The following is a 55761-nucleotide window of genomic DNA, read 5'->3' on the forward strand; positions in this document are numbered from 1 at the left end:
CCGCTCGGCCAGCGCCTTCGCGGCCTCGGTCTCCTCCTGGGCGCGCGCCCGGACGCGGTTGGCGTCCTCGGTGGCCCGCTCCCGCTCCTCGTACGCGTCGGCGCGGACCCGGTCCGCCTCGTCCTGCGCCTCGGTGCGGGTGCGCTCCGCCGCGTGCTCGGCCGCGCTGCGCAGCCCGGCGATCTCGTCCTCGGCCTGCTCCTGGAGGCCGGCGACGGAGTCCCGTACCTCCTTGGCCGTCTGCTCGGCCGCGGACACCATCTCCGTGGCCCGCCGGTCCGCCTCCTCGACCAGACGCTGCGCCTCGGTCTGCGCCTCCTCCACCCGCTTGCGGGCGGAGGCGAGCAGCTCCTCGGACTGTTCGCGGGCGTGCTCGCGCTCCCGGCCGGCCTCGGAACGGGCCGACTCCAGCGTCTCCTCGGCCTCCCGGCGCCGCCGGTTGGCCTCCTCCTGCGCGGCGGCCAGCGCCTCGGCGGCCTCGGCGGCCACCCGCTCGGCGGCGGCCCCGGCCTCGGCGCGTACCCGGTCCGCGGTCTCCTGGGCCTCCGACTTCAGCCGCTCGGCCTCCGTCGCCGCCTCCGTCCGCAGCCGTACGGCCGCGGCCTCCGCCTCGGCGCGCGAGGTGGACGCGTCCGACGCCGCCTCCGTACGGAGCCGCTCGGCCTCCTGCTCGGCCTGCGCCTGGAGCGTACGGATCCGCTCGGCGGCCTCCGTACGGAGCCGCTCGGTCTCCTCGGCGGCCTCGCGCCGGAGCCGCTCGCTCTCGGCGCGCGCGTCGGTCAGCGCCTGCTCGGCGCTCTCGACCCGCGTCTCGGCCTCGCTGTGCAGCCTGGACAGCTCGTCGGCCGCCTCGGCGTGCCGCGCCTGCGCGGCCCGCTCGGCGTCCTCGCGCAGCTCGGTGGCGGTCCGCTCGGCCGCCTCCTTGACCGACTCGGCCTGCTCCTCGGCCTCCGCCCGCATCCGCTCGGCCTCGGCGCGGGTGCGCTCCAGGGTCTCCTCGGCCTGGGTGCGCAGCGTCTGGGCGCGCTCCATGGCCTCCGAGCGGACCCGCTCGCCCTCGGCGCCCGCGCTCGCGCGCAGCTCGTCGGCGTCCGTACGGGCCTTGGTCAGCAGCTCCTCGGCGGTCCTGGCCGCCTCCTCGATCTGCTGGACGGCCTCCCGCCGGGCCTCGCCGCGGATCTTCTCGCCCTCGGCGATCGCCTCGGCCCGCAGCCCCTCGGCCTCGCCGCGCAGCCGGCGCGCCTCCTCCTGCAGCTCGACGGTCTTGGCGCGGTACTCCTTGGTGTCGTCCTTCGCCGACCCGAGCAGCTCGCCGGCCTGCTCCTCCGCCTGGTTGCGCAGCCGGTCGGCCTCCGCCTCCGCCTCGCGGCGGATCCGCTCGGCCTCCTCGGAGGCCTTGCGGGTGGTCGCCTGGGCGTCCTCGGACGCCTTGGTGAGGACCTCCTCGGCGGTACGGGCGGCCTTGGCGAGCGCGGCGGCCGAGTCCTCGGCCGCCGCCGTACGGGCCTTGTCGGAGGCCTCCGCGACCAGCTTCTCGGCCTCGGCGCTCGCCTCGCGCAGCTTCTCCTCGGCCTCGCCCTTGAGGGTCTCGGCCTCCTTCGTCGCCTCGGCGACGAGCCGGGCGATCTCGGCCTTGGCCGTACGCGTGCGCTGCTCGTTGACGGACTCCGCGGAGGACAGCTGCTTGGCCGCCGCCTCCTTGGCCTCGGCCAGCGCTTTCTCGGCCTCGGTACGGGCCTCGCGCAGCCGCAGCTCGGCCTCCTGCATCCGCTGCTCGGCGGCACGGGACAGCTCGGTGGCCTGCTGACGGGCCTGCTCGGTCTCGGCGGTCGTGGAGGACCGCAGCTGCTCGGCGTGGCTGGTGGCCTCCTGCGCCTGCGTGGACGCGGCGTTCAGAAGCCGCTCGGCGTCCTTGCGGGCGCGCAGCAGAATCGCTTCGGCCTCCGCACGAGCCGCCTCCGCCTCCGAACCCACCCGCTGACGGGTCTCCTCGGCCAGCCGGGTCGCCTCGGCGCGCGCGCCGGCGAGCGCCTGCTCGGCCTCGGCGCGGGACTCCTCCATCAGACGGCGGGCCTGGGACTCCGTACGGGCGCGCAGCTGCTCGGCCCAGGCGACGTTCTCGTTGACGTGCGCCTCGACGGTCTGGCGGCGCTCCGCCAGCTCCTGGTCGAGGCGCTGCCGGCGCTGGACGGCCTCGGCGTGCAGCTCGGCCTGGAGCCGGGCCTGGTGCTCGGCGTGCTCCTGGAGGATGCGCTGGGTCTGGGCGCGGGCGTCACGCAGCTCGCGCTCGGCGTCCTGGCGGAGCTGATCGGCCTGGATCTGCGCGTTACGCAGCATCTGCTCGGCCTGGTAGCCGATGTCCGCGCTGTCGTAGGCGGGACGGGACGCGATGGTGCGCCGCGCCTCGTGGAGCTTGGCGCGCAACACCTCGACCTGGTAACCGAGGTCCTCGGCGTGCTGGACGGCCTTCTCCCGCTCGGTCTTCAGCCGGTCCATCTCGGCTTCGAACCGCGAAAGATGGTCGTCTTCAGCTCGGTGGCTCTCCTGGCGTTCGTAGCCCCGCACTGCGCGGTCCCATCCGTCCCCTGGTCGCAACACTCCAACGAGCACCGTTCCCCGGAGAACGGCCCCCCGGGGAATCGTGGCAGATCGGATACCCCGACTTCGACGCCGCATGGCATGCGGCACCGACCGGCCCCGGCCCGGAGTCGCCCACTCTACCGGGCCAGGAATCCGGAGGTCAGTGCTCCGCTGAGGAGGGGTCAGCCGAGGTGACCAGTTCGGTCAGTACGCCGTGGCAGTCCTTGGGGTGGAGGAAGGTGATGCGGGAGCCCATGGAACCGGTCCGCGGCTCGTCGTAGAGGACCCGGACGCCCTTGCCGCGGATGGCTTCGGCGTCCCCGTCGACATCGGCGGTGCCGAAGGCGATGTGGTGGACACCCTCACCGTTCTTGGCCAGCCACTTGCCCACCGCGGAGTCCTCGCGGGTGGGCTCCAGGAGCTGGAGGTACGAGGCTCCGCCGTCGGAGGTCTCGTTGATCTTGAGCATGGCCTCGCGGACGCCCTGCTCCTCGTTCACCTCGGAGTGGAACACCTCGAAACCGTAGGTCGCACGGTAGAACTCGACAGTCTTGTCGAGGTCGAAACATGCGATCCCGATGTGGTCGATTCGCGTCAGCATGCCTCCAGTGCAGCGCCAGGGGGATGGTTACGCAACGTGCGCGCCGTCACACCGGCAGGCCGGTGACCGCGTACGGCACCGCTCAGTACATTGGCGGTAAACCCTCGTTCACTCCTCATCCCAAGGGGCCGTGCCTCATGTCTGGAACGACCGGTACCACCTCAGTGATCGTCGCGGGCGCCCGCACGCCCATGGGACGCCTGCTCGGCTCCCTCAAGTCCTTCTCCGGCGCCGACCTGGGCGGCTTCGCCATCAAGGCCGCGCTCGACCGGGCCGGCATCGGCGGCGACCAGGTGCAGTACGTGATCATGGGACAGGTGCTCCAGGCGGGCGCCGGCCAGATCCCCGCCCGCCAGGCCGCCGTCAAGGCCGGCATCCCGATGAACGTCCCGGCGCTCACCATCAACAAGGTGTGTCTGTCCGGTCTGGACGCCATCGCGCTCGCCGACCAGCTGATCCGCGCGGGTGAGTTCGACGTGGTCGTCGCCGGCGGCCAGGAGTCGATGACCAACGCCCCGCACCTGCTGCCGAAGTCCCGCGAGGGCTTCAAGTACGGCGCGATCGAGATGCTCGACGCCATGGCGTACGACGGTCTCACCGACGCCTTCGAGAACATCGCCATGGGCGAGTCCACGGAGAAGCACAACACCCACCTGGGCATCAAGCGCCCCGAGCAGGACGAGATCGCCGCGCTGTCGCACCAGCGCGCCGCCGCCGCGCAGAAGAACGGCATCTTCGAGGCCGAGATCACCCCGGTCGAGATCCCGCAGCGCAAGGGCGACCCGGTCATCTTCTCGAAGGACGAGGGCATCCGCGCCGAGACGACCGCCGAGTCGCTCGGCAAGCTGCGCCCGGCCTTCGCCAAGGACGGCACCATCACCGCCGGCACCTCCTCGCAGATCTCCGACGGCGCCGCCGCGGTCGTCGTCATGAGCAAGGCGAAGGCCGAGGAGCTGGGCCTGGAGTGGATCGCCGAGATCGGCGCCCACGGCAACGTGGCCGGCCCGGACAACTCGCTGCAGTCGCAGCCGTCCAACGCGATCCAGCACGCCCTGAAGAAGGAGGGCCTGGGCGTCGAGGACCTCGACCTGATCGAGATCAACGAGGCCTTCGCGGCGGTCGCCGTCCAGTCAATGAAGGACCTGGGCGTTACCCCGGAAAAGGTGAACGTCAACGGTGGCGCGATCGCGCTGGGCCACCCCATCGGCATGTCCGGCGCCCGTGTGGTGCTGCACCTCGCCCTGGAGCTCAAGCGGCGCGGCGGCGGTGTCGGCGCGGCGGCGCTGTGCGGCGGCGGCGGTCAGGGCGACGCTCTGATCCTTCGCGTACCCGGCAAGTAGTCCCCGTCAAGCAAGGAGCATCGGCAATGGTGGACGTCCCCGAACTGGTCGCCCAGGCACGGGAGGGCCGGCCGCGCGCCGTGGCCCGGCTGATCTCACTCGTGGAGGGGGCGTCCCCGCAGCTGCGCGAGGTGATGGCGGCGCTCGCGCCGCTGACCGGCGGTGCGTACGTGGTGGGCCTGACGGGCTCGCCCGGCGTGGGCAAGTCCACGTCGACGTCCGCGCTGGTCTCCGCGTACCGGCGGGCGGGCAAGCGGGTCGGCGTCCTGGCCGTCGACCCGTCGTCCCCGTTCAGCGGGGGAGCGCTGCTCGGCGACCGGGTCCGGATGTCGGAGCACGCCTCCGACCCGGGCGTCTACATCCGCTCGATGGCCACCCGCGGCCACCTGGGCGGGCTCGCCTGGTCGGCGCCGCAGGCGATCCGCGTCCTGGACGCGGCCGGCTGCGACGTGATCCTCGTCGAGACCGTCGGTGTCGGGCAGTCGGAGGTGGAGATCGCCTCCCAGGCCGACACGTCCGTGGTGCTCCTCGCTCCGGGCATGGGCGACGGGATCCAGGCCGCGAAGGCGGGCATCCTGGAGATCGGCGACGTGTACGTGGTGAACAAGGCGGACCGGGACGGCGCGGACGCGACGGCCCGCGAGCTGAACCACATGCTGGGCCTGGGCGAGGCCCGCGGCGCCGGGGACTGGCGGCCGCCGATCGTCAAGACGGTCGCGGCGCGGGGCGAGGGCATCGACGAGGTCGTCGAGGCGCTGGAGAAGCACCGCGCGTGGATGGAGGAGCACGGGGTCCTGGCGGAGCGCCGCCGGGCCCGCTCGGCGCGCGAGGTCGAGACGATCGCGGTCACGGCGCTGCGCGCCCGCATCGGCGACCTCCACGGCGACCGCCGCCTGGACGCGCTGGCGGAACGCATCATGGCGGGCGAACTGGACCCGTACCGCGCGGCGGACGAGCTGGTGGAGAGCCTGACCGAGGCCTGACGGCCTGACGGCCGGAGGGCCGGGCACGACCGCGCCGCCGCACGGGCCAGGCCCGTGCGGCGGCGCGGTCGTCCCACGAGCCTGCCCTTGGAGCGTGGGCCGCCTTCGCGACGCGGTCGTGCCGCGGGGCGACGCGTGCCCGGGCGCCGACGTCGCCGGGCGATCGGGCCGATGCCCGGCGCCGACGGGGCGTTCCGGCCCGTGGCGCGAGCACCCACCCCTGAGCACCGGGCGGCCGCCGGACCACGGCCGGGAGGCCCCGGCCCGTTCGGCGTGCCCGGGGCCTCCCGGCGGTCAGGCGTCAGTTGTCGTCGGAGTCGTCCGCGTGGTCGCCCGCCTCGGCGCGGTCGTCCCGGTCGTCGGCGTCGTCCCGGTCGTCCTGGCCGTCGTCGTCAGGTGTGACCTGGGCCGTCTTCAGGTCGACCCGCCAGTCGCCGTTCACGGTGTCCACGTCCCAGGCGGTCGTGGCGCGGTCGTCGTCGTCCAGGCTCACCGAGGTGACGACGCCCTTCGCGGAGGCCGCCTCGGCCGCCTGCCGGGCGTCGACGGCGGCGCCCTTCAGGACGCGGCGGTCGTCGGCGTCGTCGATCCGGTCGTCGTCGTCCCGGTCGGTCTCCTTGCCGAGGACCTTGCCGGTGCCGGCGTCCACCTGGACCGTGTACGAGGTCGTGCCCGTGCCGAGCACATCGACCTCCCAGCCACGGTCGTCGTCGAGGTCGGCCGAGACGGCCGTGCCCGGCTGGGCCTTCAGCGCGGCGTCGATCGCCTGGGCGGCGGTCACCTTCGCGTCCCGTACGTCCCGCACGGCGGTCCTGTCCGTCCGGCCCCCGTCGTCGTCCGCGAAGGCGACCGCGGTCCCTCCGCAGACCACGGCGGCCGCGGCGACGGTGGCGATGACGATGTTGCGCTTCATGGGGTCCTCCAACCCGGCGTGGTTCGTTCGACGGAACCCACTGTGCGGACCGCGACCTGAAGGCAGCCTGAAGCCACCTGAAGGCGCCTTCAGCTTCGGTTTGCGAACCTGGTGCCCATGCACCCGCCCGTCGCCCACCACCCCGCTCGAGACGCTCTCCGTCTCCCCTCCCGATTGCTGATCGTGGAGGACGAGAGGCGGCTCGCCCTGTCCCTCGCCAAGGGCCTGACCGCCGAGGGCTACGCCGTCGACGTCGTCCACGACGGCCTGGAGGGACTCCGGCGGGCGGGTGGATCCACGTACGACCTGATCGTGCTCGACGTGATGCTGCCCGGGATGAACGGCTACCGGGTCTGCTCCGCGCTGCGCGCCGCGGGCGACGAGGTGCCGATCCTGATGCTGACCGCCAAGGACGGCGAGTACGACGAGGCCGAGGGGCTCGACACGGGCGCCGACGACTACCTCACCAAGCCGTTCTCCTACGTCGTCCTGGTGGCCAGGATCCGGGCGCTGCTGCGCCGGCGCGGCTCGGGACCCTCCCCGGTCCTCGAGCTCGGCGAGCTGAGGGTGGACACCGCGGCCCGCCGCGTGCACCGCGGTGACGACGAGGTCGCCCTGACCGCCAAGGAGTTCGCGGTCCTCGAACAGCTCGCGCTGCGCTCCGGCGAGGTGGTGTCGAAGGCCGAGATCCTGGAGCACGTCTGGGACTTCGCCTACGAGGGCGACCCGAACATCGTCGAGGTCTACGTCAGCACGCTCCGCCGCAAGCTGGGCGCCTCCCTGATCCGGACGGTGCGCGGCGCCGGGTACCGCCTGGAGGCGCGATGACGGCCCGGTGGTTCTCCTCGGTCCGTGCCAGGGCCACCCTCGGCGCGACCGCGGTGGTGGCCGTCGCCCTGGTCGCCGCCGGGATCGCCGTCCTGCTGTCCCTGCGGGGCAATCTGACGAGCCAGGCGGACGGTGAGGCGGACGGCGTCGCCCGCGACGTCGCCGGCCGGATCGCCGCCGGCACCCCGTATCCGGTGCTCGATCTGCCGGACGGCGAGGACAACCCCGTGCAGGTGGTCGACCGCGACGGCCGGGTCCTCGCGGTCAGCGAGGGGCTCACGGCGATCAGCGGCACCGGCGTGCCCGGCGTCACTCCGGAGGCGAGCCCCGGGACCGGGCGGGACGCCGACGACGACGCGGACGACCCCGAGCCCGGCGAGATCGGGGACGTCACCTGGCACGGGCAGGGCAGCGCCACCGTGGACGGGGAGAGCGGCGACTACCGCTTCACCCGTGTGGAGGTCACCGACCGGCGGGACGAGACCGTCCTGGTCTTCGCGGGGGCGTCGCTCGGGGCGCAGCGGGACGCGGTGGGCACGGCCGCCACCGCCATGCTCGCCGGACTGCCGCTGCTGCTCGGGGTGGTGGCCGGGGTGACCTGGCTGGTGACCCGGCGGGCGCTGCGGCCCGTCGAGTCGATCCGCCGCGAGATGGCGGAGATCACCGCCTCGCAGGATCTGTCACGGCGGGTCCCCGAGCCCGCCACGCACGACGAGGTGGCCCGGCTCGCCCGGACCACGAACGAGACGCTGACGGCCCTGGAGTCGTCCGTGGAGCGGCAGCGGCGGTTCGTCGCCGACGCCTCGCACGAGTTGCGCAGCCCCCTCGCGAGCCTGCGCACCCAGCTGGAGGTGGGCGCCGCGCATCCGGAGCTGCTCGACGTGCCGGGCGCGGTCGAGGACACCGTACGGCTGCAGAACCTCGCCGCCGACCTGCTGCTGCTCGCCCGGCTCGACGCGGGGGAGCGGCTCGCGGGCGCCCCGGTCGACCTCGCCGCGCTGGCGGCGGAGGAGGCCAGAGGGCGCCGGGGCGTGACGGTGGCGGTGACGGAGTCCGTCGAAGTGGCCGGCTCCCGGGGGCAGCTGGGCCGTGTGCTCGCCAATCTCCTCGACAACGCGCAGCGTCATGCCCGTGCGGAGGTGACGGTCACCGTACGGCGGGAGGGGGACCGGGCCGTGCTCGAGGTGGCGGACGACGGGCCGGGGGTGCCGGAGGCCGACCGTGAGCGGATCTTCGAGCGGTTCGTACGGCTCGACGACGCGCGAGGCCGCGACGAGGGCGGCGCGGGGCTCGGGCTGGCGATCGCCCGGGACGTCGCCGTACGGCACGGTGGCACTCTCGCCGTGCGTGAGGCGCCGGCGGGCGGGGCCCTGTTCGAACTCCGCCTGCCGGCCGCGGAAAGCCGTTAGGGCTTGCCCCGACGGCCGCGGAGCTGCTCCGCGACGGGCTTCAGGGATTCGTGCAGGTCGCCGAGGGCCTCCGGCGACAGCTGGTCGATGAAGTGCTTGCGCACCGACTCCACGTGGTGGGGCGCCACCTTGCGCATGGTCTCCATGCCCTCGTCCGTGAGGACCGCGTACAGCCCGCGCCGGTCCGACTCGCAGTTGGCGCGGCGCACGAGCCCCGCGTTCTCCATGCGGGTGATCTGGTGCGAGAGCCGGCTCTTGGACTGCAGGGTGGCCGTCGCGAGGTCGCTCATGCGCAGACGCCGCTCGGCCGACTCCGAGAGATTCACCAGGATCTCGTAGTCGTTCATGGTCAGGCCGAAGGGCTGGAGGTCCTTCTCCAGCTGATACGTCAGCATCCGGTTGACGTCCAGATAGGTGCGCCACGCACACTGCTCGGCGTCGGTGAGCCAGGGGGTGGCCGTCTCGGTCTCCATATATGGATTCTACCTAAGAAGTTGAATACTGGACGAAGTAAGGGAGTGTGACGCCGGGCACCCAGGGCCCCGACGGGTGCAGACGTTCGAGGACGTCACACTCCGCAGACTACCGGCTACAGCCCGAAGCGACGCTGGAGGTCCCCGAGCTGTCCGGGAAGGCGCGGTGCCGAACCGTGCGATCCCTGGCCGGAACCATGCGCTCCGGGAACGCCGCCCCCCGGCACGCCCGGCTGCCCGCCGACCTCACCGATCGCCCGGTCGGCCATCAGCATCTCGGTCGACTGGAGCAGTACCGTACCCGCCCCCACGAACTCGAACTGGTGCTCCTCGCCCGAGGTCCCGCCGATCCCCGTCAGCGCCCGGACCCCGCCCATCACGCCCGTCATGTAGCCGTGGTCGTAGTGGTGGCACGGGGACGGGCAGTCCGCCCAGCCGACCAGGGCCTGCGGGTCCACCCGCATAGGCGGCTCCATGAAGACCACCGGGCCGTTGGACGCCGCCACGAACTTTCCCGTGCCGATCAGCGTCACGAAGCCCGGCACGATCGACTGCTTCAGCGCCAGCGTCGGCTGGTACGCCAGCAGATTGCCCGAACGGATCGTCAGATTGCCCTCGTCCAGGTCGAACGAGTTCACGTCGAAGGCCCGGTCGGCGAGCAGCATCTTGCCGCTGCCCTCCGCCACCACCCAGTCACTCGCGTGCAGCGGCGAGTGGAACGACGTACGGACCAGGCGGTCCAGGCGCCCGTGGCCGATGCCGTTGAAGTCGATCCGCCCGTAGTAGGCGATCATCTTGCCCTTCTGCAGGAACCACTGGGAGCCCTTGAGCTCCACGCAGAAGGTGTACGGATTGACGTTGTCGTCGGACGGGAGCGACTGGGGGTCGAGGACGACGGGACCGGTCACAGCTTCTCCTCCGAGGCCTGCACGTACACCGCACCACTGCCGGTCAGCTCCAGCTGGAACGCCTCGCCGGAGCCCCGCCCCACCATGTCGCGCCAGCCCAGCGCGGTGGAGAGCTTGTTCCGTACGTCGCCGTGGTGCGCGACGTACGCCTGCGGGTCCACGTGGACCGCGCGTCCCGGGGTGATCGGCAGCTCGATCACGCCGCCGTGGGCCATGACGGCGACCGCGCCGTGACCCTTGAGCGTCGTCGTGAAGAGCCCCTGGCCCGTCACCTGGCCGCGCACCATGCCCATGACCCCGCCCTGGGAGCCCATGAACATCGTGCCCTGCTGCAGGGTGCCGTCGAAGGCGAGGAGACGGTCGGCCTCGACGAACAGGGTGTCGCCGGTCAGCTGGATCACCTGGATGTGGTGGCCGCCGTGCCCGAACATCACCGTGCCGTTGCCCTCGACGGTCATCAGCGGCGTCGCCTCGCCCGCCACCCGGCGGCCGATCATCGACATCACGCCGCCCTGGCCGCCGGCCATGTTCGGCGTGAAAGTGACGTCGCCGCGGTACGCGAGCATCGCGCCGCGTTGGCTGAACATGCGCTGTCCGGGGACGACGGTCGCCTCGACCATCTTCGAGTTGATCTCGCGGAACGGCATCAGACGTCGCCCCCGATCGTGTTCCGCTCGCTCGGCTGGACGTACACGATGCCGTCGCCCTCGAAGCGGATCTGGAAGGCCTCGCCGCCGCCCTCACCGAGGAAGGTGCGGAACGTCACACCGGACTGGAAGCTCTGCTGGAGGTTGCCCTGATGGGCGATGTACGCGCCGGGGTCGACGGAGAGCGGGTACTGCGGGGTCACCCGCAGCACCACCGCCGGGCCGTCGGACATGATCGCCGCCTGGCCCGTGCCCTCGAGGGTCGTGGTGAAGAGGCCGTTGCCGGTCGCTCCGCCGCGCAGGCCGGTGAAGCTCGTACCGGTGCGCAGCCCCGCGTCCGTGCAGAGCAGATTGCTCGCCTCGACGAAGAGCTTGTCGCCGTGGAGCGAGACGAGGTTGATCTCGGAGGCGCGGTCGGCGAACCAGCAGGTCCCCTGGCCCTTCACCTCCATCACCTCCATCTGCTCACCGGTGAGCCGACGCGTGACCATGCCGCGCAGGCCCTCGCCTCCGCCGGACATCTTCTTGAAGGCCATCTGGCCGTCGTAGGCCACCATGGAGCCGTTTTTGGCCTTGACGGCATCGCCGGTCATGGACACGGCGAGCACTTTGCTGCCTTGGAGTCGGAACGTTGCCACGGAGGGAGATTACGGGGCCCCCGGATAAAGGGACAGCAAAGTCGGCATGCACAATGGACGGGCCCTCCCTTGTGCATCCGTTCACAAGATCGAACGAAGGTGACCCCCTCCCGTGGACATCAAGACCGCCTCCTCCCTCCACCGCCTCCGACTCGTCTCCGCCCCGGAGGCCGTCTCCTTCCTGCTGCTGCTCGTCTGCTCGGTGCTCAAGCGCACGACGGACTTCAACGCCGTGCCCGTGATGGGCGCGGTCCACGGCATCCTCTTCATCCTGTACGTGCTGTTCTGGCTGGACGCCTGGAACCGTACGAAGTGGGAGTTCAAGACGGCCGCCCTCTACTTCGTGCTCTCGGTGCTGCCGTTCGGCGGCTTCTTCGCGGAGCGCAAGCTGAAGCGTGAGGCCGAGAACGCGGTCATCGCCTCCCGCGCCCGCCGCGAGAGCGCGGTAGAGGCATGATCGTCGCCTTCTCGGTCACCCCGCTCGGCGTCGGGGAGGAGGTCGGCGAGTACGTCGCCGACGCCGTCCGGGTCGTACGGGAGTCGGGGCTGCCGAACCGTACCGACGCGATGTTCACCTCCGTCGAGGGGGAGTGGGACGAAGTGATGGACGTGGTCAAGCGCGCCGTCGCCGCGGTGGAGGCGCGGGCGCCCCGGGTCTCCGTCGTCCTCAAGGCCGACATCCGCCCGGGCGTCACGGACGGCCTCGCCTCGAAGGTCGCGACCGTGGAACGCCACCTGGCGGACTGACCGCCGGCCCGAGCCTTCGAGCCCCCGGACCCCGTGTGGGTCCGGGGGCTCAGTCGTGCGTGCCATCGGAGGCGGTCAGGGCGATGCCGATCGGGGTGCGTTCGTACGGGACCTGGTGGCCGTACCGGCGCGAGGTCAGCAGGCCCGGCCTCCCTCAGGACGGACGGATGCGCCGATACGGAGGAGGGCGCGAGGCCGAGCCGGTGCGCGAGCGCGGTCGTGCCGGCCGGCTCGTCCAGCGCGCACAGGACGTCCGCCGCCGTCCTCCATCTCCGTGCGACCGAAGTGCGAGACGGGGCTGACCACCATGTGACCAGTGGGTAAGGTCGACGCGTGCCGAAGCCGCTCAGTCTCCCCTTCGATCCCATCGCCCGCGCCGACGAACTCTGGCAGAAGCGCTGGGGGCCGGTCCCCTCGATGGCCGCGATCACCTCGATCATGCGCGCCCATCAGATCCTCCTCGCCGAGGTCGACGCCGTCGTCAAACCGTACGGACTGACCTTCGCGCGCTACGAGGCGCTGGTGCTGCTCACCTTCTCCAAGGCCGGTGAGCTGCCGATGTCCAAGATCGGTGAGCGGCTGATGGTCCACCCGACCTCGGTCACCAACACCGTCGACCGGCTCGTGAAGTCCGGCCTGGTCGACAAGCGCCCCAACCCCAACGACGGCCGCGGCACCCTCGCCTCGATCACCGAGAAGGGCCGCGAGGTGGTCGAGGCCGCCACCCGCGATCTGATGGCGATGGACTTCGGGCTCGGCGCCTACGACGCCGAGGAGTGTGCCGAGATCTTCGCGATGCTGCGCCCGCTGCGGGTGGACGCGCACGACTTCGACGAGAGCTGACCGGAACCGGGCCCGCCGGAAGATCGCCCGGAACGTGCCGTTACGCTCGACGGCATGAAATCCAGCGTGCTGACCCGTTACCGCGTCATGGCGTACATCACCGCCGTCATGCTGCTCGTGCTGTGCACGTGCATGGTCTTCAAGTACGGGTTCGACATGGGCGAGGACGTGACCTTCGCGGTCTCCCAGACCCACGGCGTCCTCTACATCATCTACCTGATCTTCGCCTTCGATCTGGGCTCCAAGGCGAAGTGGCCGTTCGGCAAGCTCCTGTGGGTGCTGCTGTCCGGGACCATTCCCTTCGCCGCCTTCTTCGTCGAGCGCAAGGTCGTCCGCGAGACGCTTCCGCTGGTCAGCGGCGCGCAGCCGGCCCCCGCCAAGGCCTGACCCGGCCCGGCACCGCACCCCCCGCACGGATGTGCGGGGGTTTGCCATCGACATTTACTAGGACGTCCTAGTAAATTCGAAGCATGGACGCTGACGCGATCGAGGAAGGCCGCCGACGCTGGCAGGCCCGCTACGACAAGGCCCGCAAGCGGGACGCAGACTTCACCACGCTCTCCGGTGATCCGGTCGAGCCCGTCTACGGCCCCCGGCCCGGAGACACCTACGAGGGTTTCGAGCGCATCGGCTGGCCCGGCGAGTACCCCTTCACCCGTGGCCTGCATGCCACCGGCTACCGCGGCCGGACCTGGACCATCCGCCAGTTCGCCGGCTTCGGCAACGCCGAGCAGACCAACGAGCGGTACAAGATGATCCTGGCCGCGGGCGGCGGCGGACTCTCGGTCGCCTTCGACATGCCGACCCTCATGGGCCGCGACTCCGACGACCCGCGCTCGCTCGGCGAGGTCGGCCACTGCGGTGTCGCCATCGACTCCGCCGCCGACATGGAGGTCCTCTTCAAGGACATCCCGCTCGGCGACGTCACCACCTCGATGACCATCTCCGGGCCCGCCGTGCCCGTCTTCTGCATGTACCTGGTCGCCGCCGAGCGCCAGGGTGTCGACCCGGGCGTGCTCAACGGCACGCTCCAGACCGACATCTTCAAGGAGTACATCGCGCAGAAGGAGTGGCTCTTCCAGCCCGAGCCCCACCTGCGCCTCATCGGCGACCTGATGGAGCACTGCGCCCAGGGCATCCCCGCCTACAAGCCCCTCTCCGTCTCCGGCTACCACATCCGCGAGGCCGGTGCGACGGCCGCGCAGGAGCTCGCGTACACCCTCGCCGACGGCTTCGGCTACGTGGAGCTCGGACTCTCCCGCGGCCTGGACGTCGACGTCTTCGCCCCCGGCCTCTCCTTCTTCTTCGACGCCCACCTCGACTTCTTCGAGGAGATCGCCAAGTTCCGCGCCGCCCGCCGGATCTGGGCCCGCTGGATGAAGGAGGTCTACGGCGCCAAGACCGACAAGGCGCAGTGGCTCCGCTTCCACACCCAGACCGCCGGTGTCTCGCTCACCGCCCAGCAGCCGTACAACAACGTCGTACGGACCGCGGTCGAGGCGCTCTCCGCGGTCCTCGGCGGCACCAACTCGCTGCACACCAACGCCCTCGACGAGACCCTGGCGCTCCCCAGCGAGCAGGCCGCCGAGATCGCGCTCCGCACGCAGCAGGTGCTGATGGAGGAGACGGGTGTGGCCAACGTGGCCGACCCGCTGGGCGGTTCCTGGTACGTCGAGCAGCTGACCGACCGGATCGAGGCCGACGCCGAGAAGATCTTCGACCAGATCAAGGAGCGCGGCCGCCGGGCCCACCCGGACGGTCAGCACCCGATCGGTCCGATCACCTCCGGCATCCTGCGCGGGATCGAGGACGGCTGGTTCACCGGCGAGATCGCCGAGTCCGCCTTCCAGTACCAGCAGTCCCTGGAGAAGGGTGACAAGCGGGTCGTCGGCGTCAACGTCCACCACGGCTCGGTCACCGGCGACCTGGAGATCCTCCGCGTCAGCCACGAGGTCGAGTGGGAGCAGGTCCGGGTCCTCGGCGAGCGCAAGGCCCGCCGCGACGACGCCCAGGTCCGCGCCGCGCTGGACGCCATGCTGGCGGCGGCCCGTGACGGCTCGAACATGATCGGCCCGATGCTGGACGCGGTACGGGCGGAGGCCACGCTCGGCGAGATCTGCGACGTGCTCCGCGAGGAGTGGGGCATCTACACGGAGCCCCCGGGCTTCTAGCCGTACGAGCATGGACGAGCAGGGGCGGTACGGGACTTCCCGTACCGCCCCCTGCCGTACCGACGCTCTGCCCTCGGGCTACTTCGCCGCCGTGCCGAGCACCTTCGTCGGCGTGATCCGGATGGCCACCCGCACCACCTCCGGCGGCAGGTCGAGGTACTCCTGACCGGCGCCCGGACCCTCGTACTGCTCCGCGAGCGCGACCGCGAGCGCGCGGCCCTCGTCCTCGGTGACCGTGGCCGTGCCCCGTATCTCGGCGTACACCAGCGGGTCCTCGCGGTCGTACACGATCAGGCTGACCCGGGGGTCGGCCTCGATGTTCCGGACCTTGCGGCGGCCGTCCTGGGTCGAGACGAGGAGCTCGTCCCCGTCCCTGCCCACCCAGACCACCGAGGTCTGCGGAGAGCCGTCGGGGTGGACGGTGCCCAGGATCACCGGGTTGACGTCGTCCAGGAGCGCGCGCACCGAACTGTTCAGAGTGATCGTCACGGCGATCACCCTAGGGCGTGGCCGCCGCCGCGCCCAGGCCTCCGATCAGCAGGGCGGTGAAGCGCTGGACCCACGCCTCGTCGACCGGCTCCGCGCTCACCAGGGCGCGGTGGACCACCGCGCCGGCGATCACGTCGAAGATCAGGTCGTCGGTGCTGTCGACCGACGTCGGGTCGCGGTCCGAGGGGAGTTCGCCGCGCTCCTGGGCGCGCTGGCGGCCTTCGAGGACCAGCCGCTTCTGCCGGTCGACGATGGAGGTGCGGATGCGCTCACGCAGCGGTTCGTCCCGGGTGGACTCCGCCACCACGGCCATCAGCGCCGTCTTGGTCTCCGGCCGCTGGAGCAGTGCGGCGAACTGGAGGACCACGTGCTCGATGTCGGCCTGGAGGGAACCGAGGTCGGGGAGTTCGAGTTCGTCGAAGAGGACGGCGACCGCGTCCACGACCAGTTCGTTCTTGCTCGCCCAGCGCCGGTAGAGGGTCGTCTTGGCCACCCCCGCGCGGCCCGCCACATCGCCCATCGTCAGCTTGGACCAGCCCAGTTCGACCAGCGCGGCCCGGGTCGCCTCGAGGATCGCGGCGTCGGCCTCGACACTGCGCGGGCGTCCGGTACGGCTGCGGGAGCTGGTGCGGCTACACATGGAGGTCGACCATACCCGCCGGTAGGTATTGCGCCAGAGGTGCGCGATGTGAGCCAGTTCACCGGGGAGTCCTTCCCCTGGGCCGACCGGGACAGTTACGCTACGACCCGTAGCGAAAGGCTGTTGCCGGCCTTGAGCGACAACCACATGCGCCGGGTGGGGACCCGGCGCGACCGAAGGGAACCGCGCACCTTGGTGTGCGGTTCAGCCATGGCTTACCGGTTACGCGCGCGGAAGGGGGAGGATGTACTCATGCAGCCCAGAAACATGTCCATGAGCGGCGTCGTCGACCTCGCCGCGGTGAAGGCGGCCGGAGAGGCCAAGGCCAAGGCGGAGCAGGCGCGTGCTCAGGCCGCCCGGCAGGGCGGGCCCGCGGCCGTCGCCCCTTCCGCCCTGGTGATCGATGTCGACGAGGCCGGCTTCGAGCGTGATGTGCTCCAGCGCTCCGCCGAGGTTCCGGTCGTCATCGACTTCTGGGCCGAGTGGTGTGAGCCCTGCAAGCAGCTCGGCCCCCTCCTGGAGCGGCTCGCCGTCGAGTACAACGGCCGCTTCCTGCTGGCGAAGATCGACGTCGACGCCAACCAGATGCTGATGCAGCAGTTCGGCATCCAGGGGATTCCGGCCGTTTTCGCGGTGGTCGCCGGCCAGGCGCTGCCGCTCTTCCAGGGTGCGGCGCCCGAGGCCCAGATCCGCGAGACCCTCGACCAGCTGATCCAGGTCGGCGAGGAGCGCTTCGGTCTCACCGGTATCGCCGTCGATCCGAACGCCGCGGCGGACGACGCGCCCGCCGCGTCCGCCGCGCCGGCCGGTCCGTACGACGCCCTGCTCGAAGCGGCCATGTCGGCGCTGGACGCCGGCGATCTGGCCGGTGCCGTCCAGGCGTACAAGAACGTGCTCGCCGACGACCCCGGTCACCCGGAGGCCAAGCTGGGCCTGGCGCAGGCGGAACTGCTCGCCCGGGTGCAGGACATGGACCCGCAGCAGGTCCGTAAGAACGCGGCCGACAACCCGGCCGACGTCACCGCGCAGATCGCCGCCGCCGATCTCGATCTGGTGGGCGGTCATGTCGAGGACGCCTTCGGCCGCCTCGTGGAAGCCGTGCGGCGCACAGCCGGTGAGGACCGGGACGCGGCACGACTGCGGCTCCTGGAGCTCTTCGAGGTCATCGGTCCGGACGACCCGCGGGTCACGACGGCCCGTCAGGCGCTCGCCCGAGTGCTGTTCTGACCCGTTCCATCCCGCCCGGGACGGCGCCGATTTGGCGACACAGTGACATAACGCGGCCGCGCTTTACCAAAACTTGGTAATCGCGGCCGCTGTTACTTGCAGTAAATCGAACCTCGATTTCTGTCCGGCTTTCACCGGCATCCTCCTCCTATGTCGCCTCCCGTGACTGCACCCTGTGTGGCCGGGCGACATCGCCCCGTCGTGACGCGGTTATCCAGCCGTTACTAGTCAGTAACGAACCCCCTTGTGCCCCGGCCCGTAATGGACCACGATCGGCGACGCTCGGTCCTGTACCGCACCCCGGCACCCAACCGGGGCGGCGGCGAGGGTCCCCACCGAGCGGGTCGGCGACAGTGGCGCCGGCCGTGGACAGGGGGGTTCCTGCTCTCACCGGCAGGGCCTGTCCAAGAGGTTGCGCGCAAGGCGTGGCCAGTGGTTGTCGCTCGGGGGTGATCGCCGGTGAAGTCGGACGCTCCTCGCGCCCGGTGTTCGGCGCTCCTTCCCGAGGACGTAGCACTTCTCCCATCCCAGGACGGGCCCCTGGGCCCATCCGGAGATGTACGTCCGAGAAGGAGGATTCTCATGAAGTCCCAGGTTCGTGGCGGGACCAGATGGAAGCGGTTCGCCGTCGTCATGGTGCCGAGTGTGGCCGCGACGGCCGCGATCGGTGTCGGCCTGGCTCAGGGCGCGCTTGCCGCGTCCTTCAGCATCTCCGGCCAGGAGTTCAAGGTGAAGGCCGACAGCCTTGTCGGCAATGACTTCGTGCAGTACGGCAGCGTGGCGTCCGGCAAGGACCTGCACGGCAAGCCGTTCGCGGAGCCGGTCGGTGTCTCGGGCTTCTCCGAGGCCTGGATCACCAACATGTGCCAGTCCGTCGTGACGCCGGACGTTCCGTTCATCGGCAACGTGTCGCTCGAGCTGCGCGCCGGTACGGAGAAGAACAAGCCGGTCTACGCGAAGGACATCTACCTCGATGTCTCCTCGCTGAAGGCGGACGCCGAGTTCGGCAACATCGACATCGGTGTGGCCGCGGGCTCGCTCCCGAAGTCCGAGGGCAAGCCGGGCATCCAGCCCGGTACGAAGGCCAACCCCTACGGCTTCTCGCAGCGCGCCGAGACGGCGAAGCTCACCAACGTGGAGCAGAAGGCGTGGGCGACCACCGCCGGAACGTTCAAGCTCAGCAACCTGAGCCTGAAGCTGCACAAGGGCACCAAGGAGTGCTTCACCGAGTAGTCACTCGGTGCGGTACCTGGCACAACCGCCCGGCGGGCGAGGGCCGTCGTTCGTTCGTACGGCCCCGCCCGTTCCCGGCCGCAGCGCCACCATCTCTACTTCTCAGCAACACCGCTTCCAGGGAGCTGTTTTCCATGAGCGCCGAGTCCACTGCTTCCCGCGGAGTCCCGAACCAGCGCGTGCGCCGCTTCCACGACTGGCGAGGCAGCCGCCCCTTCTGGGCCGGTCTGTTCACCATGATCGGCGGCGTACCGATCGCCTACTTCCCGTACGCCGACCTGCGACTCGGCAACATGACGATCGCCATGGCGACGACGGGCGGCGCAGGAGCGCTGATCATCGGCGTACTCCTGGTGACGCTCGGACTGACGATGTGGTTCCAGCCCGTCGTACGGGTCTTCGCGGGCGTCGCGGCGATCGTGCTGGCGCTCGTCTCCATCCCGGTCTCCAACCTCGGCGGCTTCTTCATGGGCTTCCTGCTGGCCCTGATCGGCGGCGGGCTCTCCGTCGCCTGGGCCCCGGGCGCTCCGGGGGCGGAGACCGCGAAGCCGGCCGGCGAGCCGACGGGCGCCGACGCGGGCGAGCACGAGTACGACGGTCAGCCGCAGGGATCCGAGGCGCCGGAGGAGACCCCGGCGGTCGACTTCGGGAAGGCCCCGGTCCCGGAGCAGCGCACCGGTGAGGAGCCGGACCCGCAGGCGGGTCCCGGTGCGCAGGCGACCGAATCGACGATCGACGCCAACGGCGGGAGGAACAGTGCGGGGTGACGAAACACAGTCGGCGCAGTCGGCGACGGCTGCGGACGGCGCCACTCTGGCTCGCAGGGGTCCGCGGCACGCGGCTCCGCGTAAGTCGCTGCTGAACAAGATCCAGGGGCCGGCGGGCAAGGCGATGGCCCTGGCCGCCATGCCGACCGCGGTTCTGATGGGCATGGGTATGGCGCCCAAGCTCGCCCTCGCCGACGAGAAGGACATCCCCTTCGCGCCCGGTCCGTGCGTGACCCGCTCGGACGAGCCGGTGGCCGAGGAGTCGACGAAGCCCGCCGAGACGCCCAAGCCCACGCCCACACCCACGGGCGACGCGAGCGAGAGCCCGAGCCCGACCGAATCGCCGAAGCCGGACACCACGGAGGAGCCGGAGTCGCCCAAGCCGACGTCCAGCCCCTCGGCGACGGCCGCGACGGAGCAGGACGCCGCCGAGCAGGAGGCCCCGGCCCCGGCGCCTACCCCGACGAAGAGCGCCAACCCGCTCGACCCGCTGGGTATCGGCGACAAGATCAAGGACCTGTTCGACGGGCCGAACGCCACCCCGACGGCCACGCCGACGCCGACCGCTTCCCCGACGAAGCCGGCGGCCGAGGAACCGGCGGAGAAGCCGGCCGAGAAGCCCGCGACGACCGAGCCCGGTGACAAGCCGGCGACCACGGCGCCCGAGGCGGGCAAGGCCACGGCCGACGACCCGGTCGACAGGACCAAGGCGGCGATCGAGGACGCGGCCGCCAAGGCCGGTGCCAAGGTCGAGGAGCTGCCGGAGGACGCCAAGGGCCTCGACGCCAAGAAGGACGAGGACATACCCGAGGGCGCCAAGCCGCGCTTCCCGTGCCCCGAGGCCGACCCCGAGGCGCTCGCCGCAGCGGAGCTCGAGCCGGGCATCCCGCTGCTCCCGGACGAGCCGTGGATCCTCAACAGCACGAGGCTCACGCTCAAGGGACTCAAGTACCACGGCATCGTCGAGGTCAAGACGGGCAGCGGGAAGATCAAGAAGGTCCTGAAGTTCACCGCGAAGGACGGCGTGGACATCAAGGACCTGCACCAGCGCACCGTCCACTCGGACGGCTACACGGGACACGTCCGCTCCGACAAGGGCTCGACGTCGACCATGAGCAACGGCACCGTGACCATGTACACGGAGAGGCTGAAGGGCAACCTCTTCGGCATCATCCCGGTCACCTTCAGCCCGGAGACCCCGCCGCCGCTCGACGTGCCGTTCGCGATCTTCACGGACGTCGAGGTCCGCCAGGCCGGCCAGTTCGGCGGCACGCTCACGGTCCCCGGCCTGCGCAACACGGTCGAGCCCAACTGACCGCACCGGCCTGAGCACACCGGCACGCGCCTCACGCCCGTCGGGGAGCCCGCGCGCCACACGAGCCCGTCAGGGAGCCGCACACGACGAGGGCCCCCGTCCGATCCGGACGGGGGCCCTCGTCATGCCAGGGGCCGGACGCAGGCGCGTCAGTCGCGCTCGGCGCCGCCCAGGTGGTGCACCCGGACCATGTTCGTGGTGCCCGGGACGCCGGGGGGCGAGCCGGCCGTGATGACCATGGTGTCGCCCTCGTTGTAGCGCTGGAGCTTCAGGAGCTCCGCGTCGACGATGTCGACCATCGCGTCCGTGGTCTCCACGAACGGCACGAGGAAGGACTCCACGCCCCAGCTCAGCGTGAGCTGGTTGCGGGTGGCCTCGTCCGTGGTGAAGGCCAGGATCGGCTGGATCGTGCGGTACCGCGAGAGGCGGCGCGCGGTGTCGCCGGACTGGGTGAAGGCGATCAGCGCCTTGCCGTCCAGGAAGTCCGCGATCTCGCAGGCCGCACGGGCGACCGAACCGCCCTGCGTACGCGGCTTCTTGCCCGGTACGAGCGGCTGCAGGCCCTTGGAGAGCAGCTCCTCCTCGGCCGCGGCGACGATCTTCGACATCGTCTTCACGGTCTCGATCGGGTAGGCGCCGACGGAGGACTCCGCCGAGAGCATGACCGCGTCCGCGCCGTCCAGGATCGCGTTGGCCACGTCGGAGGCCTCGGCGCGCGTGGGGCGGGAGTTGGTGATCATCGACTCCATCATCTGGGTGGCGACGATGACCGGCTTGGCGTTGCGGCGGCACATCTCCACGAGGCGCTTCTGCACCATCGGGACCTTCTCCAGCGGATACTCCACGGCGAGGTCGCCACGGGCCACCATGACGGCGTCGAAGGCGGCCACCACGGCGGCCATGTTCTCCACCGCCTGCGGCTTCTCCACCTTGGCGATGACCGGGACCCGGCGGCCCTCCTCGTCCATCACCTTGTGGACGTCCTTGACGTCGTTGGCGTCGCGGACGAAGGAGAGGGCGACCATGTCGCAGCCCATACGGAGCGCGAAACGGAGGTCCTCGACGTCCTTCTCGGACAGGGCCGGGACGTTGACCGCGGCACCCGGCAGGTTGATGCCCTTGTGGTCCGAGATGACACCGCCCTCGATGACCACGGTCTTGACCCGCGAGCCCTCGACCTCGACGACCCGCAGTTCGACGTTGCCGTCGTTGATCAGGACCTGGTCGCCCTTGGAGACGTCACCCGGCAGGCCCTTGTACGTGGTGCCGCAGATGGACTTGTCACCCGCGACGTCTTCCGTGGTGATGGTGAACTCGTCACCGCGCACCAGCTCGACGGGACCCTCCGCGAAGGTCTCCAGGCGGATCTTGGGGCCCTGGAGGTCGGCGAGCACACCGACGGCGCGGCCGGTGTCCGCCACCGCCCTGCGGAGACGGTCGTACCGCTCCTGGTGCTCTGCCTGGGTCCCGTGGCTCATGTTGAATCGGGCCACGTTCATACCGGCCTCGATGAGCGCTTTCAGCTGCTCGTACGAGTCGACGGCGGGGCCCAGCGTGCAGACGATTTTGGAACGGCGCATGAGGCGGATCCTATCGGTTTGTTTCACTGCGGAATATTCCGTCTGGTGGAAAGTACAAATGGGCGCGGGGTCGCTCAGGCGTTCACTTCCGGAGCGCCCGGGGCCACCAGGTCGTAGCTCTGGCGCGCGATCTCCAGCTCCTCGTCCGTCGGCACCACGGCGACCGCCACCCGTGCGTACGCCGGCGAGATGATCCGTGCCTCGTCGGACCGTACGGCGTTGAGACCGGCGTCCACCGCCAGGCCCAGCTCCTCCAGGCCCACGATCGCAGCTTCCCGCACCGGAGCCGCGTTCTCCCCGACACCCGCCGTGAACGCGACCGCGTCCACCCGCCCGAGTACCGCGTAGTACGCCCCGATGTACTTCTTCAGCCGGTGGATGTAGATGTCGAAGGCGAGCGCAGCCCGCTCGTCGCCCTCGTCGATCCGGCGGCGGATCTCCCGCATGTCGTTGTCGCCGCAGAGCCCGACGAGCCCCGACTTCTTGTTGAGCAGGACGTCCACCTCGTCGTCCGTCATCCCCGCCACCCGCTTGAGGTGGAAGGTCACCGCCGGGTCGACGTCGCCCGAGCGCGTGCCCATGACCAGGCCCTCCAGCGGGGTGAGCCCCATCGAGGTGTCCACGCACCGGCCGCCCCTGACGGCCGAGGCGGAGGCCCCGTTGCCCAGGTGCAGCACGATCACGTTCACCTCCTCCGGCTCCTTGCCCAGCAGCCTCGCCGTCTCGCGCGACACATAGGCGTGCGAGGTGCCGTGGAAGCCGTACCGCCGGATGCGGTGCGCGTCCGCCGTCTCCACGTCGATCGCGTACCGGGCCGCCGACTCCGGCATCGTCGTGTGGAACGCGGTGTCGAAGACGGCGACCTGCGGCAGGTCGGGGCGGAGCGCCATCGCCGTACGGATCCCGGTCAGGTTCGCCGGGTTGTGCAGCGGCGCGACCGGGACGAGCCGCTCGATCTCCGCGAGCACCTCCTCGTCGATCACGGTCGGCGCGCTGAACCGGAGCCCGCCGTGCACCACCCGGTGCCCGATCGCGGCCAGTTCGGGGGAGTCGAGGCCGAGGCCGTCCGCCGCCAGCTCCTCCGCCACCGCCTTCAGCGCGGCCGCGTGGTCGGCGATCGCCCCGTTCCGCTCCCGCTTGGCGCCCCCGCCGCCCTGCAGCGGGGTGTGGACCAGACGCGAGGTCTCCTCGCCGATCCGCTCCACCAGGCCGACCGCGAGCCGGCTCCGGTCGCGCATGTCGAGCAGCTGGTACTTCACCGACGAGGAGCCGGAGTTGAGGACGAGGACGCGGGTCGCGGTGCCGGTCATGCGGGGAGCTCCTGGGACTGGCCCTCGGGGGCCTGGGGAATCTGGGACTGGATCGCCGTGATGGCGACCGTGTTGACGATGTCGCTGACGAGCGCGCCGCGCGAAAGGTCGTTCACCGGCTTGCGCAGACCCTGCAGGACCGGGCCGACGGCCACGGCGCCGGCCGAACGCTGCACGGCCTTGTACGTGTTGTTGCCGGTGTTGAGGTCCGGGAAGATCAGCACGGTCGCCTGCCCGGCCACCTCCGAACCCGGCAGCTTGGTCGCCGCGACGGACGGCTCGACCGCCGCGTCGTACTGGATGGGCCCCTCGATCCGCAGCTCCGGGTGGGACTCCCGTACGAGCTTCGTCGCCTCGCGGACCTTGTCGACGTCCGCGCCGGAACCCGAGGTGCCGGTGGAGTACGACAGCATCGCGATCCGCGGCTCGACACCGAAACGGGCCGCGGTGGCCGCCGACTGCACGGCGATGTCCGCGAGCTGCACCGCGTTCGGGTCCGGGTTGACCGCGCAGTCGCCGTAGACGAGCACCTTGTCGGCCAGGCACATGAAGAAGACCGAGGAGACGATCGACGCCTCCGGCTTGGTCTTGATGATCTCGAACGCGGGGCGGATCGTCGCCGCCGTGGAGTGCACCGAGCCGGAGACCATGCCGTCGGCGAGGCCCTCCTCGACCATCAGCGTCCCGAAGTAGTTGACGTCCGAGACGACGTCGTACGCCAGCTCCACCGTCACGCCCTTGTGCGCGCGCAGTTCGGCGTACTTCGTGGCGAACGCGTCGCGCAGCTCGGAGGTCTGCGGGTCGATCAGCTGGGTCGACGGCGACGACAGGTCGATCCCGAGGTCGGCCGCCTTCTTGCGGATGACCTCGACGTCACCGAGGAGCGTCAGGTCGCAGACGTCCCGGCGCAGGAGCACATCGGCCGCGCGCAGCACGCGCTCCTCGGCGCCCTCCGGCAGGACCACGCGACGGCGGTCGGCGCGGGCCTGCTCCAGGAGGTCGTGCTCGAACATCATCGGAGTGACCCGGCCGGTGCGCGCCACCGAGATCCGCTTGAGCAGATCGGCGGTGTCCACGTGCCGCTCGAAGAGACCGAGCGCGGTCTCCGCCTTGCGGGGTGTAGCGGCGTTCAACTTCCCTTCGAGCGAGAAGAGTTCGGCGGCCGTGGGGAAGCTGGTGCCCGGGACCGAGATGACCGGCGTGCCGGGCGCGAGCCGGGCCGCCAGGGTCAGGACCGCGTCGCTGGGACGCTCGTTCAGGGTGAGCAGGACGCCGGCGATGGGCGGGGTGCCGGCCGAGTGCGCCGCGAGCGCACCGACGACGAGGTCGGCCCGGTCCCCGGGGGTGACCACCAGACAGCCGGGGGTCAGCGCGTTCAGGAAGTTCGGCAGCATCGCGCCGCCGAAGACGAAGTCCAGGGCGTCGCGCGCCAGGCCCGCGTCGTCGCCCATCACGACCGAGGCGCCCAGGTGATGGGTGATCTGGGCGACCGTGGGGGCGGCGAGCGCGGGCTCGTCGGGCAGGACGTAACAGGGCACCGGAAGCCGGGCCGTGAGCCGTTCGGCGATGGCCGCGCGGTCGTCGCCCGCCACCCGGTTCACGACCATCGCGAGCACGTCGCAGCCCAGCCCGTCGTACGCCCGGAAGGCGTTGCGCGCCTCGGCCCGCACCGACGCGGACGGCTGGCCCTTGCCGCCCACCACGGGTATCACCGAGGCGCCGAACTCGTTGGCGAGGCGCGCGTTGAGCGCCAGCTCGTCCGGGAGCTGGGTGGCGGCGAAGTCCGTACCGAGCACGAGCACGACCTCGTAGTCGCGGGCCACCGCGTGGAAGCGCTCGACGAGCCGGGAGACCAGCTCGTCGGTACCCTGCTCGGCCTGGAGCGCGGACGCCTCGTGGTAGTCCATGCCGTAGACGCTCGACGCGTCCTGGGAGAGCCGGTAGCGGGCCCGCAGCAGGTCGAAGAGCCGGTCGGGGCCGTCGTGCACCAGGGGCCGGAACACCCCCACCCGGTCCACCTGGCGGGTCAGGAGCTCCATGACTCCCAGCTCGACGACCTGCCGGCCGTCTCCGCGGTCGATCCCGGTCACGTACACGCTGCGCGTCACGCCGTGGTCTCCTGTCCAGTCCTGTCCACTCGATCTCGTCAACCGAGTGTGTTCAAAAAACCCCGATAGGGTGGCATAGCCCTCTTGACAATACCTCTGGGGGTGGATAGGACGCCCGCCGGGCGAAGGGCCTGTAAAAGGGGACGAAAGGCCCTGTGGGCCGGGCACGCGGAGTAGCCGGGAGCGCGGGGGCCCGGCCGGGCGTGGGAGAATCGACAGAGCTCACATGTACCACTACCGAGCAGGAGACACGGCACGATGCGCATCGGAGTTCTCACCGCAGGCGGCGACTGTCCGGGCCTGAACGCAGTGATCCGGTCGGTCGTGCACCGGGCGCTCACCGGCCACGGAGACGAAGTCATCGGCTTCGAGGACGGGTTCAAGGGTCTCCTCGACGGACACTTCCGTCCCCTCGACCTCAACGCGGTCAGCGGCATCCTCGCCCGCGGCGGAACCATCCTCGGCTCCGCGCGCCTGGAGCGCAACCGGCTGGCCGAAGCCGCCGCGTCCGCCCCGGAGTTGGCGAAGGAGTACGGCATCGACGTGCTCATCCCGATCGGTGGCGAGGGCACGCTGACGGCCGCCCGGATGCTCGCGGACGCCGGTATGCCCGTCGTCGGCGTCCCCAAGACGATCGACAACGACATCTCCTCCACCGACCGCACCTTCGGCTTCGACACGGCCGTGGGTGTGGCGACGGAGGCCATAGACCGTCTCAAGACCACCGCCGAGTCCCACCAGCGCGTGATGGTCGTCGAGGTGATGGGCCGGCACGCCGGCTGGATCGCGCTGGAGTCCGGCATGGCCGGCGGCGCCCACGGCATCTGTCTGCCCGAACGCCCCTTCCAGGTCGACGACCTCGTCAAGATGGTCGAGGAGCGCTTCGCGCGCGGCAAGAAGTTCGCCGTCGTCTGCGTCGCCGAGGGCGCGCACCCCGCCGAGGGCTCCATGGAGTACGAGAAGGGCGCGATCGACCAGTACGGTCACGAGCGCTTCCAGGGCATCGGCAACCGGCTCGCGGTCGAACTGGAGCGGCGCCTCGGCAAGGAGGCCCGGCCGGTCATCCTCGGGCACGTCCAGCGCGGCGGCACACCGACGGCGTACGACCGGGTGCTCGCGACCCGCTTCGGCTGGCACGCCGTGGAGGCCGCGCACCGGGGCGACTTCGGAAAGATGACGGCGCTGCGCGGGACCGACATCCACATGGTCCCGCTGGCGGAGGCGGTCACGCAGCTGAAGACCGTACCGTCGAGCCGGATGTCCGAGGCCGAGTCGGTCTTCTGACCCGGCCGGCGGGGACTTCGGTCCCGGATCCGTCCCGACGTCGAAAGGCCCCGATCGTCCCCCGTGGACGATCGGGGCTCTTCCGTTCCCCCGTGCTTCCCCCGTGGCGGTTCCGGCCCTGGAGCGGAATTGCCGATTTCCACTCTTGAGTTGAACAGCCGGATCAACAAGGCTTGGGGCTGTCCCGGACATGTCCCAACCCTGTCCGGGGGAGGGGCGGGGAGCACGCATGACCGAGGGACACGCCGGCGGGGACGGCGCCCCCGACCCGCACGGGGCCACCGACGCCGCCTCGTTCAACGCACGGCTCCAGGCGCTCAAAGACTGGTCGGGACTGACCTACCGCGAGCTGTCGGCGCGAGCCGAGGCGCTCGGCGACGTCCTGCCCCGCTCGACCGTGGCGAACATGCTGGCCCGCTCGACCGTCCCCCGCGAGGAACTGCTGACGTCCTTCGTCCGCGCCTGCGGAGTGTCGCCCGGAGAGCTGGAGGACTGGCAGACGGTCCGCAAGGAGATCGCGGTACGAGGGGTGTACGCGGGCGAGACCACGGAACCGGAGATCGCGTGGCCGGCGGAGACGGCCCAGGCCTCCGGCTCCGCAGCGGACCCCTCGGCTCCGGACGCCGACCCCGACCTCGACCCTGACCTCGGCTCCGACCCCCGCTCCCGGATACGCCGGACGCTCGTCGCGCTGGTCGCCGTCACCGGCCTGGTCCTCGCCGCCGTCAGCGTGGTCGCCGCCCTCGTGCACGACGAGGGCGGCGACGGCCCGAAGGCCGTGGCCGCGGCCCTCACCGCGCCCGCCGCCGGGGACGTACGGATTCGGGTGATCGGCTCCGACCTCTGCCTGAACGAGCGGCGCGGCGGCCGCAGCGGCCAGATCCACCAGCGGGAGTGCGAGGGCGCCGACGTCCCTCTGTACTCCCTCAAGGACCTCGGCTCCGGGGAGTGGCGGATCGTCTCCGACCATCCCGACTACGGCCCCGGCTGCTCCGGCATCCCCTCCGGCGGCCGGGTCCCCGACGCCGCCTTCGAGGACTCCGAGTGCGGGGATCCGTCCCGCGTCGAAACGTTCCGCCTGGAGCCCTTCGGCACCCCGGTGACCGGCTACCGCATCGTCCCCGCGGGCTCGGCGACCGCGAACTCCTGCGTGACCGTCGTCGGCGACCCGACCGCCCCCTGGGCGAAACTGGCCCAGGCGACCTGCCGCACGGACGCCCGCGGCCAGCTCTTCAGCTTCGACCGGCGCTAGGCCCCTCCGCCGGTTCACCCCGCAGTCGGCACGGGACCCTCGGGCCCCCGGATCTCCGCCCCGGATCCCCGGATCCCCGGATCCCCCGGATCCCCCGGATTCCCCGGATTCCCCGGATCCCTGGGCCCCCGGACCACCGGATCCCTGGGCCCCCGGATCCCCGGATCCCTGGGCCCCCGGACCCCGGGGCCCCCGGGCCCCCGGATCCCCCGGATCAGCGTCGGATCATCGACATCAGCTGCGCGTGGGTCTCGGCATCGGCGGCGACGACGAGCCCGCGGCCGGCCGGTCCGATCGGCGCGCCGTCGATCCCGGTGACGACGCAGCCGGCCGCCCGGCACAGGGCGATGCCCGCGGCGAAGTGGACACTGCCCGACAGGTCGCCGCCGTCGGTGACGTACGCGGCACGCTTGCCCGCCGCGACCCAGGCCAACGCCAGCGTCGTGGACACGACCCGCGGCCGGAACCGCTCGACGAATCCCGGGTGGGCGAGCAGGTCCACCGCCCGGAATCCCGGCGCGCTCGGGAACGGCGGATCCAGGTTGACGTCCACCAGGCGGGTGGCGGCCGTGGGCGCGAGCCTCGTGACGGCGTCTCCGCCCGTATCGCCGCCCGCGTCGTCGCCCCTCACCCAGGCGGCTTCGCCGTCGGTGAAGAAGACCTCGCCGCTGAAGGGGTCGGCCACCGCCGCCGCCCCCTCGCGCAGCGCCACGTTGACGGCCACGAGCATGGTGCCGACGGCGTAGTTCAGCGTTCCGCAGAGAGGGTCCACCAGCCACTGGCGCGTGGCGTCGGCCGCACCCTGCCGCCCGCTCTCCTCGCCGAGCACCGCGTCATCGGGCCGGGCGGCACGGATGATGTCGAGGATCGCCTTCTCGGCGGCCACGTCGGCGGCGGTGGCGAAGTCCCCGTCACCCTTGTCGATGCGGGCGAGCCGCTGACCGTACAGGGTGCGTACGACGTCCGCGCCGGCGCTCACCGCCGCCACCGCGACGTCCGTGTCGTCGAGGGCCGCGGAGAGGTTCGCGGATGAGCTGATCATGTCCATGGCGCGGAGAATACCGACGAACGCCGGCGGGAAGCCGGTTCCCGCCGGGCGCGCTACGAGCCGACGGCATCCCAGAAGTGCTGCACGATCCCGTCCAGGTACTCCCGGCCCGAGTCGCCGCTGCCGCCCGAGGCGCCCCAGCTGCTCGTGGCCGCCATCCTGGCGTGGTAGTCCGTGTGCAGCCGCTGGAGCGCGGGCTCAAGGGTCCGCTTCGGCAGCGGCAGCAGCTTCACCACGGGGCGGACGTACGCCTGCCAGCGCGTCGTGGCCGCGTCCCGCAGCAGCCCCGCCAGCTCCTCGTCACGCCCCGTCGCCTGGAGCAGGGCGCGCGGCCCGAGGCCGAGGGCCTCGGCGAGGGCGGCGGTCTGGCGTTCGTTGCCGCGCCAGCGGCCCGACTCCTCCATGCGCAGATAGCCGGCCGCGTCGAGACCGACCCGCCGGGCCAGGTCGTCGGCGCCGATACCGCGGGCGATCCGGTGTTCGCGCAGGGTGGTGGCGGCGGCTATCAGGTCGCCGGGGGCGCACCAGAGGACGCCCGCGAGTGCGGTGAGCTCCTGTGCGGTGGGGGCGAGGCGCCCGCGTTCCCAGGCGACGACGATGTCGGGGGTGGTGGCGAGGCCGTACTGCGCGCGGAGACCGTAGGCGACATGGCCCGGGGCCATGCCGAGGCCTTCACGCAATTGGCGTGCGGCGAGCGCGTTGAAGGGAGGGGAGGGAGGGGTGTGGTGCACGCCCACACCGTAGAAGCGGAACGTGACCATTGGCTACGGTGCGTTCACCCAAGGCCAGATGTCGTAGAAACGTGGGAACCCGATGGTAACCATCCGTAGTGATCACCCCCGGGTTCGGTGACCGGCGCCCGGCGTCCGGTCAGCGGACGATCGTCGTGATCCACCGGTACTGGAGCTCGGGTCGGCCGATCTGACCGTACTGCGGGGCCCGGGCGGCGCGGCCGTCCGTGACCAGGTGTTCAAGATAGCGGCGGGCGGTGATCCGGGAGATCCCGACGGCCGCGGCGGCCTCCGTGGCGGTCAGGCCGTCCTGGGCGTCCCGCAGGGTGCGGGTGACGGCCTCCAGGGTGGGGGCGCTCAGGCCCTTGGGGAGCGAGGCCGGCTGCGGTGCGCGCAGGGTGGCCAGGGCGCGGTCCACCTCGTCCTGGCCGGACGCCTCACCGGCGGTGGCGCGGAACTCGGCATACCGGGTGAGCCGGTCCCGCAGCGTCGCGAAGGTGAACGGCTTCAGGACGTACTGGACGACGCCCAGGGACACCCCTTCGCGCACGATCGCCAGATCCCGGGCCGAGGTCACCGCGATCACGTCCGCGGAGTGGCCGCCGGCCCGCAGCGAGCGGAGCAGCTGGAGACCGTGACCGTCGGGGAGGTACAGATCGAGCAGGATGAGGTCGACGGGCGCGCGGTCGAGGACGCGCGCGGCGGCGGCCCGTGAGTGCGCGACCCCGACGACCGTGAACCCGTGCACCCGGCCGGCGTAGAGCGCGTGCGCGTCGGCGGCGACGGGATCGTCCTCGACGACCAGTACGCGGATGTCCTGGCTCATACGGGAACCTCCGTGGTCGTCCCGCCCTCGGCACGCCGCCTCGGCTCCGGCAGCTCGCCACCGGCCGGCTCCCGCACCAGCGGCAGTCGTACGGTGAACTCGGCGCCGCCCTCGGGGGTGTCGGTCAGGGCCACCGTGCCCGAGGCGCGCGTGGCCGCCTGGCGGACCAGGGCGAGGCCGAGGCCACGGCCGGGACCGTGGGTGGACCAGCCGCGGTCGAAGGCCGTCTCTCGGTCGGCCTCGGCGATCCCCGGCCCGGTGTCGGAGACCCGGAGGAGGAGCTCGCCGTCGCAGGTGCGGGCGGTGACCGTCACGCGCGCGTGCGGGGCGCCGCTCGTCGCGTCCACCGCGTTGTCGATGAGATTACCGAGGATCGTCACCAGGTCCCGCGACGGGATCTCCGGCGGCAGGAGCCCGTCGTCGATCCGGCTGTCCTCGGTCAGCACGAGCTCCACACCCCGCTCGTTGGCCTGCGCCGCCTTGCCCAGGAGCAGCGCCGCGAGGACCGGTTCACCGACCGCGTCCACGACCCGGTCGGTGAGCGCCTGGGCCAGCTCCAGCTCCGCCGTCGCGAAGCCCACCGCCTCGTCCACCCGGCCGAGTTCGATCAGCGAGACCACCGTGTGCAGCCGGTTCGCCGCCTCGTGCGCCTGTGAGCGCAGTGCCTGAGTGAACCCCCGCTCCGAGGTCAACTCACCCGACAGCGCGAGGAGTTCGGTGCGGTCCCGGAGCGTCACGACCGTCCCGCGGCGCTCCCCGCCCACCACCGGCCGGGTGTTGACCACGAGCACCCGCTCCGCCGTCAGATGCAGCTCGTCCACCCGGGGCTCGGAGGCGAGCAGCGCGGTGGTGAGCGAGGCCGGAAGGCCGAGATCCGCCGCCGACCGGCCCACGACCTCAGCGTCCAGACCGAGCAGCTCCCGCGCGCCGTCGTTGATGAGCGCGATCCGCCGCTGCCCGTCCAGCATCACCAGGCCCTCGCTCACCGCGTGCAGCGCGGCCTCGTGGTAGTCGTGCATCCGGCTCAGCTCGGTCGCGTTCATCCCGTGCGTGTGCCGCCGCAGCCGGGCGTTGATGACGTACGTACCGGCGCCGCCGAGCGCCAGCGCCGCCCCCGCCATGCCCAGGAGGGCCGCCACCTGCTCCCGTACCTGCTCGCTGATCTTCTCGATGGTGATACCCGCGCTGACCAGGGCGACGACCCGGCCGTCGTCGCGTACCGGCGCGACCGTCCGGACCGAGCGGCCGAGCGTGCCCCGGTGCGTCTCGGAGAAGGTCGTCCCCCGGAGGGCCGGCTCGATGTGACCGAGGTACGTGCGGCCGATCTGGTCCGGCTCAGGGTGCGTCCAGCGCGTGCCGTCCGGTGCCATGATCACCACGAAGGCGACCGCGGAGCGCTTCCGCAGCGACTCGGCGTACGGCTGGAGCCGCGCGCTCGGGTCCGCCGAGCCGGCGGCCTCCCGTACCGAGGGGGACTCGGCGACGGCGGTCGCGAGGGCGGTCACCTGGCGGCGCGCGGTCTCCTCCGCCTGGCTCCGGTCCGTGAGGTACGCGAAGACGGCGCACCCCGCCACGACGGCCGCCACCAGCACGACCTGCATCGCGAAGAGCTGGCCGGCGAGGCTCCGTGGACGGGGGACGGGTATGCGCATGCCGGACAGTGTGACAGTTCGGCCGTGAACGAAACGAACGTAAGCGTGACCCGGGTCACAGGCTGATGGATATTCGCTGGGATCCACCGGGACGTGGACATCCATCAGCACGAGGAGGACCCCGTGGCCGCACAGCGGGACCGCACCCATTATCTCTATCTGGCCGTCATCGGAGCCGTGATCCTCGGCGTCACGGTCGGCTTCGTGGCGCCGGACTTCGCCGTCGAGCTCAAGCCGCTGGGCACCGGCTTCGTGAACCTGATCAAGATGATGATCTCGCCGATCATCTTCTGCACGATCGTTCTCGGCGTCGGCTCGGTCCGCAAGGCGGCGAAGGTCGGGGCGGTCGGCGGGCTCGCGCTCGGGTACTTCCTCGTGATGTCGACCGTCGCCCTCGCCATCGGCCTGGTCGTCGGCAACATCCTGGAGCCGGGCTCCAGCCTCCACCTGACCAAGGAGGTCGCCGAGGCGGGCGCCCAGCAGGCCGACGGGGCGAGCGAGTCCACGGCGGACTTCCTGCTCGGGATCATCCCCAAGACGCTGGTCTCCGCCTTCACCGAGGGCGAGGTCCTGCAGACCCTGCTCGTCGCGCTCCTCGCGGGCTTCGCGCTCCAGGCCATGGGGCGGGCAGGCGAGCCCGTGCTGCGCGGGATCGGGCACATCCAGCGGCTGGTCTTCCGTATCCTCGCCATGATCATGTGGGTCGCGCCGATCGGCGCGTTCGGCGCCATGGCGGCGGTCGTCGGCGCAACCGGCATCGACGCGCTGAAGTCGCTCGCCGTCATCATGATCGGCTTCTACGTCACCTGTGCGCTCTTCGTCTTCGTGGTGCTCGGCGCGCTGCTGCGGCTCGTCGCGGGCGTCAACATCTTCACGCTCCTCACGTACCTGGGCCGTGAGTTCCTGCTGATCCTCTCCACCTCGTCCTCCGAGTCCGCGCTGCCGCGACTGATCGCGAAGATGGAGCACCTGGGTGTCAGCAAGCCCGTCGTCGGCATCACCGTCCCGACCGGCTACTCCTTCAACCTGGACGGCACGGCGATCTATCTGACGATGGCCTCGCTCTTCGTGGCCGAGGCGATGGGCAACCCGCTCTCCGTCGCCGAGCAGATCAGCCTGCTCGTCTTCATGATCATCGCGTCGAAGGGCGCCGCCGGTGTCACCGGCGCGGGCCTGGCGACCCTCGCCGGCGGCCTGCAGTCGCACCGCCCCGAGCTCGTCGACGGCGTCGGCCTGATCGTCGGCATCGACCGCTTCATGAGCGAGGCCCGCGCCCTGACGAACTTCGCGGGCAACGCGGTCGCGACCGTCCTCGTCGGCACCTGGACCAAGGAGATCGACAAGGAGCGGGTCGCGGAGGTGCTGGCGGGCCGGGTCCCCTTCGACGAGAAGACCCTCGTCGACGACCACGCGCCCCTGCCGGAGCCGGACGAGGACTCGGACGTACCGGACCAGCGTCTCGGCAAGGGCGACGAGAAGGCCCACGTGAGCGTCTGAGCGGCATCGGATCCTGGATCCAATGTCCAGAATCCATGATTCCGAGACACTGGATCCTGGACATTGGATCCAGGACATTGGATCCGAAGACCACCCCGGCTCCCGGGCCTTGAGCCGGATCCGGGCTCCGGGGTACGGGACGCCCCCGGCCGCACACACGGCCGGGGGCGCCTTTCCCGTACGTCACCGATCCGCGTCACCGATCCGCGTCATCGATCCGCGTCACCGATCCGCTTCATCCTCCGCGTCATCGATCCGCGTCACCGGTCAGGCGAACGGGATCCGGACCACCGACTGGTTCCCGACGCCGACCGTGCTCGCCCCGTTCCCGATCGCGTTCCACACCTCGACCCGGACCCGTCCGCCGGACAGGTTCCCGTGGCTGCCGGTCGCCGACTTCAGGCCGCTCGCCTGGGTGTAGTGCTCGTACCCCGGCACCGGATCGGTCGCGAAGTACTGGTACGTCTCCACCCGCTCCCAGCTCCCGTCGCCCGTACGGTCGTAGCTGACCCGGACCTGCTGCCCGTTGGCGACCACCGATCCGGCGTCCACGAACAGATCGAACTGGGTCGCACCGCCGTTGTACGTCCGCGTGATCGGACCGGAGGTGAAGACCTGCGGGTTGGCCGGCGCTCCGTCGTGGTTGCCACCGCCCGCCGAGGCAAGGGTCACCGTCGAGGCGGCCGCCTGGGCGTCCCCCGCGCCCGACCCCGTCCGCAGATACAGCTGCGAGGAGCCGGAGGGAGGCGGGGTGGTCGGCGGAGGCGTGGTCGGCGGGGTCGTCGTACCGCCGCCCTTCGTCCACACCGCCACGTAGTCGACGAGCATCGGCCGTCCGGACACCGTCGCGGCCGTCGGAGTCGGGCCGCCCAGGGCGTCAGGGAAGGCGCCGCCCATCGCCACGTTGAGGAGCAGGAAGTAGCCCGCGTGGCTGGTCATGTCGGCCCACGCCTGGGCGCCCACCCGGGTCTCGTTCACGCTGTGGAAGAGCTGGTCGTCCGCGTACCAGCGCAGCTCGTTGGGGGAGACCGAGCGGTCCCACTCGAAGCGGTACGTGTGGAAGGCCGACTGGCAGCTCGCGCCGGGGCAGACGCGGCTGGCGCCGATGCCGGTGGTCTCACCGCACGGCCCGCCCGGGTTCACGCCGCAGTGCAGCACGCCCCAGACCGAGTTGAGCCCGTTGACGTTCTCCATGATGTCGAACTCGCCGATGGCGGGCCAGTTCCAGTAGTTGCCCCGGTAGGGGGCGCCGAGCGCCCAGAACGCGGGCCAGTAGCCCTTGGCGGCCTCGCCCGTCACGTTCGGCATCTGAATCCGGCCCTCGATCCGGAGGGTCCCGCCCGCCGGAGCCTTGAAATCGGCGCGTTTCGTCTCGATCCGGGCCGAGGTCCAGTTGCCCGCGCCGTCTTTGAGCGGGGTGATGCGGAGGTTGCCGGTGCCGTCGAGGCGCAGGTTGTCGGGGCTCGACGTGTAGTTCTGTATCTCTCCGGTGCCCCAGTTCCCGGGGCCGCCGGGATAGCCGTGTCCGGTGTCGATCTGCCAGTCGGCACCGTTCGGCAGGGACCGGTCGGGGCCGTTGAAGTCGTCGCTCCACTGGAGCGACCAGCCGGGCGCCGGGGGTACGGCGCCGCTGGCGGTGCCGGCCCCGCCGAGGCCGATCAGGGCGCCGGCGGCGAGGGCGGCGGCAAGGAGTGAGGCAAGGAGAGGGGTGCGTCGGACGCGGCTCAAGGAGAACACCTCCGGTGGGGGTTGAGGGCGTGAGAGCGCTCTCAGGAAGCTTTTGTAGATGGAGACACCGGACCCGTCAATGGGTCCGGTGCCTTCGACTACCGAACGACTACCGAACGTCCAGCTCGGCCAACTCCTGTGTATTCAGCACGAGTTCGGCAGCCGCCGCCGAATCCCGCGCGGTCTCCGGCCGGCTCGCGCCCGGGATCGGCAGCACCGTCTCCGATCGGGCCAGCAGCCAGGCGAGCGCCACCCGCTGCGGGCTCACCCCGCGCTCCCGCGCCACCCGGTGGAACGCCCCGAACTCCGGGTCCGCCTCCAGGGACGACGCCCCGTCCAGCGAGCTGCGCGAGATCCCGCCCAGCGGGCTCCACGGCATGAACGCGAGACCGAGTTCCGCGCACAGCCGCAGTTCCGGCTCGGAGGTCCGGTCCGCCGGGGAGTACCGGTTCTGCACGGAGACGAGCCGCTCGCCCAGGATCTCCCGCGCGAGCAGGATCTGACCGACGTCCACGTTCGAGATCCCGGCCAGCCGCACCGTGCCCGCGTCCAGCGACTCCCGTATCGCACCCAGCGACTCCGCGTACGGCACGTCCGGGTCGGGCTTGTGGAGCTGGTACAGCCCGATCGCCTCGACGCCGAGCCGCCGCGCCGACGCCTCGGCCGCCCGCCGCAGATGCTCCGGCCGCCCGTCGACCGTCCAGCCGCCGTCGGCGGTCCGCCCCCGCCCGCCCTTCGTCGCCACCAGCACGTCGCCGGTCCGGCCACGACCCCCGTACGTGGCCAGCGCCCGCGCAACCAGCAGCTCGCCGGCGCCCGGCTCACCGCCCGGCGGGTGGTAGGAGTCCGCCGTGTCGAGCAGCGTCACGCCCGCGTCCAGGGCCGCGTGGACCGTGGCGAGGGCGCGGGTTTCGTCCGGGTGCCCCTCGATGGAGAGCGGCATCGCGCCGAGACCGACCGCGCCGACCCGTACGTCTCCGAGCATGCGGTACCGCATCAGCGCACCCCCAGCGTCTCGGAAAGGGCCTGCCCCAGCCACTCCGTGGAATGCCGGAAGGAGAATCCGAGAGCCGTCGCCCGGGAGTTGTCCATTCCGTACGAGCGGGCGAAGGAGAAGGGTGACACCTCGCCGACCTCCACCTCCTGGAATACGGTCCGCCCCCCGATCCGGCGCTCGATCTCCGCGCATATCTCGGCGGTGGTGAGCGGGCCGTGGGAATGCGCGTTGACCGGCCCGGTGAACGAGGCCTCCACCGCCCACGCCAGGAATTCCGCGACCTCCTCCACGTACACATAGGTGGCCGGGTGGTTCTCCGCCGGTACGGAGATCGGCTCGCCGGCCCGGATACGGTCCGCGTAGTGGCCGATCCGGCCCGTGAAGTCGTCCTCGCCGCCGAGCACATGGGCGACCCGCACCGCCGTGTACGGGAACGCGGGCCCGGCCGCGAAGACCGCCTCCGCCTGCCGCTTCCCCTCCCCGTAGTGGGCGTCGAGGAACTCCGGGTCGTCCCACGGCAGGTCGGGATCGACGGCGACGGTACGCGGGTCGACCGCCTCTTCCCGTACGGGCTCGGCCGCGTGCTCGTACTCGTACACCTCGACCGTCGACGTCATCACGTAACGCCCTGTGCGCGGCCCGACAACCCGCCGCGCGATGTCTGCCTGGCGCGGGGTGTAACAGACCTGGTCGACGACGACATCGAATGCCCGGGCGCCCAGCGCGCTTTCCAGAGCGGCCTCGTCGTTCCGGTCGGCGATCAGATGTTCCACGCCTTCTGGTACGCCCGAAGAACCCCGGTTGAGAATCGTCACGCCATGGCCGGATTGCAGGAGACGGGACGTCAATCGCTTTCCTATATAGCGGTTTCCGCCGATGATCAGAATGTTCATGCGACAAGTGTTACGTTGAGCGCTCGTTGACTGAAGGGGGAAACATGGGAGTCCAGGCCGCCGCACCGAAGGAACCACGGCATCTGCGTCCTGCCGCCAACGAAACCTCGGCGGGGGCCTTCGACCCCATCGACCGGCAGATCCTGGAGCTCGTCCAGGACGACGGCCGGATCAAGCTGAGCGAGCTCGGCCGGCGCGTCCGGCTGAGCCCCGCGGCCGTCACCGAGCGGGTACGGAGACTGGAGGCCTGCGGGGTGATCACCGGCTACGGCGCCCATGTCTCCCCGGCCCGCCTCGGCTACGGCATCCAGGCCTTCATCCGGGTCGACCCGCACGGCGGCTACACCCTCAAACACCCCAGGACACTGGAGCTCACGGCCCGCCCGGAGGTCCTCGAGGTCCACCACGTCGTCGGTGAGGACTGCTGGATCCTCAAGGTCGCCGTCACCGACACCATCCACCTCGAAGACGTCCTGGAGCAGACCGCGGCGCTCGGCCGGACGACCACCTCGATCGTCCTGTCGTCCCCGGTGGAGCGCAAACCCCTCCTTCCTCCGGCAGCGGGAAACGAGTCTTGACAACGCGCCCGTCGTGCCGCTGAGATGAAGGAACTCGCGTCGCGTGCCGGTCCGCGCTGGAAAGCGGAGGCATGGAGGCAAGAGGACAGTAGGGACGGCTTTGCCTCTCCACTTCAACACCCCGATCATCGATGAATTCCGCACCAACGCCGGCAAGCTCGGCGGCCCCTTCGAGGGATGGGTGCTCCTTCTTCTCACCACCACCGGCGCCCGGTCGGGAGAACCCCACACCACCCCGCTCGGCTTCGTCGAGGACGGCGACCGGATCCTGGTCGTCGGCTCCGCAGGAGGCTCCGACCGGCACCCGGACTGGTACCGCAACCTTCTGGTGAACCCCACGGTCACCGTCGAGACGGGCAGCGACACCTGGCAGGCGACGGCCGTCGCCGCCACCGGCGCCGAGCGCGACGCCCTCTTCGCGAAGGTGGTCGCCGAGGCCCCCGGCTACGCCGACTACCAGCGGCGCACCGACCGGACCATCCCGGTCGTCGCCCTCCACCGGATCCCCGAGGACACCTACACCCCACCGGACCGGCTCGACGCCCTCGCCGACGAGCTGGTCACGATCCACAACTGGCTCCGCGACGAGCTCACCGCGCTCCGCGAGGGCATCGGCGCCCGCACCGCCACGGGCGCCCCGGACCTCACCGTCGAACTACGCCGCCACTGCCTGACCTTCTGCTCGGCGATGGCCGTCCACCACGGCGGCGAGGACGCGGGCCTCTTCCCTTACCTGGCACGGGAGTTCCCGGAGAAGGCCGAAACCTTCGACCGCCTGCGGACCGAGCACGGCACGGTGGCCCGCATCCTGGACGAACTCCAACACCTCCTGTCCCGCCTCGACGAGACCCGTCCGGCGGACCTGCACGCGGAGTTCGACCGGCTCCACGGAGAGCTGGTGGAGCACTTCGCGTACGAGGAATCACAAATAATCCCCCTCCTGCGCGGCCTCGCTCCCTAGCCCGCTCCCTCGGGCCGCCGCCTCCGGCTCGTTCTCGGTCGACGGGGCACGTGGAATGATCGGGAGATGGTGGGGAGCAGCGGTGAGGACGGGCAAGCCACTCGGCGTGAAGCCGAGCGAGTCGTCAACGAGGTCGCCCAAGGGCTCCGCACATTGGACGACGGGGCAGCCTGGTTCTCCACCCTTTCGCCGGTAGGACGGCAGGCCGTACTGCGAGAGGTCGGCGGCTACGCGATGCAGGCGCACATCACGGCGGCGGACGGGCGCGCGGGCGTTGCCCGGTCCGGGGTGAAGCCCACGGCCAATCCGTCGGTGATGATCTGCATGGACCCGCCTCGCTACGGGTTCGCAACTCTCCCCGCCGACGAACACGTCACGGCGTTCCGAGTGCTCGTCTCGGTGTTCTCCGTCGCCGACACCCGTCGCAGGCAGACGTACTGCAAGGGCACGTGCGGACATGCATGGCACAACCTGTCTCGCCCTGACGAGAAGTCGTAGCGGCGGTGCGCTGATCCACATGGAGTCGCCCACCGTCCCCTGTGGACGGTGGGAGACGATCCAGCCGTCTCTGCCGGACCGGCCCGTCGCGTCGTCGGCGCCGCAGCAGTGCCGGCCCGGCCTGCGCAGGTCCTGGGGATCGAGCCGGAGCGCGCCGAACCGTTGCCTTGACGTCGGCGTCAAGGCGTACGTTCAACGGCATGCGAATCGGCGAGCTGGCCGAGCGTGCCGGAACGACCACGCGGACTCTGCGCTACTACGAGTCCCGTGGCCTCCTGGCCGCCCGGCGAACGGAGAACGGCTACCGCACGTACGACGAGGACGACCTGCGTCTCCTCCAGCAGATCAGGACCCTGCAGGACTTCGGGTTCGAGCTGGAGGAGACCCGGCCGTTCGTCGAGTGCCTGCGGGCCGGCCACCCGGCGGGGGACGCGTGTCCCGCCTCGCTCGACGTGTACCGCAGCAAGCTCGCGGAGCTGGACGCCCTCGTCGACCAGCTCCAGGCCGTACGCGCCCAGGTCGCCGCGCAGTTGCTGCGGGCCGAGGCGGAACTGCCGGGCGGCCCGGAACCCACATGCGAACTCGGAGGCTGACGGAATGGCGAACATGGCGAACACGGCGAACACGGCGGACGTGACCGACGTGAGCGACGCGGACTTCGACGCCGAGGTCCTCGGTGCGGAGCTGCCCGTCCTCGTGAAGTTCACCGCGGACTGGTGCGGCCCGTGCCGCCAACTGGTGCCGGTGCTCCAGGCGATCGCGGAGGAGGAACGGGACCGGCTGATGATCGTCCAGATCGACGTGGACCGCAACCCGGACACCACGGTCCGCTACGGCGTCCTCGCCACACCGACACTGCTGGTGTTCCACGCCGGCGAACCCGTGAAGTCCATCGTCGGTGCCCGCCCGAAGCGCCGCCTCCTCCAGGAACTGGAGGACGTACTGGCTCTGGCGCCCCGGTAATCCTCGGGCAGGATCACCTGACACGACGACGGCAGACGTCGCGACCGGAGAAGAGAGACCACGGGCAATGACCGACAGACCATCGCTGCGTGCGTACATCGACCGCTACGCGGCGGGTGAGATCTCCCGCGACGAGGCACTGGCCGCCATCGCCGCCTGGGACTTCGAGGAGGAGTGGTTCGACCCGGCCCACACCGCGCCGACGCACCAGGACAACACCCTGGCCGTGGTCAACCAGGCGCGGGGCCTCGGCAAGCTGACCGCCGACGACATCGAGGTGATCCGAGCGCTTCTCCAGCAGCGTGGGGTCTGAGCCCGGAGCGTCCCGGACGAACAGGGGAAGGGAAGAACCGCACGTGCCCGTGACGGGGGAATACGAGCCGCTCTACCGGGAGCTGCAGCAGCGCATGGGCGCCCGCGCCGGCCTTCCAGCAGGGCGACACGACGGTGCGGGTGACCCCTGGCGCCGCGTTCCTGCCCGGCGTGACGCCGACCCCGACCCGTCCCCCGGCCTCCCGCGGTCCCGCGACCCCGACGACACCCCCGCCGCCCGCGCCGGGGCCGACACGCGGCACGGGGATCGATCGATGACCGTCACCCCGCTCATGACCGGTCACCCCGCTAGTCGTCCCACAGCACGGTGCTGTGCGCCCCCACCAGGCCCTCGACCCGCCGCAGCACCTCGTCGGCCGGCAGTGGGGCGAGCCTGCGGCCGTCACGCAGCCGCAGCGCCACCAGGCCGTCGGCGGCCTCCCGCGCGCCGATGACGGCCTGGTACGGGACGAGGCGGGCCTCCCGGACGCGGGCACCGAGGCTGCCCCGGTCAGGGCCCGCCACCTCCGCCCGCAGCCCGCGCCCGACGCACCGCGCGGCCAGCGCCTCGGCGGCGGCCCGCTCGGACTCCGAGACCGGCAGGACGACCACCTGGACGGGGGCGAGCCAGCCGGGGAACGCGCCGCCGTGCTGTTCGAGCAGATGGGCGACGGCCCGCTCCACACTGCCGACGACACTGCGGTGGATCATGACCGGACGGTGCCGCGCGCCGTCCGCGCCGATGTAGCGCAGGTCGAACCGCTCCGGCTGGTGGAAGTCGATCTGCACGGTCGACAGGGTGGACTCACGCCCGGCCCGGTCGGCGACCTGCACATCGATCTTCGGACCGTAGAACGCGGCCTCGCCCTCGGCGGACTCGTACGGCAGCCCCGAGTCGTCGAGCACCTCCCGGAGCAGGTCGACGGAGCGCCGCCACAGCTCGGGGGCGTCGACGTACTTCCCTCCGGGCCCGGGAAGCGAGAGCCGGTACCGCGCGGGGACGATGCCCATCGCCTCGTACGCCCTCCGGATCAGCTCCAGGGCGCCCGCGGCCTCCTCCTTGACCTGCTCCAGGGCGCAGAAGATGTGTGCGTCGTTGAGCTGGATGGCCCGGACGCGGGTCAACCCGCCGAGGACGCCGGAGAGTTCGGAGCGGTACATGGGTCCGAGTTCGGCCATGCGCAGCGGGAGGTCGCGGTGGCTGTGGGGGCGGGAGCGGTAGATGACGGCGTGGTGGGGGCAGAGACTGGGCCGCAGGACGACCTGTTCGCCGCCGAGTTCCATGGGCGGGAACATGTCGTCGCTGTAGTGCGCCCAGTGCCCGGAGATCTCGTACAGCTCCCGCTTGCCGAGGACGGGCGAGTACACGTGGCGGTACCCGGCCCGCCGCTCGACCTCCCGTACGTACTCCTCCAGGGCGTGCCGTACGACGGCCCCGTCGGGCAGCCAGTACGGCAGACCGGCTCCGATCAACGGGTCGGTGTCGAACAGGTCCAGCTCGCGGCCGAGCTTGCGGTGGTCGTGGTGCATGTCGCCCTCCTGGGGGTGGCCGCCCGGGGGCGAGCGACCGGAGGAACGACGAAGCCCCGGGGCGCTCGGCCCCGGGGCTTCGTGACGTAAGACAGCGGTCAGCGCGCCGGGACACTCTCCGGCGTCGTCGTGATGATCGCGGCACGCTTCATACGGACGACGGTAGCGACTCCGCTTCCTCGCCGCACGGGGTTATCCGCGGAGCCGGAGCGCGACGCGACGCGTGACGAGGTTGACGGAGGTGACCTCGACGGTGAGTTCGTCCCCCTCGCGCGGGGCCAGGCCCCCGAGGTCCTTCTCGTGCAGCAGTCCCTCGACGCCCGGGGCCATCTCCACCAGGACCGCGGAGGGTGCGATCGCGGTGACCGTCCCGACCCGGACACCGCCGAACCCGGCGCGCGCGAACGCGGCCATCGGATCGGACTCCAGTGCCTTGAGGGACAGGGATATCCGCTCCCGGCTCATGTCGACGTCGAGGACCATGAAGGGGTGCTCCTCGCCCTCGGCGATGACGTCGGACGGGAAGTCGTAGCGGGACCACGACACCTCGGGGAAGTTCATCAGGGCCTCGACGCCGCCCAGTTCCACGAAGGTGCCACCGAAGCTCGCGATGCGCGAGACGACACCGCGTACGACGTCACCCCGCTCCAGCCCCCGCAGAAACGCCTCACGCTCCGCGCCCCGCAAGGTCAGCAGCTCGCGGGCAGCCTCCAAGGCCGGCTCGCTCAGCAGCGACCGCCACCGGGTGAACAGCTTCAGCAGCCCGCCGCCGTACCGGGACCACAGCTCCCGGTTCTCCCGCAGCACATCCAGTTCGTTCGCCGCCGTCAGCTCCGCGAAATCCCTCCGCTGCCGTTCCGTCGGTGTGAAGGTCCCGCCCGTGAACCGGTCCCGGAAGCGGCCGTCCTCATTTCCGAGTTCCGCGTACGAGACATCACGGTCGCAGCTCGCGTAGAAGTACACGAGCTCCTCGGCCTCCTCGCCGATGGCCCCCGCAAGGACGGCCCGCGCCTCCAGCGGCAGCAGATGCTCGGCGAAGCCGTCCGTACCGTAGAAGGCGTGGCACAGGCCTGCGAGCCGGAGCGCTTCCCGGGCGCCCCAGGCGGCCAGCCGGGCCTCGACCCGGTCCAGATGGGCGAGCAGGGTGCCGCCCGGGTGGTCCAGCCGGTCCGCTCCCCGCGCGATCAGCAGATCGCGCGCCGCGTCCTTCCGCATGTCTCTCCCCATGAGACATGAAAATACCCCGACTAGAATTGCAGTCGGGGCTATCGCTCGCGTATATTCATGGATTCCGTGTCTACGCACAATAAAAGACGCGGAGAAGTTCAATAAACGCACTGTATCGCGCCGGGAGTCGAATTGTCAACCGAGGAATTTCGGAAAGAGCAGCAATTCATCACAGAGCTCTACGCACGACTCGACGACCTGAGGGACCAGGCCGAGGCGGCCGTCGGCCAGGCCCTGAAGACGCCCTGGGTCGGCAATCAAGGACGTCTCGAGCGTGACGTGCTGGTGGCCGAACAGTCCGGGGTGCTCGGCGCCCTCAACGCGGGGGAGAGCGGCCTCTGCTTCGGGCGGCTCGTCTTCCGGGACGGGCGCGACCATCACATCGGCCGGATCGGCATCCGGAAGGACGACCCGAACCGCACCCCGCTCGTCGTCGACTGGCGCGCCGACGTCGCCCGGCCGTTCTACCTCGCCACCGGGTACGAGCCGATGGGTCTCAGCCGCCGCCGGCACATCACCACCCAGGGACGCGAGGTGACCGCCCTCCACGACGAGGTCCTCGACCTCACCGACCGGACCCGCACCGGGCACGAGAACCGGGACGCCGACGAGGTGCTGCTCGCCTCGCTCGACGCGGCCCGCACCGGACGCATGCACGACATCGTGCAGACCATCCAGGCCGAGCAGGACCGCATCATCCGCTCCCCGCACCGCGGCGTCCTCGTCGTCGAGGGCGGCCCCGGGACCGGCAAGACCGCCGTGGCCCTGCACCGCGCCGCGTACCTCCTCTACGCCCACCGCGAGCAGCTCGCCAAGCGCGCGGTGCTCATCGTCGGCCCCAACCCCGCCTTCCTCGGCTACATCGGCAACGTCCTGCCCTCCCTCGGCGAGACCGGCGTCCTGCTCGCCACCCCCGCCGAACTCTTCCCCGGCGTCCGCGCCACCGGTACGGACACCCCGCGCGCCGCCGCCGTCAAGGGCGCCGCCGCGATGGCCGACGCGCTCGCCCGGGCCGTACGCGACCGGCAGCAGGTCCCCGAGCGCGGCGAGCCGCTGATCGTCCCGCACGACGACGGCGATCTGATCATCGACTGGGACATGGCCCTGGAGGCCCGTCACAAGGCCCGCGAGACCGCCCTCCCGCACAACCTGGCCCGCCCCTACTTCGTCTTCAACATCCTCGACGCGCTCGCCGAGCAGCTCGCCGACCGCATCGGCGCCGACCCCTACGGCGGCCCCAACTTCCTCGGCCCCGACGACATCGCCCTGCTCGCCAAGGGCATCGCCACCAGCCGGGACGTCCACGCCGCCATCGACACCCTCTGGCCGCCGCTCACCCCCGAGTCCTTCCTCGCCGACTACCTCGCCGAGCCGACCCACCTCACCGACGAGGACGCGGCCGCGATCCGGCGCGAGGGCGGCCCCTGGACCGCCGCCGACGTACCGCTGCTCGACGAGGCCGCCGAACTCCTCGGCGTGGACGACTCCGCCGCCCGCGCCGCCGCCGAGGCCGAGCGGGAGAAGCAGATCCAGTACGCGCAGGGCGTGCTCGACGTGTCGTACGCCTCCCGCACCTACGAGTTCGAGGACAAGGAGGAACAGGACAAGGACGCCGCCGAGGTCCTCGCCGCGCACGACATCATCGACGCCGAGCGGTTCGCCGAGCGGCACGAGGAGGCCGACCACCGCAGCGCCGCCGAACGCGCCGCCGCCGACCGCACCTGGGCGTTCGGCCACATCATCGTCGACGAGGCGCAGGAGCTCTCGGCGATGGCCTGGCGGCTGCTGATGCGCCGCAGCCCGAACCGGTCGATGACCCTGGTCGGCGATCCGGCTCAGACCGGTGACGCGGCGGGCGTGGGGGCGTGGGAGCGGATCCTCGCGCCGTACGTGGAGGACCGCTGGGAGCTGGTACGGCTCGGGGTCAACTACCGCACCCCTGCCGAGATCATGGCCGTCGCCGCCGACGTCCGGCGCGAGGCCGACCCGGGGTTCGAGCCGCCCCGCTCGGTCCGCTCCACCGGCGTAGAGCCCTGGGAGCGGACCGTCGAGGACCCGGTGAAGGAGACCGCCGACGCCGTCGCCGCCGAGGTGCGCGACGAGGGCCGCCTCGCCGTCATCGCCCCGCCGGAGCTCCACCCGGAGCTGATCGCCGCCCTGCCGGACGCCTCGCACGGCGCGGCGCCCGATCTGACCTGCCCGGTGGTCCTCCTCGACCCCCGTCAGGCCAAGGGCCTCGAGTTCGACACCGTCCTCGTCGTCGACCCGGACGGCATCCGGGCCGGCGCCACGCACGGCATCAACGACCTGTACGTGGCGCTGACCCGGGCCACTCAGCGGCTCGGCGTCATCAGGCAGGCCTGAGCCAGGCCGCCCGAGTCGGAGGGGCCTGCCTCAAGCGGTCCGACTCACGCAGGCCTGAGCCACACCGTCGCCAGCGGCGGCAGCGTCATCCGTACGCTCGCCGAACGGCCGTGGGAGGGCACCGACTCGGTCTTCACCGGGTCGGTCCCCACCACGCCACCGCCGCCGTACCGCGTCTCGTCCGTGTTCAGGACCTCCACCCAGGCCGCGAAGGCGTCCGGGACCCCGAGCCGGAAGTCGTGCCGTACGACCGGGGAGAAGTTGCAGACCGCGAGCAGCGGCGACCCCTCGGCGTCGTAGCGGAGGAAGGCGAAGACGTTGTCCTCGGCCGCGTCGCCGACCACCCACTGGAAGCCCTCGGGCGAGGTGTCCCGCTCCCACAGCGCCGGGGTGGCCCCGTACACCGTGTTCAGATCGCGCACCAGGTCCCGTACGCCCCGGTGGTCCGCCTCCGCGCCGTACGACGGGTCGAGCAGCCACCAGTCCGGCCCGTGCTCGGCGGACCACTCCGCGCCCTGGGCGAACTCCTGCCCCATGAAAAGCAGTTGCTTGCCCGGGTGGGCCCACATGAAGCCGAGGTACGCGCGGTGGTTGGCCCGCTGCTGCCACCAGTCGCCGGGCATCTTCGACACCAGGGCCTGCTTGCCGTGCACGACCTCGTCGTGGGAGATCGGCAGGATGTAGTTCTCGCTGTACGCGTACACCATCGAGAACGTCATCTCGTTGTGGTGGTACTTGCGGTGCACCGGCTCCTTGGAGACATAGCCGAGGGAGTCGTGCATCCAGCCCATGTTCCACTTCATGCCGAAGCCGAGACCGCCGAAGCCGCCGGGGCCCACCTGGTCGGTCGCCCTCGTCACGCCGTCCCAGGCCGTCGACTCCTCGGCGAAGGTGATGACCCCGGGGCAGCGCCGGTAGACCGTCGCGTTCATCTCCTGGAGGAATGCGACCGCGTCCAGGTTCTCCCGCCCGCCGAACTCGTTCGGCAGCCACTCGCCGTTCTCGCGCGAGTAGTCGAGGTAGAGCATCGAGGCGACCGCGTCCACGCGCAGGCCGTCGAGGTGGAACTCCTCGCACCAGTAGACCGCGTTGGCGACCAGGAAGTTCCGCACCTCCTTGCGGCCGTAGTCGAACTCCAGCGTCCCCCAGTCGGGGTGCGCGCTCCGGCGCGGATCCTCGTGCTCGTACAGCGGCCGGCCGTCGAACTCCGCCAGCGCCCAGTCGTCGCGCGGGAAGTGCGCCGGCACCCAGTCCATCAGGACGCCGATCCCGGCCCGGTGCAGCGCGTCGACGAGAAACTTGAAGTCGTCGGGCGTGCCCATGCGGGCGGTCGGCGCGTAGAAGCCGGTGACCTGATAGCCCCAGGAACCGCTGAAGGGGTGCTCGGCGACGGCCATGAACTCCACGTGCGTGAAGCCGAGATCGCGGACGTAGCCGGGCAGCTGCTCGGCGAGCTGCCGGTACGTCAGACCCGGACGCCAGGAGGGGAGATGCACCTCGTAGACGGAGAGCGGGGCCTCGTGGTGCGGGCGGGCGCCACGGCTCGCCATCCACGAGGCGTCGCTCCACTCGTGGTACGAGTCGGTGACGATCGAGGCGGTGTTCGGCGGGCACTCCGTGCGGCGGGCCATCGGGTCGGCGCGCAGCGTGTGGCTGCCGTCGGGACGGGTGATGTCGAACTTGTACACCGCGCCCTCGCCGATCCCGGGCACGAACAGCTCCCAGACGCCGGTCGCGCCGAGGGAGCGCATCGGCAGCGCGGTGCCGTCCCAGTGCGTGAAGTCGCCGGTGACGCGGACACCGCGGGCGTTGGGGGCCCAGACCGTGAACCGGGTCCCGCTGACGCCCTGGTGGACCATCGGCCGGGCGCCGAGCGCCTTCCACAGCTCCTCGTGCCGGCCCTCGCCGATCAGATGCAGGTCGAGGTCGCCGAGCGCGGGCAGGAAGCGGTACGGGTCCTCCACGGGCAGCTCGTCGCCGTCGTAGCGGACGCGCAGCTCGTACGGGGGGATCTTGCGCAGCAGCGGCAGGAGCCCGGAGAAGAGGCCGTCGCCGTCGTCGTGCAGCACGACGCGCTTGCCCTTGGCGAGGACGGCGACCTCACGGGCGTACGGGCGCAGGACCCGGATCGCGACGCCGCCTCGGACGGGGTGCGCGCCGAGGAGGGCGTGCGGGTCGTGGTGCTCCCCGGCGAGCAGCCTCGCCCGGTCCCCGGGGTCGAGCGGCGGCGCCTTGCGTACCTCCTGGGCGGCCCGGGGTGCGGGCGTCTTGGCCGGGGGCGCTGCCGTCTTACGAGCGGATCGGGCGGTCACGGGGATGCCTCCTGCAAGGGTGTCGGAAGGATGGGCCGATGAAGATGCGCCGGTTCCCACGCAACCGCAACGGCGCGGGTCCCGCACAGGACACTCCGCCGAACGGGCTGCGCGCGCCCACGACGGGGGTCCGGGGTCATTCCGCTCCCGCGAGACGTTCGATCGCGGCCATGGGGACCGGGAGCCAGTCCGGACGGTGGCGGGCCTCGTAGAGGACCTCGTAGACCGCCTTGTCCGTCTCGTACGCCCGCAGCAGCGCCGGGTCCGTGCGCGGGTCGGTGCCGGAGGCCTCCGCGTAGCCCGCGCAGTACGCCGCCCGGCAGCGGGACGCCCACTCGGGCTTCCACGGGCGGTGCGTGCGCGCCGCGTAGTCGAAGGAGCGCAGCATGCCCGCGACGTCACGGACCGCGGGTTGCGGCCGGCACCGCTCGGCGAGCGGCTTCGCGGGCTCCCCCTCGAAGTCGATCACCGCCCAGCCGCCGTCCGTCGCCCGGAGCGTCTGTCCCAGGTGCAGGTCGCCGTGCACCCGCTGCAGCCGCCCCGCGCCGACCGTGTCCCCGGCCGCGGCGAAGACCGCCCGCAGCCCCGGCACGTACGGCAGGAGCGCCGGCACCGCCTGCGCCGCCGCGTGCAGCCGCTGGTCCATCTCGGCGGCCAGATGTTCCGTCTGCATCCGGTGCAGCCGCTCCGTCGGCAGCGCGTTCGCCAGCGCGAGGTGCACCTCGGCCGTCGCCCGGCCGAGCGCGTGTGCCTCGGCCGTGAACTCCCGGCCCTCCGCCAGCGCGTCGAGGGCGAGCCGCCATCCGTCGCGCGAGTCCACCAGATACGGCTGGAGGACGCCGAGCGTGCTCGCGCCCGACTCGAACCAGGCCACCGGCGCCGGCACCCGCGCGCACCCGGCCCGGGCCAGCGCGAGCGGCAGCTCCAGATCCGGGTTCACGCCGGGGCTGACCCGTCGGAAGATCTTCAGGATGTACGTATCGCCGTACACGAGCGAGGAGTTGGACTGCTCGGCGTCCAGGACCCGCGGCGCCAGGGACGGGGGCAGCGGCGCCGAGCCGTGGAACGTCAGCGGGCCGATCCGGCCCGGGGTGCGCAGCCGTTCGTAGAGCAGTCCGGCGAGCCGCGGGTCCCGCAGCCCTTCGTAGACCGCCCGCCCGGCCAACGGACCTTGCCGGATCCGCCCGATCAGGGCGGGGGCGAGGCGCGGTGGCAGCTGGGTGCGTACACCCAGCAGCACTTGGTAGCAGTCGGCGGGCGTCCCGGCCGGGCGTCCCGGCTGTTCGACCCGTACAAGCAGATGCAGCAGCCCGGGACCCGTACCGTCCAGCGGCAGCAGCTCGGTGGCCGCTTCCAGCGTGAATCCGATGACCCGGCGGCCCTTGCCCGCGAACCAGCGCTGCCGTGGCAGCCATTCATGGAGCAGGGGAGCGAGTGACGGGAGGAGGGCGGCCGGGGCCCGGGTGGTGGATGCGGTCTCCGGCATGGCATCGCGTCCTTTCCCCGGGGGGCGCAGATTCGAGTTCGCGTGAATCGAGTTCAAATGCGCAGAGTGTCCCGGATGGCAGCATCGACTGTCCGGAAGTGCGGGACGTGTCGGGAGGGGAAGATCCGTATGGGCCCGACAAGAAGGCCCGTATGGACCTGAATCGACCGTGTGTGGGTCACAGTGCCCAGGGTGGCGCGGGGGAAACCCGCCCCACCCCGGGCAGTTGGGCGATTTTCGGTCAGCTCTTGGCCGACCGGGCCTTCTTCAGACGGAACCAGTAGAAGCCGTGGCCCGCCAGCGTCAGCAGATACGGCCACTGCCCGATCGCCGGGAACCGCACCTGGCCGATCAGTTCGACCGGGCTCATCCCGTCGAACTGCCGCAGGTCGAGCTCCGTCGGCTGCGCGAACCGCGAGAAGTTGTTCACGCAGAGCACCAGATCGTCGCCGGACTCCCGGAGGAAGGCGAGGACAGCCGGATTCGACGACGGCAGTTCCGTGTACGAGCCGAGCCCGAAGGCCCGGTTCTGCTTACGGATCTCGATCATCCGCTTCGTCCAGTGCAGCAGCGAGGACGGCGAGGCCATCCCCGACTCCACATTGGTGACCTGATACCCGTGGACCGGGTCCATGATGGCCGGAAGCGTGAGCCGGCCCGGATCGCAGGACGAGAAGCCCGCGTTCCTGTCCGGTGTCCACTGCATCGGCGTCCGCACCCCGTCCCGGTCGCCGAGCCAGATGTTGTCGCCCATCCCGATCTCGTCGCCGTAGTACAGCACCGGCGAACCGGGCAGCGAGAACAGCAGCGCGGTGAACAGCTCCATCTGCTTGCGGTCGTTGTCGAGGAGCGGCGCGAGCCGCCGCCGGATGCCGATGTTCGCCCGCATCCGGGGATCCTTGGCGTACTCCGCGTACATGTAGTCACGCTCTTCGTCCGTGACCATCTCGAGCGTCAGCTCGTCGTGGTTGCGCAGGAAGATGCCCCACTGGCAGCCGTCCGGGATCGCCGGGGTCTTGGCCAGGATCTCGGAGACCGGAGTGCGCGACTCACGCCGTACCGCCATGAAGATCCGTGGCATCACCGGGAAGTGGAACGCCATGTGGCACTCGTCGCCGCCCGAGGAGAAGTCCCCGAAGTAGTCGACCACGTCCTCCGGCCACTGGTTCGCCTCGGCGAGCAGCACCGTGTCCGGATAGTGGTCGTCGATCTCCTTGCGGACCCGCTTCAGGAAGGCGTGCGTGGCCGGGAGGTTCTCGCAGTTGGTCCCCTCCTGCTGGTACAGGTACGGCACGGCGTCCAGCCGGAAGCCGTCGATGCCGAGGTCCAGCCAGAACTTCAGCGCCGAGAGGATCTCCTCCTGCACCGCCGGGTTCTCGTAGTTGAGATCGGGCTGGTGCGAGAAGAAGCGGTGCCAGTAGTACTGCTTGCGCACCGGGTCGAAGGTCCAGTTCGACGTCTCCGTGTCGACGAAGATGATCCGCGCGTCCTGGAACTGCTTGTCGTCGTCGGCCCAGACGTAGTAGTCGCCGTACGGACCGTCGGGGTGGGCGCGCGACTCCTGGAACCACGGGTGCGCGTCGCTCGTGTGGTTCATGACGAAGTCGATGATCACGCGCATGCCGCGCTGGTGCGCCGCGTCCACGAACTCCACGAAATCGGCGAGGTCGCCGAACTCCGGCAGCACGGAGGTGTAGTCGGCGACGTCGTAGCCGCCGTCCCGCAGCGGGGACTTGAAGAACGGCGGCAGCCAGAGGCAGTCGACGCCCAGCCACTGCAGGTAGTCCAGCCTGGACGTGATGCCCTTGAGATCGCCTACGCCGTCCCCGTTGCTGTCCTGGAAGGACCGTACGAGCACTTCGTAGAAGACGGCCCGCTTGAACCAGTCCGGGTCACGGTCCTTGGCGGGCGTGTCCTCGAAGGTGTCAGGGACGGGTTCGTTGACTGTCATGGTGTGGGTGACCCTCCGGTCGACGGGGACGGTCGCAGAGCGAAGACGTGCGCGGGCGTGACGCCCGGCTCGAGGCGCACATAGTTGGCCCTGCCCCAGTGATAGGTCTCGCCGGTGAGCTCGTCGCGCACCGGTACGGTCTCGTGCCAGTCGAGGCCGAGCTCCGGCATGTCCAACGAGACCGTGGCCTCCTGGGTGTGGTGAGGATCGAGGTTGGCGACCACCAGAACGGTGTTCGACCCCGACCGCTTGCTGTACGCGATCACCGCGTCGTTGTCGGTGGTGTGGAAGTGCAGGTTCCGCAGCCGGCGAAGGGCCGGGTGGCGGCGCCTGACCCGGTTGAGCGTGGTGATCAGGGGCGCGATCGTGGCGCCCGTACGCTCCGCCGACTCCCAGTCCCGGGGCCGGAGTTGGTACTTCTCCGAGTCCAGGTACTCCTCGCTGCCCTCCCGCAGCGCGGCGCCCTCGCAGAGCTCGTAGCCGGCGTACATGCCCCAGGTCGGGGAGAGGGTGGCCGCCAGCACCGCCCGTACCTCGAAGGCCGGCCGACCGCCCGTCTGGAGGTAGGCGTGCAGGATGTCGGGGGTGTTCACGAAGAAGTTCGGCCGCATGTACGCCGCCGCGTCGCCGGACAGCTCGGTCGCGTACTCCGTGAGCTCGGCCTTGGTGTTGCGCCAGGTGAAGTACGTGTACGACTGCTGGAAGCCGATCGCGCCGAGGGTGTGCATCATCGCGGGCCGGGTGAAGGCCTCCGCCAGGAAGATCACGTCCGGGTCCGCGCCGTTGATCTCACCGATGACCCGCTCCCAGAACACCACGGGCTTGGTGTGCGGGTTGTCGACGCGGAAGATCCGTACGCCGTGGTCCATCCAGTGCCGCAGCACCCGGACGGTCTCGGCGACGATCCCGTCCATGTCCTTGTCGAACGCCACGGGGTAGATGTCCTGGTACTTCTTCGGCGGGTTCTCGGCGTAGGCGATCGAGCCGTCCGGGCGGTGGTGGAACCACTCGGGGTGCTTCTCCACCCACGGGTGGTCCGGCGAACACTGCAGCGCGAAGTCGAGCGCGATCTCCAGGCGGAGTTCGCGGGCCCGGGCGACGAAGGCGTCGAAGTCCTCGATGGTGCCCAGGTCCGGGTGGACCGCGTCGTGGCCGCCTTCGGGGGAGCCGATCGCCCACGGCACACCGACGTCGCTCGGGCTCGCCGAGAGCGCGTTGTTGGGGCCCTTGCGGTGCGTGGTGCCGATGGGGTGGATGGGCGGGAGATAGACGACGTCGAAACCCATCGCCGCGATGGCCGGAAGACGTTCGGCGGCGGTACGGAACGTACCCGGTTTCGTACGGCCCCGGACCTTCTTCACGCCCTCCGAACGCGGGAAGAACTCGTACCAGGAGCCGAACAGGGCCCGCTCGCGCTCCACCTGGAGCGGCAACGCGGGCGAGGCGCTGACCAGTTCGCGCAGCGGGTGCCGGTCCAGGGTCTCGGTCACCCGCGGGGCGAGCACCGCCGCGAGCCGGGCCGCGGCCGGCCGGGACTCGTCACGCATGGCGTCCGCCGCGGCCAGCACCGCCTCACGGCCGCCGCCCTTCTTCGGGACGCCCTTCGCGGCGCGCTCGTGCAGCTCCGCGCCCTCGGCGAGCACGAGCTCGGAGTCGATCCCGGCCGGGATCTTGATCTTCGCGGCGTGCCGCCAGGTCGCCAGCGGGTCGCTCCACGCCTCGACCGTGTACGTCCACCGGCCCTCGGCGTCCGGAGTGACCTCGGCACCCCAACGGTCGGTACCGGGGGCCAGTTCACGCATCGGGATCCAGGGGCCGGGGCGGCCGGACGGGCCGCGCAGCACGACATTGGCGGCGACGGCGTCATGGCCCTCGCGGAAGACGGTGGCCGACACCTCGAAGGTCTCACCTGCCACCGCCTTCGCGGGGCGGCGACCGCAGTCGACCAGCGGGCGGACGTCCAGAACGGGAATGCGTCCCATGAGCGGATTCACAGCATCACCTGAGGGGGTACGGGGGTGCGGGTGGTGGTGCGCTCTTTGTAGCTCCGTCGACGGCTTGCGGGTTGCGGGCATGGCCGCTCCTGTCCGCGTTCACTCGGATGGCGGGTCTACGGGATGTACGTACGGGGGTGTACCGGGGTGTACGGGGGTGTACCGGGGGAGCCTTCCACCCACTCGGGGTGGGCAATCCGGCGCTTTGTTACCTACTCGGGCGTAGTGGCGCGTGCAAGGACACGGTGCCCACAAGAATCCGGCCCCGTCCTTGTGGACGGGGCCGGATGGCCGAATCTCTGCGGCGGCTCGTCGCGGCCGGATCGCGGCGGGGCGGCTCGTGTGGCGGCCGGATCGCGGCGGGGGCGCTCGTGTGGCGGCCGGATCGTGGCGGGGCGCTCGTGTGGCGGCCGTACGCCCCGTCGGGCGCTTGTGTCGCCGCGTCAGCCCTGGGGGGACGGGGACTGCTCCTCCGCGTCGCCGGACCACATCTGCCACGGCTGGCGCGTCACCCACTCCTCCACCGGCGCCGGCCGTACGCGGAGCACCTCCGCCGCCACCCCGTCGTCGGCCGCCAGGAGCAGCGGATCGGCGCCCGTCGCCATGTAGTGGTAGATCCCGGCGACACCGGCCGCCGTCTCCGGCCCGAGCAGCTGGGCGAGCCCGCGCTCGAACGCCTCGGGCGGAAGCTGCAGATACCGCACCGTACGCCCGAGACCACGGCTGAACGCCTCGGCCAGCTCGTCGCCCGTCAGCGACCGCCCACCGATGTCGAAGGTGCGGCCCTCCAGGCCCCCGACGGTCAGCGCCTGGTGCACCGCCTCCGCCAGGTCCCGGTGCGACATCCAGGCCGTCGGCGTGGTCGCGGGGAGCGGATAGGCCAGAATCCCCTCGTTCACCAGGGCCGGCCCGTTCCAGGGCGAGAACAGATTGTCCAGATACACCGGCGGCCGTACGACGACCAGCGGGACGCCGCTGTCCCGCAGCTCCTGCTCGGCGATCCGCCGGGTCTCGAACGCGGCGACCCCGTCCGGCCCTTGCGGGACACGGGTGTTGGCGTTGAAGACCAGCCGCACGGTCCCCGCGGCCAGGGCCGCGTGTGCCACGTTCCGCGCGTAACGGCGTATCCGCTCCTCGTCGTACACCAGCGGCATCGTCACCACGGCGTGCGTGGTCCCCTCGAAGAGCCGCCGCACGTCAGCCGGTCTCGCCAGGTCACCCGCGACGAAGAAGGCGCCGGGCAGCGGCGGACGGTCGCCCGCGGGGCGCCGGGTGAGCGTCCGGACCCGGTGGTGGCGCTCGACCAGCAGACGCGCGATCGCGCCGCCCTGAAAACCGGTCGCTCCGACGACCGCGACCCGCATCGGAATCTGACTGGACATGTGTCGTTGAGGCCCTTCGGTAGGGTGTGGTGCTGCCGTGACGTCTTTCTCAGGCTGGCGGCGGCGGCTCACACCGTTCAATTAACAAACCGGGGCGGAAGTTGAAGGATCGTCCATGGACACCGTGGCAACCGACCGTGACGACCGGCGTGAGGACGACGAGGCCGAGGACCTCCTGAGCGAACTGCTCAAACCGCTCCGCCTGACCGGCGTCTTCGACAGCCGCTGGCACGTTCGCGCGCCCTGGGCCATCGAGGGCGACGCCGAACAGAGCTGTGCCGTGCTCCACTACATAGTCGAGGGCGGCTGCTGGATCACGGGCGACGGGCAGGCCCCGCTGGAGCTGCACGCCGGTGACCTGATCGTCTTCCCGACCGGCACCGCCCACCGGCTCTCCGACCGCCCCGACCGCCAGGGGGTGCCGCTCAAGGCCGTACTGCCCGAGCGCCGGCCCGGCACGTCGGGGGAGATCCGCATCGACGGCACCGGCGCGGTGAGCCGGCTGCTGTGCGCCGGACTCCACTACGACGCCAGCGCCGCCAGCA

At 71.2% G+C, this 55761-nt stretch carries 50 protein-coding genes and 1 pseudogene (2 of these 51 running past the window's edge); 24 read left to right on the plus strand and 27 right to left on the minus strand.

Annotation, left to right across the window (positions count from 1 at the left end):
* A protein-coding gene (gene scy, locus ACFY8U_RS24315) for a polarized growth protein Scy (protein ID WP_389573519.1) crosses the window boundary here: on the minus strand, positions 1-2565 show its 5' portion. Its footprint begins 1749 nt before the window's first position; the window shows 2565 of its 4314 coding nt (coding positions 1-2565); it begins with the start codon at positions 2563-2565; its stop codon lies beyond the left edge, outside the window.
* 175 nt (positions 2566-2740) lie between these two features.
* Entirely contained in the window at positions 2741-3181 is a 441-nt protein-coding gene (gene mce, locus ACFY8U_RS24320) for a methylmalonyl-CoA epimerase (protein ID WP_361434677.1), read from the minus strand.
* 137 nt (positions 3182-3318) lie between these two features.
* Between mce and ACFY8U_RS24325 the strand changes: the two genes are divergently transcribed.
* Together ACFY8U_RS24325 and meaB are read left to right on the plus strand one after the other, a co-directional pair.
* A complete protein-coding gene (locus ACFY8U_RS24325; RefSeq protein ID WP_389573523.1) occupies positions 3319-4521 on the plus strand; it encodes an acetyl-CoA C-acetyltransferase in 1203 nt (400 codons plus the stop codon).
* A 26-nt stretch (positions 4522-4547) separates the two neighbouring features.
* Complete coding sequence (gene meaB / locus ACFY8U_RS24330) at positions 4548-5504, plus strand: methylmalonyl Co-A mutase-associated GTPase MeaB (protein WP_361763487.1); 957 nt, start codon at positions 4548-4550, stop codon at positions 5502-5504.
* Positions 5505-5805: 301 nt separating this feature from the next.
* Here meaB and ACFY8U_RS24335 read toward each other — a convergent pair whose 3' ends face one another.
* Positions 5806-6417, minus strand: coding sequence for a PepSY domain-containing protein (locus ACFY8U_RS24335; RefSeq protein WP_389573526.1), 612 nt, complete (start codon positions 6415-6417; stop codon positions 5806-5808).
* 117 nt (positions 6418-6534) lie between these two features.
* Between ACFY8U_RS24335 and ACFY8U_RS24340 the strand changes: the two genes are divergently transcribed.
* Both ACFY8U_RS24340 and ACFY8U_RS24345 read left to right on the plus strand, forming a co-directional pair.
* Complete coding sequence (locus ACFY8U_RS24340; protein WP_389573529.1) at positions 6535-7245, plus strand: response regulator transcription factor; 711 nt, start codon at positions 6535-6537, stop codon at positions 7243-7245.
* On the plus strand, positions 7242-8654 hold the full coding sequence (locus ACFY8U_RS24345) for a sensor histidine kinase (protein ID WP_389573531.1): 1413 nt from the start codon (positions 7242-7244) through the stop codon (positions 8652-8654). Before ACFY8U_RS24340 ends, ACFY8U_RS24345 begins: the two co-directional genes overlap by 4 nt.
* Here the strand turns inward: ACFY8U_RS24345 and ACFY8U_RS24350 are convergent.
* From ACFY8U_RS24350 to ACFY8U_RS24365, 4 genes are all read right to left on the minus strand, one after another.
* Positions 8651-9127, minus strand: a complete 477-nt coding sequence (locus ACFY8U_RS24350; protein WP_361599564.1) for a MarR family transcriptional regulator — start codon at positions 9125-9127, stop codon at positions 8651-8653. The two genes, ACFY8U_RS24345 and ACFY8U_RS24350, sit on opposite strands and share 4 nt — an antisense overlap.
* Positions 9128-9243: 116 nt before the next feature.
* Positions 9244-10035, minus strand: a complete 792-nt coding sequence (locus tag ACFY8U_RS24355; RefSeq protein ID WP_361672475.1) for an AIM24 family protein — start codon at positions 10033-10035, stop codon at positions 9244-9246.
* Positions 10032-10682: an AIM24 family protein gene (locus ACFY8U_RS24360; protein WP_361599570.1), complete on the minus strand. Its 651-nt coding sequence runs from the start codon at positions 10680-10682 to the stop codon at positions 10032-10034. Before ACFY8U_RS24360 ends, ACFY8U_RS24355 begins: the two co-directional genes overlap by 4 nt.
* Positions 10682-11320 carry an AIM24 family protein gene (locus tag ACFY8U_RS24365; RefSeq protein ID WP_389573535.1) on the minus strand — a complete coding sequence of 213 codons (639 nt, stop codon included), beginning with the start codon at positions 11318-11320 and terminating at the stop codon, positions 10682-10684. The genes ACFY8U_RS24360 and ACFY8U_RS24365 overlap by 1 nt, the downstream gene beginning before the upstream one ends.
* Positions 11321-11432: 112 nt before the next feature.
* On the opposite strand from ACFY8U_RS24365, the gene ACFY8U_RS24370 reads away from it, so the two are divergent.
* Complete coding sequence (locus ACFY8U_RS24370) at positions 11433-11777, plus strand: DUF3817 domain-containing protein (protein ID WP_361434670.1); 345 nt, start codon at positions 11433-11435, stop codon at positions 11775-11777.
* Positions 11774-12067, plus strand: a complete 294-nt coding sequence (locus ACFY8U_RS24375) for an MTH1187 family thiamine-binding protein (RefSeq protein WP_361599573.1) — start codon at positions 11774-11776, stop codon at positions 12065-12067. The genes ACFY8U_RS24370 and ACFY8U_RS24375 overlap by 4 nt, the downstream gene beginning before the upstream one ends.
* 49 nt (positions 12068-12116) lie before the next feature.
* Here ACFY8U_RS24375 and ACFY8U_RS24380 read toward each other — a convergent pair.
* Positions 12117-12333, minus strand: a pseudogene (locus ACFY8U_RS24380) (ArsR/SmtB family transcription factor); the annotation flags it as partial.
* Positions 12334-12400: 67 nt separating this feature from the next.
* Here ACFY8U_RS24380 and ACFY8U_RS24385 point away from each other — a divergent pair.
* The 3 genes from ACFY8U_RS24385 (at position 12401) to ACFY8U_RS24395 (ending at position 15081) form a co-directional block, all read left to right on the plus strand.
* Positions 12401-12910 carry a MarR family transcriptional regulator gene (locus tag ACFY8U_RS24385; protein ID WP_361434668.1) on the plus strand — a complete coding sequence of 170 codons (510 nt, stop codon included), beginning with the start codon at positions 12401-12403 and terminating at the stop codon, positions 12908-12910.
* A 54-nt stretch (positions 12911-12964) separates the two neighbouring features.
* Entirely contained in the window at positions 12965-13297 is a 333-nt protein-coding gene (locus ACFY8U_RS24390) for a DUF3817 domain-containing protein (protein WP_389573540.1), read from the plus strand.
* An 83-nt stretch (positions 13298-13380) separates the two neighbouring features.
* The gene (locus ACFY8U_RS24395; protein WP_389573543.1) at positions 13381-15081 is read left to right on the plus strand and encodes a methylmalonyl-CoA mutase; all 1701 of its coding nucleotides are present in this window, start codon (positions 13381-13383) and stop codon (positions 15079-15081) included.
* A 78-nt stretch (positions 15082-15159) separates the two neighbouring features.
* Here the strand turns inward: ACFY8U_RS24395 and ACFY8U_RS24400 are convergent, their stop codons facing one another.
* Entirely contained in the window at positions 15160-15570 is a 411-nt protein-coding gene (locus ACFY8U_RS24400; protein ID WP_389573546.1) for a PPOX class F420-dependent oxidoreductase, read from the minus strand.
* A gap of 10 nt (positions 15571-15580) precedes the next feature.
* On the minus strand, positions 15581-16210 hold the full coding sequence (locus ACFY8U_RS24405) for a TetR/AcrR family transcriptional regulator (protein ID WP_361434664.1): 630 nt from the start codon (positions 16208-16210) through the stop codon (positions 15581-15583).
* Between the two features lie 252 nt (positions 16211-16462).
* On the opposite strand from ACFY8U_RS24405, the gene ACFY8U_RS24410 reads away from it, so the two are divergent.
* The 4 genes from ACFY8U_RS24410 (at position 16463) to ACFY8U_RS24425 (ending at position 20752) form a co-directional block, all read left to right on the plus strand.
* Entirely contained in the window at positions 16463-17437 is a 975-nt protein-coding gene (locus ACFY8U_RS24410) for a tetratricopeptide repeat protein (protein ID WP_389573549.1), read from the plus strand.
* 582 nt (positions 17438-18019) lie between these two features.
* Positions 18020-18670 carry a DUF6230 family protein gene (locus ACFY8U_RS24415; protein ID WP_260227914.1) on the plus strand — a complete coding sequence of 217 codons (651 nt, stop codon included), beginning with the start codon at positions 18020-18022 and terminating at the stop codon, positions 18668-18670.
* Between the two features lie 134 nt (positions 18671-18804).
* On the plus strand, positions 18805-19437 hold the full coding sequence (locus ACFY8U_RS24420) for a DUF6114 domain-containing protein (protein WP_389573552.1): 633 nt from the start codon (positions 18805-18807) through the stop codon (positions 19435-19437).
* A complete protein-coding gene (locus ACFY8U_RS24425) occupies positions 19427-20752 on the plus strand; it encodes a hypothetical protein (RefSeq protein WP_389573555.1) in 1326 nt (441 codons plus the stop codon). The genes ACFY8U_RS24420 and ACFY8U_RS24425 overlap by 11 nt, the downstream gene beginning before the upstream one ends.
* 149 nt (positions 20753-20901) lie before the next feature.
* On the opposite strand, the gene pyk is transcribed toward ACFY8U_RS24425, so the two are convergent.
* The 3 genes from pyk to pta form a co-directional block, all read right to left on the minus strand.
* Positions 20902-22332 carry a pyruvate kinase gene (gene pyk / locus ACFY8U_RS24430; RefSeq protein WP_361434659.1) on the minus strand — a complete coding sequence of 477 codons (1431 nt, stop codon included), beginning with the start codon at positions 22330-22332 and terminating at the stop codon, positions 20902-20904.
* Positions 22333-22406: 74 nt separating this feature from the next.
* On the minus strand, positions 22407-23642 hold the full coding sequence (locus ACFY8U_RS24435; protein WP_389573557.1) for an acetate kinase: 1236 nt from the start codon (positions 23640-23642) through the stop codon (positions 22407-22409).
* The gene (pta, locus tag ACFY8U_RS24440; RefSeq protein WP_389573560.1) at positions 23639-25750 is read right to left on the minus strand and encodes a phosphate acetyltransferase; all 2112 of its coding nucleotides are present in this window, start codon (positions 25748-25750) and stop codon (positions 23639-23641) included. The genes ACFY8U_RS24435 and pta overlap by 4 nt, the downstream gene beginning before the upstream one ends.
* Before the next feature lie 258 nt (positions 25751-26008).
* Between pta and ACFY8U_RS24445 the strand changes: the two genes are divergently transcribed.
* Positions 26009-27034 carry an ATP-dependent 6-phosphofructokinase gene (locus ACFY8U_RS24445; protein ID WP_361434656.1) on the plus strand — a complete coding sequence of 342 codons (1026 nt, stop codon included), beginning with the start codon at positions 26009-26011 and terminating at the stop codon, positions 27032-27034.
* Between the two features lie 229 nt (positions 27035-27263).
* Positions 27264-28286, plus strand: a complete 1023-nt coding sequence (locus tag ACFY8U_RS24450) for a helix-turn-helix domain-containing protein (protein WP_389573562.1) — start codon at positions 27264-27266, stop codon at positions 28284-28286.
* Positions 28287-28500: 214 nt separating this feature from the next.
* On the opposite strand, the gene ACFY8U_RS24455 is transcribed toward ACFY8U_RS24450, so the two are convergent.
* From ACFY8U_RS24455 to ACFY8U_RS24470, 4 genes are all read right to left on the minus strand, one after another.
* Complete coding sequence (locus ACFY8U_RS24455; protein ID WP_389574145.1) at positions 28501-29328, minus strand: inositol monophosphatase family protein; 828 nt, start codon at positions 29326-29328, stop codon at positions 28501-28503.
* Between the two features lie 59 nt (positions 29329-29387).
* Entirely contained in the window at positions 29388-30095 is a 708-nt protein-coding gene (locus ACFY8U_RS24460) for a helix-turn-helix transcriptional regulator (RefSeq protein WP_389573565.1), read from the minus strand.
* 109 nt (positions 30096-30204) lie between these two features.
* Positions 30205-30891 carry a response regulator gene (locus ACFY8U_RS24465; protein ID WP_389573568.1) on the minus strand — a complete coding sequence of 229 codons (687 nt, stop codon included), beginning with the start codon at positions 30889-30891 and terminating at the stop codon, positions 30205-30207.
* Complete coding sequence (locus tag ACFY8U_RS24470) at positions 30888-32543, minus strand: ATP-binding protein (RefSeq protein WP_389573571.1); 1656 nt, start codon at positions 32541-32543, stop codon at positions 30888-30890. Before ACFY8U_RS24470 ends, ACFY8U_RS24465 begins: the two co-directional genes overlap by 4 nt.
* 99 nt (positions 32544-32642) lie before the next feature.
* On the opposite strand from ACFY8U_RS24470, the gene ACFY8U_RS24475 reads away from it, so the two are divergent.
* On the plus strand, positions 32643-34040 hold the full coding sequence (locus tag ACFY8U_RS24475) for a cation:dicarboxylate symporter family transporter (RefSeq protein ID WP_389574147.1): 1398 nt from the start codon (positions 32643-32645) through the stop codon (positions 34038-34040).
* Between the two features lie 267 nt (positions 34041-34307).
* Here ACFY8U_RS24475 and ACFY8U_RS24480 read toward each other — a convergent pair whose 3' ends face one another.
* The 3 genes from ACFY8U_RS24480 to ACFY8U_RS24490 form a co-directional block, all read right to left on the minus strand.
* Positions 34308-35768: a glycoside hydrolase family 16 protein gene (locus tag ACFY8U_RS24480; protein ID WP_389573574.1), complete on the minus strand. Its 1461-nt coding sequence runs from the start codon at positions 35766-35768 to the stop codon at positions 34308-34310.
* A gap of 109 nt (positions 35769-35877) precedes the next feature.
* Complete coding sequence (locus tag ACFY8U_RS24485) at positions 35878-36765, minus strand: aldo/keto reductase (RefSeq protein WP_389573577.1); 888 nt, start codon at positions 36763-36765, stop codon at positions 35878-35880.
* Positions 36765-37658: an NAD-dependent epimerase/dehydratase family protein gene (locus ACFY8U_RS24490; protein ID WP_389573579.1), complete on the minus strand. Its 894-nt coding sequence runs from the start codon at positions 37656-37658 to the stop codon at positions 36765-36767. The genes ACFY8U_RS24485 and ACFY8U_RS24490 overlap by 1 nt, the downstream gene beginning before the upstream one ends.
* A 44-nt stretch (positions 37659-37702) precedes the next feature.
* On the opposite strand from ACFY8U_RS24490, the gene ACFY8U_RS24495 reads away from it, so the two are divergent.
* The 6 genes from ACFY8U_RS24495 to ACFY8U_RS24520 all read left to right on the plus strand — a co-directional run bounded on the left by ACFY8U_RS24495 (position 37703) and on the right by ACFY8U_RS24520 (position 40971).
* Entirely contained in the window at positions 37703-38236 is a 534-nt protein-coding gene (locus ACFY8U_RS24495; RefSeq protein ID WP_389573582.1) for an Lrp/AsnC family transcriptional regulator, read from the plus strand.
* Between the two features lie 100 nt (positions 38237-38336).
* A complete protein-coding gene (locus ACFY8U_RS24500) occupies positions 38337-39197 on the plus strand; it encodes a nitroreductase/quinone reductase family protein (RefSeq protein WP_389573585.1) in 861 nt (286 codons plus the stop codon).
* Positions 39198-39263: 66 nt separating this feature from the next.
* Positions 39264-39695, plus strand: coding sequence for a DUF5958 family protein (locus ACFY8U_RS24505; RefSeq protein ID WP_389573588.1), 432 nt, complete (start codon positions 39264-39266; stop codon positions 39693-39695).
* A 200-nt stretch (positions 39696-39895) separates the two neighbouring features.
* Positions 39896-40288 carry a MerR family transcriptional regulator gene (locus ACFY8U_RS24510; RefSeq protein WP_361599625.1) on the plus strand — a complete coding sequence of 131 codons (393 nt, stop codon included), beginning with the start codon at positions 39896-39898 and terminating at the stop codon, positions 40286-40288.
* A 4-nt stretch (positions 40289-40292) separates the two neighbouring features.
* Positions 40293-40658 carry a thioredoxin family protein gene (locus tag ACFY8U_RS24515; RefSeq protein ID WP_389573591.1) on the plus strand — a complete coding sequence of 122 codons (366 nt, stop codon included), beginning with the start codon at positions 40293-40295 and terminating at the stop codon, positions 40656-40658.
* A gap of 67 nt (positions 40659-40725) precedes the next feature.
* The gene (locus ACFY8U_RS24520; RefSeq protein WP_389573594.1) at positions 40726-40971 is read left to right on the plus strand and encodes a hypothetical protein; all 246 of its coding nucleotides are present in this window, start codon (positions 40726-40728) and stop codon (positions 40969-40971) included.
* Positions 40972-41279: 308 nt separating this feature from the next.
* On the opposite strand, the gene thrS is transcribed toward ACFY8U_RS24520, so the two are convergent.
* Together thrS and ACFY8U_RS24530 are read right to left on the minus strand one after the other, a co-directional pair.
* Positions 41280-42500 carry a threonine--tRNA ligase gene (gene thrS / locus ACFY8U_RS24525; RefSeq protein ID WP_389573596.1) on the minus strand — a complete coding sequence of 407 codons (1221 nt, stop codon included), beginning with the start codon at positions 42498-42500 and terminating at the stop codon, positions 41280-41282.
* A gap of 192 nt (positions 42501-42692) precedes the next feature.
* Positions 42693-43715 carry a DUF6817 domain-containing protein gene (locus ACFY8U_RS24530; protein ID WP_389573599.1) on the minus strand — a complete coding sequence of 341 codons (1023 nt, stop codon included), beginning with the start codon at positions 43713-43715 and terminating at the stop codon, positions 42693-42695.
* Positions 43716-43859: 144 nt separating this feature from the next.
* On the opposite strand from ACFY8U_RS24530, the gene ACFY8U_RS24535 reads away from it, so the two are divergent.
* On the plus strand, positions 43860-46091 hold the full coding sequence (locus tag ACFY8U_RS24535) for a HelD family protein (RefSeq protein WP_389573602.1): 2232 nt from the start codon (positions 43860-43862) through the stop codon (positions 46089-46091).
* 44 nt (positions 46092-46135) lie between these two features.
* Here ACFY8U_RS24535 and glgB read toward each other — a convergent pair whose 3' ends face one another.
* From glgB to ACFY8U_RS24560, 5 genes are all read right to left on the minus strand, one after another.
* Complete coding sequence (gene glgB / locus ACFY8U_RS24540) at positions 46136-48403, minus strand: 1,4-alpha-glucan branching enzyme (RefSeq protein ID WP_389573605.1); 2268 nt, start codon at positions 48401-48403, stop codon at positions 46136-46138.
* A 136-nt stretch (positions 48404-48539) separates the two neighbouring features.
* Positions 48540-49889, minus strand: a complete 1350-nt coding sequence (locus ACFY8U_RS24545; RefSeq protein WP_389573608.1) for a maltokinase — start codon at positions 49887-49889, stop codon at positions 48540-48542.
* 241 nt (positions 49890-50130) lie between these two features.
* Positions 50131-51840 carry a maltose alpha-D-glucosyltransferase gene (gene treS / locus ACFY8U_RS24550; protein ID WP_361434637.1) on the minus strand — a complete coding sequence of 570 codons (1710 nt, stop codon included), beginning with the start codon at positions 51838-51840 and terminating at the stop codon, positions 50131-50133.
* Positions 51837-53822: an alpha-1,4-glucan--maltose-1-phosphate maltosyltransferase gene (locus ACFY8U_RS24555; protein ID WP_389573610.1), complete on the minus strand. Its 1986-nt coding sequence runs from the start codon at positions 53820-53822 to the stop codon at positions 51837-51839. Before ACFY8U_RS24555 ends, treS begins: the two co-directional genes overlap by 4 nt.
* A 455-nt stretch (positions 53823-54277) precedes the next feature.
* Entirely contained in the window at positions 54278-55216 is a 939-nt protein-coding gene (locus ACFY8U_RS24560) for an SDR family oxidoreductase (RefSeq protein WP_389573613.1), read from the minus strand.
* A gap of 115 nt (positions 55217-55331) precedes the next feature.
* On the opposite strand from ACFY8U_RS24560, the gene ACFY8U_RS24565 reads away from it, so the two are divergent.
* Positions 55332-55761 carry the beginning of an AraC family transcriptional regulator gene (locus ACFY8U_RS24565; RefSeq protein WP_361599657.1) on the plus strand. The gene runs 551 nt beyond the window's last position, so only the first 430 of its 981 coding nucleotides appear in the window; its start codon is at positions 55332-55334; its stop codon lies off the right edge, out of view.

Source organism: Streptomyces sp. NPDC012508, assembly GCF_042902595.1.
GTDB lineage: Bacteria > Actinomycetota > Actinomycetes > Streptomycetales > Streptomycetaceae > Streptomyces.

Excerpts from the sequence above, each read along its gene's own strand:
- mce (WP_361434677.1), bottom strand. The coding sequence starts at position 3,181 with ATGCTGACGCGAATCGACCACATCGGGATCGCATGTTTCGACCTCGAC.
- ACFY8U_RS24325 (WP_389573523.1), top strand. The coding sequence starts at position 3,319 with ATGTCTGGAACGACCGGTACCACCTCAGTGATCGTCGCGGGCGCCCGC.
- meaB (WP_361763487.1), top strand. The coding sequence starts at position 4,548 with ATGGTGGACGTCCCCGAACTGGTCGCCCAGGCACGGGAGGGCCGGCCG.
- ACFY8U_RS24335 (WP_389573526.1), bottom strand. The coding sequence starts at position 6,417 with ATGAAGCGCAACATCGTCATCGCCACCGTCGCCGCGGCCGCCGTGGTC.
- ACFY8U_RS24340 (WP_389573529.1), top strand. The coding sequence starts at position 6,535 with ATGCACCCGCCCGTCGCCCACCACCCCGCTCGAGACGCTCTCCGTCTC.
- ACFY8U_RS24345 (WP_389573531.1), top strand. The coding sequence starts at position 7,242 with ATGACGGCCCGGTGGTTCTCCTCGGTCCGTGCCAGGGCCACCCTCGGC.
- ACFY8U_RS24350 (WP_361599564.1), bottom strand. The coding sequence starts at position 9,127 with ATGGAGACCGAGACGGCCACCCCCTGGCTCACCGACGCCGAGCAGTGT.
- ACFY8U_RS24360 (WP_361599570.1), bottom strand. The coding sequence starts at position 10,682 with ATGCCGTTCCGCGAGATCAACTCGAAGATGGTCGAGGCGACCGTCGTC.
- ACFY8U_RS24375 (WP_361599573.1), top strand. The coding sequence starts at position 11,774 with ATGATCGTCGCCTTCTCGGTCACCCCGCTCGGCGTCGGGGAGGAGGTC.
- ACFY8U_RS24390 (WP_389573540.1), top strand. The coding sequence starts at position 12,965 with ATGAAATCCAGCGTGCTGACCCGTTACCGCGTCATGGCGTACATCACC.
- ACFY8U_RS24395 (WP_389573543.1), top strand. The coding sequence starts at position 13,381 with ATGGACGCTGACGCGATCGAGGAAGGCCGCCGACGCTGGCAGGCCCGC.
- ACFY8U_RS24405 (WP_361434664.1), bottom strand. The coding sequence starts at position 16,210 with ATGTGTAGCCGCACCAGCTCCCGCAGCCGTACCGGACGCCCGCGCAGT.
- ACFY8U_RS24410 (WP_389573549.1), top strand. The coding sequence starts at position 16,463 with ATGCAGCCCAGAAACATGTCCATGAGCGGCGTCGTCGACCTCGCCGCG.
- ACFY8U_RS24415 (WP_260227914.1), top strand. The coding sequence starts at position 18,020 with ATGAAGTCCCAGGTTCGTGGCGGGACCAGATGGAAGCGGTTCGCCGTC.
- ACFY8U_RS24420 (WP_389573552.1), top strand. The coding sequence starts at position 18,805 with ATGAGCGCCGAGTCCACTGCTTCCCGCGGAGTCCCGAACCAGCGCGTG.
- pyk (WP_361434659.1), bottom strand. The coding sequence starts at position 22,332 with ATGCGCCGTTCCAAAATCGTCTGCACGCTGGGCCCCGCCGTCGACTCG.
- ACFY8U_RS24435 (WP_389573557.1), bottom strand. The coding sequence starts at position 23,642 with ATGACCGGCACCGCGACCCGCGTCCTCGTCCTCAACTCCGGCTCCTCG.
- ACFY8U_RS24445 (WP_361434656.1), top strand. The coding sequence starts at position 26,009 with ATGCGCATCGGAGTTCTCACCGCAGGCGGCGACTGTCCGGGCCTGAAC.
- ACFY8U_RS24450 (WP_389573562.1), top strand. The coding sequence starts at position 27,264 with ATGACCGAGGGACACGCCGGCGGGGACGGCGCCCCCGACCCGCACGGG.
- ACFY8U_RS24455 (WP_389574145.1), bottom strand. The coding sequence starts at position 29,328 with ATGATCAGCTCATCCGCGAACCTCTCCGCGGCCCTCGACGACACGGAC.
- ACFY8U_RS24460 (WP_389573565.1), bottom strand. The coding sequence starts at position 30,095 with ATGGTCACGTTCCGCTTCTACGGTGTGGGCGTGCACCACACCCCTCCC.
- ACFY8U_RS24465 (WP_389573568.1), bottom strand. The coding sequence starts at position 30,891 with ATGAGCCAGGACATCCGCGTACTGGTCGTCGAGGACGATCCCGTCGCC.
- ACFY8U_RS24470 (WP_389573571.1), bottom strand. The coding sequence starts at position 32,543 with ATGCGCATACCCGTCCCCCGTCCACGGAGCCTCGCCGGCCAGCTCTTC.
- ACFY8U_RS24485 (WP_389573577.1), bottom strand. The coding sequence starts at position 36,765 with ATGCGGTACCGCATGCTCGGAGACGTACGGGTCGGCGCGGTCGGTCTC.
- ACFY8U_RS24490 (WP_389573579.1), bottom strand. The coding sequence starts at position 37,658 with ATGAACATTCTGATCATCGGCGGAAACCGCTATATAGGAAAGCGATTG.
- ACFY8U_RS24495 (WP_389573582.1), top strand. The coding sequence starts at position 37,703 with ATGGGAGTCCAGGCCGCCGCACCGAAGGAACCACGGCATCTGCGTCCT.
- ACFY8U_RS24505 (WP_389573588.1), top strand. The coding sequence starts at position 39,264 with ATGGTGGGGAGCAGCGGTGAGGACGGGCAAGCCACTCGGCGTGAAGCC.
- ACFY8U_RS24510 (WP_361599625.1), top strand. The coding sequence starts at position 39,896 with ATGCGAATCGGCGAGCTGGCCGAGCGTGCCGGAACGACCACGCGGACT.
- ACFY8U_RS24515 (WP_389573591.1), top strand. The coding sequence starts at position 40,293 with ATGGCGAACATGGCGAACACGGCGAACACGGCGGACGTGACCGACGTG.
- ACFY8U_RS24520 (WP_389573594.1), top strand. The coding sequence starts at position 40,726 with ATGACCGACAGACCATCGCTGCGTGCGTACATCGACCGCTACGCGGCG.
- thrS (WP_389573596.1), bottom strand. The coding sequence starts at position 42,500 with ATGCACCACGACCACCGCAAGCTCGGCCGCGAGCTGGACCTGTTCGAC.
- ACFY8U_RS24530 (WP_389573599.1), bottom strand. The coding sequence starts at position 43,715 with ATGCGGAAGGACGCGGCGCGCGATCTGCTGATCGCGCGGGGAGCGGAC.
- ACFY8U_RS24545 (WP_389573608.1), bottom strand. The coding sequence starts at position 49,889 with ATGCCGGAGACCGCATCCACCACCCGGGCCCCGGCCGCCCTCCTCCCG.
- treS (WP_361434637.1), bottom strand. The coding sequence starts at position 51,840 with ATGACAGTCAACGAACCCGTCCCTGACACCTTCGAGGACACGCCCGCC.
- ACFY8U_RS24555 (WP_389573610.1), bottom strand. The coding sequence starts at position 53,822 with ATGGGACGCATTCCCGTTCTGGACGTCCGCCCGCTGGTCGACTGCGGT.
- ACFY8U_RS24560 (WP_389573613.1), bottom strand. The coding sequence starts at position 55,216 with ATGTCCAGTCAGATTCCGATGCGGGTCGCGGTCGTCGGAGCGACCGGT.